General features: G+C 64.0%; 60 protein-coding genes and 4 tRNA genes. 13 read left to right on the top strand and 51 right to left on the bottom strand.

The features are described from left to right. Positions 1-107 precede the first annotated feature (107 nt). Positions 108-3,056 (top strand): RNA polymerase-associated protein RapA, encoded by a 2,949-nt coding sequence (gene rapA / locus E0702_RS12015; RefSeq protein ID WP_132044155.1) that lies wholly within the window; start codon positions 108-110, stop codon positions 3,054-3,056. Here rapA and E0702_RS12010 read toward each other — a convergent pair. Further along, positions 3,053-3,958, bottom strand: a complete 906-nt coding sequence (locus E0702_RS12010; protein ID WP_132044153.1) for a TIGR01777 family oxidoreductase — start codon at positions 3,956-3,958, stop codon at positions 3,053-3,055. The genes rapA and E0702_RS12010 overlap by 4 nt on opposite strands. Positions 3,959-4,043: 85 nt before the next feature. Between E0702_RS12010 and E0702_RS12005 the strand changes: the two genes are divergently transcribed. From E0702_RS12005 to fabB, 11 genes are all read left to right on the top strand, one after another. Then, a complete protein-coding gene (locus E0702_RS12005; RefSeq protein ID WP_132044151.1) occupies positions 4,044-5,084 on the top strand; it encodes an NAD(P)/FAD-dependent oxidoreductase in 1,041 nt (346 codons plus the stop codon). Further along, complete coding sequence (locus tag E0702_RS12000; protein WP_132044149.1) at positions 5,081-6,004, top strand: MerR family transcriptional regulator; 924 nt, start codon at positions 5,081-5,083, stop codon at positions 6,002-6,004. Before E0702_RS12005 ends, E0702_RS12000 begins: the two co-directional genes overlap by 4 nt. A 10-nt stretch (positions 6,005-6,014) precedes the next feature. Next, positions 6,015-7,430: a deoxyribodipyrimidine photo-lyase gene (phrB, locus tag E0702_RS11995; RefSeq protein WP_132044147.1), complete on the top strand. Its 1,416-nt coding sequence runs from the start codon at positions 6,015-6,017 to the stop codon at positions 7,428-7,430. A 15-nt stretch (positions 7,431-7,445) separates the two neighbouring features. Beyond that, positions 7,446-7,886: a nuclear transport factor 2 family protein gene (locus E0702_RS11990; protein ID WP_132044145.1), complete on the top strand. Its 441-nt coding sequence runs from the start codon at positions 7,446-7,448 to the stop codon at positions 7,884-7,886. A gap of 41 nt (positions 7,887-7,927) precedes the next feature. Next, the gene (locus E0702_RS11985; protein ID WP_240721729.1) at positions 7,928-8,713 is read left to right on the top strand and encodes an SDR family NAD(P)-dependent oxidoreductase; all 786 of its coding nucleotides are present in this window, start codon (positions 7,928-7,930) and stop codon (positions 8,711-8,713) included. After that, positions 8,710-10,056, top strand: coding sequence for an NAD(P)/FAD-dependent oxidoreductase (locus E0702_RS11980; RefSeq protein ID WP_132044141.1), 1,347 nt, complete (start codon positions 8,710-8,712; stop codon positions 10,054-10,056). Before E0702_RS11985 ends, E0702_RS11980 begins: the two co-directional genes overlap by 4 nt. Continuing rightward, positions 10,053-10,817 (top strand): DUF1365 domain-containing protein, encoded by a 765-nt coding sequence (locus tag E0702_RS11975; protein WP_132044139.1) that lies wholly within the window; start codon positions 10,053-10,055, stop codon positions 10,815-10,817. Before E0702_RS11980 ends, E0702_RS11975 begins: the two co-directional genes overlap by 4 nt. 12 nt (positions 10,818-10,829) lie before the next feature. Then, complete coding sequence (locus E0702_RS11970; RefSeq protein WP_205741927.1) at positions 10,830-12,110, top strand: SAM-dependent methyltransferase; 1,281 nt, start codon at positions 10,830-10,832, stop codon at positions 12,108-12,110. Continuing rightward, positions 12,103-12,633 (top strand): DUF2878 domain-containing protein, encoded by a 531-nt coding sequence (locus E0702_RS11965; protein WP_132044137.1) that lies wholly within the window; start codon positions 12,103-12,105, stop codon positions 12,631-12,633. The genes E0702_RS11970 and E0702_RS11965 overlap by 8 nt, the downstream gene beginning before the upstream one ends. An 86-nt stretch (positions 12,634-12,719) precedes the next feature. Beyond that, positions 12,720-13,235: a 3-hydroxyacyl-[acyl-carrier-protein] dehydratase FabA gene (gene fabA / locus E0702_RS11960; protein WP_132044135.1), complete on the top strand. Its 516-nt coding sequence runs from the start codon at positions 12,720-12,722 to the stop codon at positions 13,233-13,235. 13 nt (positions 13,236-13,248) lie between these two features. Beyond that, complete coding sequence (gene fabB / locus E0702_RS11955) at positions 13,249-14,466, top strand: beta-ketoacyl-ACP synthase I (RefSeq protein WP_132044133.1); 1,218 nt, start codon at positions 13,249-13,251, stop codon at positions 14,464-14,466. Positions 14,467-14,608: 142 nt separating this feature from the next. Here fabB and E0702_RS11950 read toward each other — a convergent pair whose 3' ends face one another. The 4 genes from E0702_RS11950 to E0702_RS11935 all read right to left on the bottom strand — a co-directional run bounded on the left by E0702_RS11950 (position 14,609) and on the right by E0702_RS11935 (position 18,487). Beyond that, positions 14,609-15,358, bottom strand: a complete 750-nt coding sequence (locus E0702_RS11950) for a lysophospholipid acyltransferase family protein (protein ID WP_205741926.1) — start codon at positions 15,356-15,358, stop codon at positions 14,609-14,611. After that, positions 15,355-16,242: a sugar nucleotide-binding protein gene (locus E0702_RS11945; protein ID WP_132044131.1), complete on the bottom strand. Its 888-nt coding sequence runs from the start codon at positions 16,240-16,242 to the stop codon at positions 15,355-15,357. Before E0702_RS11945 ends, E0702_RS11950 begins: the two co-directional genes overlap by 4 nt. Before the next feature lie 40 nt (positions 16,243-16,282). Next, positions 16,283-16,933 (bottom strand): single-stranded DNA-binding protein, encoded by a 651-nt coding sequence (ssb, locus tag E0702_RS11940; protein ID WP_132044129.1) that lies wholly within the window; start codon positions 16,931-16,933, stop codon positions 16,283-16,285. 165 nt (positions 16,934-17,098) lie between these two features. After that, complete coding sequence (locus tag E0702_RS11935) at positions 17,099-18,487, bottom strand: MFS transporter (protein WP_132044127.1); 1,389 nt, start codon at positions 18,485-18,487, stop codon at positions 17,099-17,101. A 177-nt stretch (positions 18,488-18,664) separates the two neighbouring features. Here E0702_RS11935 and uvrA point away from each other — a divergent pair, with 177 nt between their 5' ends. Further along, on the top strand, positions 18,665-21,526 hold the full coding sequence (gene uvrA, locus E0702_RS11930; protein WP_132044125.1) for an excinuclease ABC subunit UvrA: 2,862 nt from the start codon (positions 18,665-18,667) through the stop codon (positions 21,524-21,526). Between the two features lie 247 nt (positions 21,527-21,773). On the opposite strand, the gene rplQ is transcribed toward uvrA, so the two are convergent. The 46 genes from rplQ to E0702_RS11700 form a co-directional block, all read right to left on the bottom strand. After that, complete coding sequence (rplQ, locus tag E0702_RS11925; protein WP_132044123.1) at positions 21,774-22,157, bottom strand: 50S ribosomal protein L17; 384 nt, start codon at positions 22,155-22,157, stop codon at positions 21,774-21,776. 39 nt (positions 22,158-22,196) lie between these two features. Next, positions 22,197-23,195 carry a DNA-directed RNA polymerase subunit alpha gene (locus E0702_RS11920; protein ID WP_132044121.1) on the bottom strand — a complete coding sequence of 333 codons (999 nt, stop codon included), beginning with the start codon at positions 23,193-23,195 and terminating at the stop codon, positions 22,197-22,199. Between the two features lie 86 nt (positions 23,196-23,281). After that, a complete protein-coding gene (rpsD, locus tag E0702_RS11915) occupies positions 23,282-23,902 on the bottom strand; it encodes a 30S ribosomal protein S4 (protein WP_132044119.1) in 621 nt (206 codons plus the stop codon). A gap of 12 nt (positions 23,903-23,914) precedes the next feature. Beyond that, positions 23,915-24,301 carry a 30S ribosomal protein S11 gene (gene rpsK, locus E0702_RS11910; protein WP_132044117.1) on the bottom strand — a complete coding sequence of 129 codons (387 nt, stop codon included), beginning with the start codon at positions 24,299-24,301 and terminating at the stop codon, positions 23,915-23,917. Positions 24,302-24,340: 39 nt separating this feature from the next. Beyond that, complete coding sequence (rpsM, locus tag E0702_RS11905; protein WP_132044115.1) at positions 24,341-24,697, bottom strand: 30S ribosomal protein S13; 357 nt, start codon at positions 24,695-24,697, stop codon at positions 24,341-24,343. A 126-nt stretch (positions 24,698-24,823) separates the two neighbouring features. After that, positions 24,824-24,937 (bottom strand): 50S ribosomal protein L36, encoded by a 114-nt coding sequence (gene rpmJ, locus E0702_RS11900; protein WP_031384759.1) that lies wholly within the window; start codon positions 24,935-24,937, stop codon positions 24,824-24,826. A gap of 72 nt (positions 24,938-25,009) precedes the next feature. Beyond that, positions 25,010-26,341 (bottom strand): preprotein translocase subunit SecY, encoded by a 1,332-nt coding sequence (gene secY, locus E0702_RS11895; protein WP_132044113.1) that lies wholly within the window; start codon positions 26,339-26,341, stop codon positions 25,010-25,012. Then, on the bottom strand, positions 26,342-26,776 hold the full coding sequence (gene rplO, locus E0702_RS11890; protein ID WP_132044111.1) for a 50S ribosomal protein L15: 435 nt from the start codon (positions 26,774-26,776) through the stop codon (positions 26,342-26,344). Positions 26,777-26,779: 3 nt separating this feature from the next. Beyond that, complete coding sequence (gene rpmD / locus E0702_RS11885) at positions 26,780-26,962, bottom strand: 50S ribosomal protein L30 (protein WP_132044109.1); 183 nt, start codon at positions 26,960-26,962, stop codon at positions 26,780-26,782. 5 nt (positions 26,963-26,967) lie between these two features. Further along, positions 26,968-27,468 (bottom strand): 30S ribosomal protein S5, encoded by a 501-nt coding sequence (rpsE, locus tag E0702_RS11880; protein ID WP_027962365.1) that lies wholly within the window; start codon positions 27,466-27,468, stop codon positions 26,968-26,970. Between the two features lie 11 nt (positions 27,469-27,479). Then, positions 27,480-27,830, bottom strand: a complete 351-nt coding sequence (gene rplR, locus E0702_RS11875; RefSeq protein ID WP_027962364.1) for a 50S ribosomal protein L18 — start codon at positions 27,828-27,830, stop codon at positions 27,480-27,482. Positions 27,831-27,839: 9 nt separating this feature from the next. Next, the gene (gene rplF, locus E0702_RS11870) at positions 27,840-28,370 is read right to left on the bottom strand and encodes a 50S ribosomal protein L6 (protein WP_132044107.1); all 531 of its coding nucleotides are present in this window, start codon (positions 28,368-28,370) and stop codon (positions 27,840-27,842) included. Between the two features lie 9 nt (positions 28,371-28,379). Next, positions 28,380-28,772, bottom strand: a complete 393-nt coding sequence (rpsH, locus tag E0702_RS11865) for a 30S ribosomal protein S8 (RefSeq protein WP_132044105.1) — start codon at positions 28,770-28,772, stop codon at positions 28,380-28,382. Between the two features lie 29 nt (positions 28,773-28,801). Beyond that, complete coding sequence (gene rpsN / locus E0702_RS11860) at positions 28,802-29,107, bottom strand: 30S ribosomal protein S14 (protein ID WP_132044103.1); 306 nt, start codon at positions 29,105-29,107, stop codon at positions 28,802-28,804. Positions 29,108-29,117: 10 nt separating this feature from the next. Further along, entirely contained in the window at positions 29,118-29,657 is a 540-nt protein-coding gene (gene rplE, locus E0702_RS11855) for a 50S ribosomal protein L5 (RefSeq protein WP_132044101.1), read from the bottom strand. A gap of 18 nt (positions 29,658-29,675) precedes the next feature. Then, positions 29,676-29,990, bottom strand: a complete 315-nt coding sequence (gene rplX / locus E0702_RS11850) for a 50S ribosomal protein L24 (protein WP_132044099.1) — start codon at positions 29,988-29,990, stop codon at positions 29,676-29,678. Positions 29,991-30,004: 14 nt separating this feature from the next. Beyond that, positions 30,005-30,376 carry a 50S ribosomal protein L14 gene (gene rplN, locus E0702_RS11845; RefSeq protein WP_027962358.1) on the bottom strand — a complete coding sequence of 124 codons (372 nt, stop codon included), beginning with the start codon at positions 30,374-30,376 and terminating at the stop codon, positions 30,005-30,007. 38 nt (positions 30,377-30,414) lie between these two features. Continuing rightward, positions 30,415-30,675 (bottom strand): 30S ribosomal protein S17, encoded by a 261-nt coding sequence (rpsQ, locus tag E0702_RS11840; RefSeq protein ID WP_132044203.1) that lies wholly within the window; start codon positions 30,673-30,675, stop codon positions 30,415-30,417. Between the two features lies 1 nt (position 30,676). Next, positions 30,677-30,868 (bottom strand): 50S ribosomal protein L29, encoded by a 192-nt coding sequence (rpmC, locus tag E0702_RS11835; protein ID WP_023007544.1) that lies wholly within the window; start codon positions 30,866-30,868, stop codon positions 30,677-30,679. Then, positions 30,868-31,281, bottom strand: a complete 414-nt coding sequence (rplP, locus tag E0702_RS11830; RefSeq protein WP_023007545.1) for a 50S ribosomal protein L16 — start codon at positions 31,279-31,281, stop codon at positions 30,868-30,870. Before rplP ends, rpmC begins: the two co-directional genes overlap by 1 nt. Before the next feature lie 15 nt (positions 31,282-31,296). Beyond that, on the bottom strand, positions 31,297-31,995 hold the full coding sequence (rpsC, locus tag E0702_RS11825) for a 30S ribosomal protein S3 (RefSeq protein ID WP_132044097.1): 699 nt from the start codon (positions 31,993-31,995) through the stop codon (positions 31,297-31,299). 11 nt (positions 31,996-32,006) lie between these two features. Then, positions 32,007-32,339, bottom strand: a complete 333-nt coding sequence (gene rplV / locus E0702_RS11820; protein ID WP_027962354.1) for a 50S ribosomal protein L22 — start codon at positions 32,337-32,339, stop codon at positions 32,007-32,009. An 18-nt stretch (positions 32,340-32,357) separates the two neighbouring features. Next, a complete protein-coding gene (gene rpsS, locus E0702_RS11815; protein ID WP_084286553.1) occupies positions 32,358-32,633 on the bottom strand; it encodes a 30S ribosomal protein S19 in 276 nt (91 codons plus the stop codon). 22 nt (positions 32,634-32,655) lie between these two features. Next, positions 32,656-33,483 (bottom strand): 50S ribosomal protein L2, encoded by an 828-nt coding sequence (rplB, locus tag E0702_RS11810; protein ID WP_132044095.1) that lies wholly within the window; start codon positions 33,481-33,483, stop codon positions 32,656-32,658. Between the two features lie 17 nt (positions 33,484-33,500). Beyond that, the gene (gene rplW / locus E0702_RS11805; RefSeq protein WP_132044093.1) at positions 33,501-33,797 is read right to left on the bottom strand and encodes a 50S ribosomal protein L23; all 297 of its coding nucleotides are present in this window, start codon (positions 33,795-33,797) and stop codon (positions 33,501-33,503) included. Continuing rightward, positions 33,794-34,399 carry a 50S ribosomal protein L4 gene (rplD, locus tag E0702_RS11800; RefSeq protein ID WP_132044091.1) on the bottom strand — a complete coding sequence of 202 codons (606 nt, stop codon included), beginning with the start codon at positions 34,397-34,399 and terminating at the stop codon, positions 33,794-33,796. Before rplD ends, rplW begins: the two co-directional genes overlap by 4 nt. Before the next feature lie 14 nt (positions 34,400-34,413). Continuing rightward, positions 34,414-35,052 (bottom strand): 50S ribosomal protein L3, encoded by a 639-nt coding sequence (gene rplC / locus E0702_RS11795; protein ID WP_132044089.1) that lies wholly within the window; start codon positions 35,050-35,052, stop codon positions 34,414-34,416. Between the two features lie 149 nt (positions 35,053-35,201). After that, positions 35,202-35,513: a 30S ribosomal protein S10 gene (gene rpsJ / locus E0702_RS11790; protein ID WP_021819602.1), complete on the bottom strand. Its 312-nt coding sequence runs from the start codon at positions 35,511-35,513 to the stop codon at positions 35,202-35,204. A 163-nt stretch (positions 35,514-35,676) separates the two neighbouring features. Further along, positions 35,677-36,870, bottom strand: coding sequence for an elongation factor Tu (gene tuf, locus E0702_RS11785; protein ID WP_132044087.1), 1,194 nt, complete (start codon positions 36,868-36,870; stop codon positions 35,677-35,679). A gap of 29 nt (positions 36,871-36,899) precedes the next feature. Then, on the bottom strand, positions 36,900-39,020 hold the full coding sequence (gene fusA / locus E0702_RS11780) for an elongation factor G (protein ID WP_132044085.1): 2,121 nt from the start codon (positions 39,018-39,020) through the stop codon (positions 36,900-36,902). Between the two features lie 44 nt (positions 39,021-39,064). Continuing rightward, a complete protein-coding gene (rpsG, locus tag E0702_RS11775; protein WP_132044083.1) occupies positions 39,065-39,535 on the bottom strand; it encodes a 30S ribosomal protein S7 in 471 nt (156 codons plus the stop codon). Between the two features lie 130 nt (positions 39,536-39,665). Next, positions 39,666-40,040: a 30S ribosomal protein S12 gene (rpsL, locus tag E0702_RS11770; protein WP_102626761.1), complete on the bottom strand. Its 375-nt coding sequence runs from the start codon at positions 40,038-40,040 to the stop codon at positions 39,666-39,668. 177 nt (positions 40,041-40,217) lie between these two features. Continuing rightward, on the bottom strand, positions 40,218-44,438 hold the full coding sequence (gene rpoC, locus E0702_RS11765) for a DNA-directed RNA polymerase subunit beta' (protein WP_132044081.1): 4,221 nt from the start codon (positions 44,436-44,438) through the stop codon (positions 40,218-40,220). A gap of 85 nt (positions 44,439-44,523) precedes the next feature. After that, positions 44,524-48,603 (bottom strand): DNA-directed RNA polymerase subunit beta, encoded by a 4,080-nt coding sequence (gene rpoB, locus E0702_RS11760; protein WP_132044079.1) that lies wholly within the window; start codon positions 48,601-48,603, stop codon positions 44,524-44,526. A 235-nt stretch (positions 48,604-48,838) separates the two neighbouring features. Beyond that, positions 48,839-49,210 carry a 50S ribosomal protein L7/L12 gene (gene rplL / locus E0702_RS11755; RefSeq protein WP_132044076.1) on the bottom strand — a complete coding sequence of 124 codons (372 nt, stop codon included), beginning with the start codon at positions 49,208-49,210 and terminating at the stop codon, positions 48,839-48,841. Positions 49,211-49,299: 89 nt separating this feature from the next. Further along, a complete protein-coding gene (gene rplJ, locus E0702_RS11750) occupies positions 49,300-49,803 on the bottom strand; it encodes a 50S ribosomal protein L10 (protein WP_132044074.1) in 504 nt (167 codons plus the stop codon). Positions 49,804-50,076: 273 nt separating this feature from the next. Beyond that, positions 50,077-50,769 carry a 50S ribosomal protein L1 gene (rplA, locus tag E0702_RS11745; protein WP_132044072.1) on the bottom strand — a complete coding sequence of 231 codons (693 nt, stop codon included), beginning with the start codon at positions 50,767-50,769 and terminating at the stop codon, positions 50,077-50,079. Positions 50,770-50,771: 2 nt separating this feature from the next. Then, positions 50,772-51,203, bottom strand: coding sequence for a 50S ribosomal protein L11 (gene rplK, locus E0702_RS11740; RefSeq protein WP_132044070.1), 432 nt, complete (start codon positions 51,201-51,203; stop codon positions 50,772-50,774). Between the two features lie 84 nt (positions 51,204-51,287). Further along, positions 51,288-51,821 carry a transcription termination/antitermination protein NusG gene (gene nusG, locus E0702_RS11735; protein ID WP_132044068.1) on the bottom strand — a complete coding sequence of 178 codons (534 nt, stop codon included), beginning with the start codon at positions 51,819-51,821 and terminating at the stop codon, positions 51,288-51,290. An 8-nt stretch (positions 51,822-51,829) separates the two neighbouring features. Beyond that, on the bottom strand, positions 51,830-52,198 hold the full coding sequence (gene secE / locus E0702_RS11730) for a preprotein translocase subunit SecE (protein WP_132044066.1): 369 nt from the start codon (positions 52,196-52,198) through the stop codon (positions 51,830-51,832). Positions 52,199-52,270: 72 nt separating this feature from the next. Next, positions 52,271-52,346, bottom strand: a tRNA-Trp gene (locus E0702_RS11725). 149 nt (positions 52,347-52,495) lie between these two features. Beyond that, positions 52,496-52,570: transfer RNA gene (locus E0702_RS11720), tRNA-Thr, on the bottom strand. A 23-nt stretch (positions 52,571-52,593) separates the two neighbouring features. Continuing rightward, a tRNA-Gly gene (locus tag E0702_RS11715) sits at positions 52,594-52,667 on the bottom strand. A 51-nt stretch (positions 52,668-52,718) separates the two neighbouring features. Next, positions 52,719-52,802: transfer RNA gene (locus tag E0702_RS11710), tRNA-Tyr, on the bottom strand. 122 nt (positions 52,803-52,924) lie between these two features. Next, positions 52,925-53,764, bottom strand: a complete 840-nt coding sequence (locus E0702_RS11705) for a type III pantothenate kinase (protein WP_132044064.1) — start codon at positions 53,762-53,764, stop codon at positions 52,925-52,927. After that, a complete protein-coding gene (locus tag E0702_RS11700) occupies positions 53,761-54,744 on the bottom strand; it encodes a biotin--[acetyl-CoA-carboxylase] ligase (RefSeq protein WP_132044062.1) in 984 nt (327 codons plus the stop codon). Before E0702_RS11700 ends, E0702_RS11705 begins: the two co-directional genes overlap by 4 nt. Positions 54,745-55,053 lie beyond the last annotated feature (309 nt).

Below are 55,053 nucleotides of genomic sequence, written 5' to 3'. Positions count from 1 at the left end.
CGAGACTTAAGCCGCGTCGAGCTTTGCTGTAAGATACCGCGCCTTTGTCCAGGTCGCCCCTTCCCTGCGGCCGTGAGCGCACCCTGTTACAGCATCCTCGAGGCATCATGAGCGACTTCACCCCCGGTCAGCGTTGGATCAGCGACGGCGAGGCCGAACTCGGCCTAGGCACCATCCTCAACTGTGACCCGCGCAGCGTGACCGTGCTGTTCGGCGCCAGCCAGGAAACCCGCACCTACAGCAGCCGCCAGGCCCCGCTGACGCGCGTGGCCTTCGGCAGCGGCGACCGCATCCGCGCCGCCGAAGGCTGGACGCTGACCGTCGATGACACCAAGGAGGTCGGCGGCCTGATCGTCTATATCGGCGAGGACGAACAGGGTGAACTCACCGAGCTTTCCGAGGCGCGCCTGGCCGACAGCATGCAGTTCGATCAGGCCCGCGACCGCCTGCTCACCGGCCAGGTCAACCGCAACGACTGGTTCGACCTGCGCTTTCGCACCCTGCACCACTACCATCGTGTGGAGCAGAACCCGGCGCTGGGCCTCTCCGGTCCGCGCATCGACCTGATCCCCCACCAGCTCTATATCGCCGACGAGGTGTCGCGCCGTCACGCCCCGCGGGTGCTGCTGGCCGACGAGGTGGGCCTGGGCAAGACCATCGAGGCGGGGCTGATCCTGCACCGCCTGCTGCTCACCGGCCGCGCCGAGCGCGCCCTGATCCTGGTCCCGGACAGCCTGACCCATCAGTGGCTGGTGGAGCTGCTGCGCCGCTTCGCCCTCGAGGTGACCCTGCTCGACGAGCAGCAGAGCCAGGCCCATGGCGACACCAACCCGTTCGAGGCCGGCCAGCTGATCCTGGCCAGCCAGGACTGGCTGTTCGCCAATCCTCACCGTCAGGCTCAGGCCCAGGCCTGCACCTGGGACCTGCTGATCGTCGACGAGGCCCATCACCTCGACTGGAGCGCGGAGCAGGTCGGCACCGGCTACGCCTGCGTGGAACGGCTGGCCGCCGAGAGCGAGGGCCTGCTGCTGCTGACCGCTACCCCGGAGCAGATGGGCATCGAGAGCCACTTCGCCCGCCTGCGCCTGCTCGACCCGGGTCGCTATCACAGCCTGGCGGCCTTCCGTGAGGAGGAGACCCACTATGTGGCGGTGGCCGAGGCGATCGACGCCCTGGAGCGCCTGCCCGGCGGCGACGAGGAGCGCGAGCGGGTCGCCGCGGTGATCGACGAACCCGACAGCCTGGCACTGCTTGCCACCCTGGCCAATCCCGAGGCCGACGCCACCCAACGCGATGCCGCTCGCGACCAGCTCCGCGACCAGCTGCTCGACCGTCACGGCACCGGCCGGGTGATGTTTCGCAACAGCCGGCGCCACGTGGGGGGCTTCCCCGAGCGCCGTCTGCATGTGACGGAGCTTGCCCCCCCGGCCGCCTATCGGCGCGTGCTGCGCAAGCTGGGCCGCGACGAGGAGTACCTCGACGACCTGCTGATCGAGACCGGCCTCGACCACCCCGAGGTGCTGATCTACCTGGACGCCATGTACCGCGCCCTCTCCGACGATCCGCTCAACGGCGAGCCCTGGTGGCAGATCGACCCGCGGGTCAACTGGCTGCTGGAGCGCCTGGCCGATGACGGCGAAGGCGGGCTGGCCGGTGACAAGGTGCTGGTGATAGCCCACGAACGGGAGACCGCCGAGGGCCTGGCCGAGGCCCTGCGCGTGCTGGGTGGTTACCATGCCCCGGTGTTCCACGAAGGGCTCTCGCTGGTGGAGCGCGACCGCGCCGCCGCCGCCTTCGCCGACGAGGAGGAGGGCTGCCAGGTGCTGGTGTGCTCCGAAATCGGCTCCGAGGGGCGTAACTTCCAGTTCTGCCGCCACCTGGTGATGTTCGACCTGCCGCTGCACCCCGACCAGCTGGAGCAGCGCATCGGCCGCCTGGATCGTATCGGCCAGCGCCACGCCATCGAGATTCACGTGCCGGTCTTCGAGGCCAGTCCCGGCGAGAAGCTGCTGCGCTGGTACCGCGACGGCATGGACGCGTTCAGCGCGCCCCACGGCATCGGCAGCGAGATCTTCGATGCCTTCGGCGACCCCCTGGCCGATGCCCTGCTCGACGACGACTCCCTCGAGGAGGTCATCGAGGAGACCCGGGCGCTGTTCGAGAGCCGCCTGGCCGAGCGCGATGCCGGTCGCAACCGCCTGCTGGAGCTCAACGCCTGCCGGCACGAGCGTGCCGAGGCGGTGGCCGCGGCGATCGGCGAGCTGGATGAGGACCGCGCCCTGCGCCGCTATCTGGACCTTGCCCTGGATATCTTCGGCGTCGACAACCAGGACCTGGGTGGCGATATCCAGCACCTGGTGGCCGGCCCGCAGATGCTCGACGGCCTGCCGGGGCTGGCCAAGGGCGAGGAGGGCTTCTCCGCCACCCTCTCGCGCTCGCGGGCGCTGGCCCGTGACGATGTCCAGCGACTCTCCTGGGAGCATCCGGTGGTGCGCGAGATGATGGGGCGCATCCTCGACGGCAGCATGGGCAATACCGCGCTGGCGCTGCTCCGGCATCCGTCACTGCCGCCCGGTCGGGTGATGGTGGAGCTGATCTATCGCACCCACTGCCCGGCCCCAAGGAAGCTGCATCTCAACCGCTTCCTGCCGCCCACCGCGGTGCGCGTGCTGCTGGATGAGTCCGGCGCCAACCTGACCGACAAGATCTCCTTCACGGGGCTCTCGAAGAACCTGCAGAAGGTCAAGAAGGCGATGGCTCGGGATCTGATCCGCAGCCGCCTGGAGGTGCTGCGCGAGCTGCTCGACCGAGGCGAGGGGGAAGCGGCTCGCGAGCTGCCCTCCATCGTCGAGGCCGCCCAGGGTCGCATGCGCGAGGAGCTTGACGGAGAGCTGGCGCGGCTGACCGCCCTGGCACGGCGTAACCCGGCGGTTCGCGAGGAGGAGCTGGCCGCGCTACGCGACGAGCGCGCCGCCCTGGACGAGGCCATCGAGGGGGCGCGGCTGCGCCTGGACGCGGTGCGGGTCATCGTGACGGTGGGGGAAGAAACCCGCTAGGCCAGGATGTCGGCCAGGGCCTCCTCCAGCGTCTCGAACCGGAACTCGAAGCCGGCCTCGAGGAGCCGGGCCGGGCGCATATCGGCGCCGGTCAACAGCAGTCGCGCCATCTCGCCGAAGGCGGTCTGAAGCACGATGGCGGGCACCGGGAAGATCGCCGGACGCTTCAGCTGGCCGGCCAGGGCGCGGGTGAACTCGGCGTTGGTGACCGGGTGCGGGGCGCTGCCGTTGAAGGCCCCCTCCAGCTCATCACGTTCGATCAGGAAGAGAATGGCGCGCACCAGATCCTCGCGGTGGATCCAGGGCATGTACTGCCTGCCGCTGCCGAAGCGCCCGCCCAGCCCCAGCCTGAAGGGGGGCAGCATCTTGGCCAGGCTGCCGCCACCCTGGTCCAGCACCAGGCCGGTACGCAGCAGGGCGACCCGCACTCCAAACGCCTCGGCCTCAAGGGCGGCTTCCTCCCAGCGACGACAGAGACGGTGGGCGAACTCATCGTGGGGTGGGGTCTTCTCGGTCACTTCACGATCGCCCTGGTCGCCGTAATAGCCCATCGCCGACCCCGACACCATGACGCGAGGTACCCGGGTGTCGGTCTGTTGCAGCTGCTCACAGAGCCCCACCAGTTCACGGGTGGCGTTGAGGCGCGAGTCGATCAGCTTCTCCTTCTGGTCGTGACTCCAGCGTTTGGCGGCGATCGGCTCGCCCGCCAGATTGACCAGGACGTCGGGGGGGGCATCGACGAAGTCCAGCGCCGAGCGGCGTATATCCACCGTATCGGGCAGGCGGCCTCGCGCCGACTCGGGATCTCGCGAGACCACCTGCACCCGGTGCCCCGCTTCGGTCAGCCGCTGGCACAGTCGCTGGCCCACGAACCCACTTCCTCCGGTAATCAGCACGCGCATCCGAACCTCCTGATAAGCCGTGATGAGTTATACAGCTGTTGTACACTTCTGCTAGTCTAGCGGAAAACCAGCTTGCGAGGGTGTCATGACCCAGCCCCAGAACCATACCGCCATCATCGGCGCCGGCATCGCCGGCCTGGCCTGCGCCAGGTCGCTCGCCGCCGCCGGCCGGCCGGTGACCCTGTTCGACAAGGGGCGCGGCCCCGGCGGGCGACTGTCGAGCCGCCACCTGCCCCAGGCGACCCTGGACCTCGGCGCCCAGTTCCTCAGCGTGCGCGACGCCACCTTCGCCGCGGCCGTGGAGGAGTGGCTGGAAGCGGGCTGCCTGGCCGAATGGCCCACCTCGCTATGGTCCGCCACCGATGACGGCTGGCAGCGCCATCGAGACGATCTGCGCCGACTGTGCGGCACTCCGTGCATGAGCGCGCTGACTCGTCATCTGGCAACGGGGCTCGAGCTTCACGCCAGGACCCGCATCGAACGCCTCGAACGCGATTCCCGAGAGTGGTGGCTGGTGGACGCCAAAGGCGGGCGCCACGGCCCCTTCACCCAGGTGGTGATCGCCATCCCCTCGGCCCAGGCCAGGGCACTGGTGGCGCCCCACGATACGGCTCTGGCCGCGGCCTGCGCGGCGGTGATCCAGCGCCCCTGCTGGACCGCCTGGGTGCTGTTCGATGCCCCGCTGCCCACGCTGCCCGGCGTCGACGATGACTGGCAGGCGGTGCGCCTGCATGCGCCGGCGCTGCGCTTCGCGGTACGCAACCACCTCAAGCCCGGACGCGGCGACCAGGGCGAGGGCCTTACCCTGCTCGCCAATCTCGAATGGAGCAAGGCACGCCTCGAGGACGGCCCCGAAACCATCGCCGAGGCACTGCTCAACGCCTTCCAGCGCGGCCTGCCCGGTGATATCACCCTGCCCGAGCCCAGTGCCATGGGCGCTCACCGCTGGCGCTACGCACAGCCCGATGTCTTCGCCTCGGGCGAGGCGGTCAACGTCGACTACCGTCTAGCCCGCAACGGCCTGGCGCTGTGCGGCGACGGCTGGCGCGGGCCGCGCATCGAGGACGCCTGGCTCTCCGGCCACCACCTCGGCGATGCCCTGACAGGAGGATCATCCGCAACATGAACGAGCCGATCCAGCACGGCGGCGACACCCCGCTCTATCCGATTCGCGAGGTGTCGAGGCTTACCGGCGTCAATTCCGTGACCCTGCGCGCCTGGGAGCGCCGCTACGCCCTGATCAAGCCGCGTCGCACGCCGAAGGGGCATCGTCTCTATGCCCACGAGGATATCGAACGGATCGAGGAGATTCTGCAGTGGCTTAACCGCGGCGTTCCGGTCAGCCAGGTGCGCGAACTGCTCGATCGCCCCGCGCTCGCCGAACCCGAAGCGCCACTCCCCGACCCCAGCGACTGGAACGCCCAGCGTCGCCGCCTGGTCGACGCCGTGGAGGCCGTGGACCTCGCTCTCCTGGATGGCCTTTACAACCAGGCACTGGCGCTCTACCCGGTGGCCACCTGCGTCAACGAGCTGTGGGCTCCGGCACTTCGGGAGCTGGAGGAGCGCTGGGGTGACGAACGCCTTGGCAACATCCTGCAGCGCCACATGCTGGAGTCCTTCCTGCGATCACGCATCGGCATGCGTCTCTATCACAGCAATGCCCAACACACAGGGCCAACCCTGCTGGCCATGCCCCTGCCCGACGACCCCGGGACCCTGTGGCTGCTGCTCGCCACCCTGCTGGCTGGCGACCGCGGCCTGAATGTGACGCTGATTGATGCTGCGCCCCCCCTGGGTGAACTGCCTTTGGCGGTGGAGCGTCTGGGCGCCAGCGGTGTACTGCTGGCCGGCAGCCACGCCGGGCGCACTGACCTGATTCGTCGCCAGCTGCCGCGTCTGGCAGAACAGCTCGAGGTCCCACTGGGACTGTGCGGCCCGGTGGCACGTATCCGCCAGGCCGAACTCGACGACAGTGGTGTGGCGGCTCTGGGTGACGACCTCATCGAGGCGATCACACGCCTGCAGGCCCTGCTGCCCACCACCTGATGGAGCCGATATGCCCCCGACCCTGATGTGGTTTCGTAGCGACCTGCGTGTCCATGACAACCGTGCCCTGGCCGCCGCCGCACACCGCGGCCCGGTGATCGCCGTCTACCTGCGCGCCCTGCCCCACTGGCAACGCCACGGCCATGGCGCCAACCAGCTCGACTTCCGCGCCCGCGGCGTGGCGGCCCTCGAGACGGCGCTGCGAGGCCTGGGCATCCCGCTGCTGCATCGCGATATCGACGACTTCGACGAGGCCCCGGAATCGCTGCTGACCATCGCCCGCGAGACCGGCGCCGGCAGAGTGCACTTCAATCGCGAGTACCCGGTGGATGAGCTCGCCAGGGACGCCGCGGTGATCGATGTCTTCCAGGCGGCGGGCCTCGAGGCACAAGGCCATCACGATGCCGTGGCCTTCGCCCCGGGAGAGCTGCTCACCGGCAAGGGCGACTACTACGGGGTCTTCACCCCCTTCGCACGGGCCTGGCACCGCCAGCTGAGCGCGGAGCGCCTGGCGCTGGCAGACACCCCGCCCCCCCAGGCATCCATCGGTATCGAGAGCGACCCGCTGCCCGCTCTTCCGACGCTCGCGGACAGCCCCATCGATGGCCGCCAGTGGCCGGCCGGTGAGGAGGCCGCCGCGGATCGCCTGGAGCGCTTCCTGCGCTTCCGTGCTCGCCACTATGCCAACCAGCGCGACTTCCCGGCGATTCGCGGCACCAGCGAGCTTTCACCCTACCTGGCACTGGGCATGATCTCCTGGCGCCAGTGTCTTCAGGCGGTGCTCGCCGAGAATGACGGCAGCCTGGCCGAGGGCGATGCGGGCCTGACCGCCTGGGTCAATGAGCTGGTGTGGCGCGAGTTCTACCGTCATGTGGCGGTGGGCTTTCCTCGTGTATGCCGGCATCGTGCCTTCCAGCGCCATACCGAGGGGCTCGCCTGGCGCGATGATGACGCTGGCTTTCGCGCCTGGTGCGAGGGCCGCACCGGCTACCCCATCGTCGATGCCGCCATGCGCCAGCTGGTCGCCACCGGCTGGATGCACAACCGCCTGCGCATGATCACCGCCATGTTCCTGAGCAAGCACCTGCTGATCGATTGGCGCCGCGGCGAGGCCTTCTTCCTGCGCCACCTGGTGGATGGGGAGTTCTGCGCCAACAACGGCGGCTGGCAGTGGGCCGCCTCCACCGGCACCGATGCAGCACCCTACTTCCGTATCTTCAATCCCACCACCCAGTCCAAGCGCTTCGACCCCGACGGCACCTTCCTGGCCGAGTGGCTGCCGGAGCTGGCCGAGCTGCCTGCCAAGGTACGCCATGCCCCGCCCCGTGACCTGCTCGGCGGCAGCGGCTACCCCTCTCCCATCGTCGACCACAAGGCGGCGCGCATTCGCGCGCTGGAGGCCTTCAAGGCACTCAAGGCCGACTGAACCAAGGTGTGCCCGATGTCAGCCGACCCTCAGCTGGAGGCCTTCTGCGCCTTCTTTAAAAATCTAGACAAGAGCTGTACAAACAGATTGAGCGAATTCTATACTCAGGACGTCATCTTTCACGACCCGCTTCACCATATCGAGGGTATAGAGGCACTCGAGCGCTACTTCTCTGCCTTGTACAGAAATGTCACCAAATGCCGATTCCGCTTTCACAGTCGGCAGCGCCTGGATCGGGAGGCCTTCGTCACCTGGACCATGTACCTGGTGCACCCCCGTCTGGAGAGCGGACGAGAGATTACAGTGGAAGGGTGCTCTCACCTCGCCTTCGCGGAAGATGACAGCGGACGGATCGCCCGCCATCGCGACTACTTCGATGCCGGTGAACTGCTCTATGAACGGCTCCCCCTGCTGGGCGGTGCCATCCGACTGATCAAGCGCCAGCTCGACGCCTGAGGACAACGGCCCCGGGCATGGCAACCACCCCCGGAGGCCCCATGTTCGACTCCCAGCGCATCTGGATCACCGGCGCCAGCTCGGGTATCGGCCGCGCCCTGGCCGAACGCCTGCTGGCGCGAGGCGATCGCGTGGCACTCAGCGGCCGCAATACGGCTGCCCTCGAGGAGCTGGCCGCCGGCCGCGCCAACGCCCTGGTACTGCCGCTGGATGTGACTGACCGTGGGGCGGTACGCGACGCCAGTCGGCAACTGGCGGCCGCCCTGGGCGGCCTCGACCTGGTGATTCTCAATGCCGGCACCTGCGAATATCTCGATGCCCGACACTTCGACGTCGACCTGGTGGAGCGAGTCTTCGCCGCCAACTTCCACGGCGCCCTCCACTGCATCGATGCCGCCCTGCCACTGCTGCGCCGCGCCCGCATCGAGGGCGGGAATCCGCTGCTCGCCGCCACGTCGAGTGCCGCGGCCTACCTGCCCCTGCCCCGGGCCGAGGCCTACGGTGCCTCCAAGGCCGCGCTGAGCCACTTCCTGGAGTCGTTGCGTCTGGACCTGGCCGACGAGGGAATCGACGTCAGCCTTATCCACCCTGGTTTCGTGCGCACGCCACTTACCGACCGCAATGACTTCCCGATGCCCATGCGGGTGGAGGTCGACCAGGCCGCCGAAGCGATCCTCGAGGGTATCGCTCGCCGTCGCCTGGACATTCACTTCCCACGGCGCTTTACCCTGCTCGTCAAACTGATGGGCATCCTGCCGGCGCCCCTGCGCTATCGGCTGGGGCGGCGCATGACGCGGTCCGATGCCGCCACGGAGAACGCCCGATGAACACTAGACTCTCCCACCCCACGCCCAGCCGACGTATCGCCGTGGTGGGGAGTGGCATCGCCGGCATGGCCGCCGCCTGGTACCTGTCAGGCCGCCACGAGGTAACGCTCTTCGAGGCCGATGCACGCCTGGGCGGCCATACCGCCACCGTGGATGTGGAACTCGAGGGCCGCCATTACGCCATCGACACCGGTTTCATCGTCTTCAACGACTGGACCTATCCGCACTTCCAACGCCTGATGCAGCGTCTCGGCATATTGTCCCAGCCCACCGAGATGAGCTTTTCGGTGCATGAGACGACCCGCGACTTCGAGTATAACGGCCATACCCTGGCCAGCCTGTTCGCTCAGCGGCGCAACCTGCTGCGCCCCAGTTTCTACGGTCTGCTGCGCGAGATCCTGCGCTTCAACCACGAGGCGATCCGGGCCATGGATGAGGGCGCACTCGATCCCGCTCTGACTCTGGGCACATGGCTGGAGGCGCACGGTTTCGGTGCCGCCTTCCAGAAACGCTACCTGCTGCCCATGGGAGCGGCGATCTGGTCGGCGAGCCTGAATGATCTGCGCGACTTTCCGCTGCAGTTCTTCGTGCGCTTCTTCCGCCACCACGGCCTGCTTTCGATCAACCACAGACCGCAGTGGTACACCCTGGTCGGCGGATCGCGCAGCTATATTCCGCTGCTCACCGCGCCCTACGCCGGCCGCATTCGCCTGTCGACACCGGTGCGCGGCATTCGACGGCTGGGTGACGGCGTGGTGGTGCGCAGCGCCCTCGGCGTCGAACACTTCGACGAGGTGGTGATGGCCTGCCACGCCGACCAGGCCCTGGCGCTGCTGGAGGATCCCAGCCCCGTCGAGCGCGAGGTCCTGGGCGCCCTGACCTACCAGGACAACGAGGTGGTGCTGCATACCGACACCCGCCTGCTGCCCCGCCGCCGCCGCGCCTGGGCGAGCTGGAACTATCGACTGGATGGTCGCGACGAGACGGCACGCGTCTCGGTGACCTACGACATGAATATCCTGCAGCGCCTGGCAGCGCCGCACACCTTCTGCGTCACCCTCAACGACAGCGAGGCGATTGCACCGGAGAAGGTGCTGGGCCGATTCACCTATGCCCACCCACAGTTCACCCTGGCCGGCGAAGCGGCCAAGACCCGCCATGACGAGATCTCCGGCACCGCCTTCCATACCCACTACTGTGGCGCCTACTGGCGCAACGGCTTCCACGAGGACGGGGTCTGGAGCGCCCTGCGCGTGGCTCACGCCCTGGGTGGCGACGAAGCGGGACCAGAGGGAGTCACCAGCCTGCTCGCCCCGGTGGCCGAGGGGGCCGTGAGCGCATGATGGCCAGGCCCCACTCACGCATCTACCGCGGCGAGCTGCGTCATCGGCGCTTCCTGCCGCGCGAGCACGCCTTCACCTACAGGGTGTGGATGGCCTGGCTCGATCTCGACGAGTTGCCTGAACTGTTCGACGGTGTGCCCGGCTTCAGCGCCCGGCGCCCCGCATTGGCTCGCTTCCGCCGCCATGACTATCTTGCCCCCCACGACCGCCCCCTTGAACAGGTGGTACGCAAGGAGATCGCGCACCAGCTGGGCGACGCCCCCGATGGGCGCATCTGCCTGCTCACCCAGCTGCACACCCTGGGAGTAGGCTTCAACCCCATCTCGCTCTACTACGCCTTCGATGCCCGCGGCGAGCTGCGCGCCGTGCTGGGTGAGGTGAGCAACATCCCCTGGGGCGAGCGTACCCGCTACGCCTGTGCTGTGGATCCGAGCCGGCACACCCACAGGGCCGAGTTCACCAAGGCGATGCACGTCTCGCCCTTCAACCCCATGGACATGACCTATCGTTGGCGTTTCAACACCCCCGGCGAGCGGCTGCTGATGCATATGGAGAACTGGCGCGAGGGAGCACGCCACTTCGACGCCACCCTGACCCTCGAGGGTCGACCGGCGACCCGTGGCGTGCTGCTCGCCACCCTGGCACGCCAGCCGTGGATGGGCGCCAAGACCCTGGCCGGCATCCACTTCGAGGCACTGCGCCTGTGGGTCAAGCGGGTGCCGATCCATGACCACCCCGGCCCCGACGCCGACCGTTCGTAAGGAGAGACCGACGTGAACACGCTGCGCTCCGCCAACACCACTCGTCCCCTGACGGACGATGCCGACCGCCTGACACGCTGGCTACGACCGCGTCTGCTGGCCCAACTGGACCGCCTTGAGGGTGGCCAGATCACACTGATCGAAGGACATCGTCGCCACTATCTGGGCCAGGGCGGGCCACTTGTCGCCAACCTGGTGGTGCGCGACAGCCGGGCCTGGAGGCGCCTGGCGCTGGGCGGCACCGTGGGGGCCGCGGAGGCCTACATGGATGGCGACTGGGATACCGATGACCTGGTCACGCTGGTACGCCTGTGCGCCGCCAACCTGGAGCGGGTCAACGGCGAGATCGAGAACGGCTCCGCCCGTCTGGGGCGCTGGCTACTGACCGCCCTCTACCGCCTGCAGCGCAACAGCCTGTCGGGTTCACGACGCAATATCTCGGCCCACTACGACATCGGCAACGAACTGTTTGCCACCTTCCTCGACCACGAACACCGCATGTACTCCAGCGCCGTCTTCCCCCACTCCGAGGCGAGCCTGGAGGAGGCCTCTACCCACAAGCTGGACCTCATGCTGGAGCGGCTGGATGTGCGCCCCGACCACCACCTGCTCGAGATCGGTACCGGCTGGGGCGGACTCGCCATCCATGCGGCCAGGACCCGCGGCTGCCGAGTCACCACCACCACCATCTCCGAGGAGCAGTACGCCTACACCGCACGACGCATCGCCGACGAAGGGCTGGAGGACCGCATCACCCTGCTCAAGCAGGACTACCGAGAGCTCGAGGGCCAGTACGACCGGCTGATCTCGGTGGAGATGATCGAGGCGGTGGGCCATCAGTATCTGGAGACCTACCTGGCCACCCTGGACCGGCTGCTCACCGACGACGGCCTGGCGATGCTGCAGGCGATCACCATCCGCGACCAGCGTTTCGAGGCTGCCAAGCGCGAGATGGACTTCATCAAGCGCCATATCTTTCCCGGCGGCTTCCTGCCCTCTCACCACGCCATCCTGCAAGGGGTGACGCGAAGCACCTCGCTCAATGTACTGGCCCTGAACGAGATAGGTCCGCACTATGCGCGCACCCTGCGTGAATGGCGCCAGCGCTTCGAGGCCAGCCTGGAGACCATACGCAACCTGGGCTACGACGAACGCTTCATTCGCATGTGGCGCTACTATCTGTGCTACTGCGAAGGGGGCTTCCTCGAGCGCACCATCGGCACCTGCCACCTGCTGCTGGCCAAGCCCGGCGCCCGCCCGACCCCACTCACCGGCATCCTGGCCGATGCCTGAGCCGGCACTGGACCGGCGACGCTCGACACCCCGCCTGCTGGCCAACCTGCTGGCTTTCGAGGCGGGCTGGCTGGCCTGCGTGCTGGGCGGCAGCCTGTTGGGCGGGACTATGGCCATTGTGATTCTCATCGCCCATCTACGCTGGCAGGCCTGGCCCGGGGAGTGGCGCTGGCTGCTCGGCTTTATCCTGCTCGGCCTGGCCGTCGACGGTGGCCTGACCCGGGTCGGCGGCTTCGACTTTGGCGACTCGCGCCTGGCCCTGGGGCTGCTACCGGCCTGGCTGTGGCTACTGTGGCCACTGTTCGCCACCCTGCTGCATCACTCCCTGGCCTGGCTGTGGTCGCGACCTCGGCTCGCCGTCCTGGGCGGGGCCGTCGGTGGTCCGCTCTCCTACTACGCCGGCGCCAAGCTTGCCGAAGTCTCCCTCGCTCCCTGGCTGCTGCCTGCCCAGGCTGTTATCTGGGCCGGCCTCTGCCTGTGGCTATGCCGGCGACTGGGCGGCCACCCCACCCCCGGGCAGTGAACTCCTGAACGCTCGGACCACGTGCATTCACCTTTCACGGGCAGTAGACTACGCCTCTAATAACATTCGACTCTCGGAATGACTCTGTGACCAAGCAACACTCCTTCAACCGCGACGAACTGCTGGCCTGTTCGCGAGGCGAGCTGTTCGGCCCCGGCAACGCCCAGCTGCCGGCCCCCAACATGCTGATGCTCGATCGCATCATCTCGATCACCGAGGATGGCGGGGAGCATGGCAAGGGCGAGCTGATCGCCGAGCTCGATATCCACCCCGACCTGTGGTTCTTCGACTGCCACTTCCCCGGAGATCCGGTCATGCCCGGCTGCCTGGGCCTGGATGCCATGTGGCAGCTGGTGGGCTTCTATCTGGGCTGGCTCGGCCACCCCGGCCGCGGTCGTGCCCTGGGCTGCGGAGAGGTGAAGTTCACCGGCCAGATTCTGCCCGATGCCCAGAGGGTCACCTACCGGATCAATATCAAGCGCATCATCACCCGGCGCTTGATTCTCGGCATGGCCGACGGCACTGTTTCCGTCGACGGCCGCGATATCTACCAGGCCAACGACCTGCGCGTCGGCCTTTTCACCTCCACCGCGAACTTCTGACCAGGAGGTTTCCATGCGACGAGTGGTAGTCACCGGCCTGGGCATCGTCTCCTGCCTGGGCAACGACAAGCAGCAGGTTCTGGAGGCACTCAAGGAAGGGCGCTCCGGTATTCGCTTCAAGGAGGAGTACGCCGAGCGCGGATTCCGTAGTCATGTGGCCGGCGTGGTCGATATCGACCTCGATGCCCTGATCGATCGCAAGCAGCGTCGCTTCATGGGTGATGCCGCCGCCTACGCCTATGTCAGCATGGCCCAGGCCATCGAGGACGCGGGGCTGACGCCGGAACAGGTATCCAATGAACGCACCGGCCTGATCGCCGGCTCCGGTGGCGCCTCCAGCGCCAACCAGGTGGAGGCCGCCGACGTCATGCGCGAGAAGGGCCTGCGCCGCGTGGGCCCGTACCGGGTCACCCGCACCATGGGCAGCACCGTCTCGGCCTGCCTGGCGACGCCGTTCAAGATCAAGGGCATCAACTACTCCATCTCCTCTGCCTGCGCCACCTCCGTGCACTGCATCGGCAACGCCGTGGAGCAGATCCAGATGGGCAAGCAGGATGTGGTCTTTGCCGGCGGCGGCGAGGAGGAGCACTGGACCCTCTCCTGCCTGTTCGACGCCATGGGTGCCCTCTCCACCCAGTACAACGATACGCCGGAAAAGGCCTCACGCCCCTATGACCAGGCCCGCGATGGCTTCGTCATCGCCGGCGGTGGCGGCATGCTGGTGCTCGAGGAGCTCGAGCATGCGCGTGCCCGGGGCGCCAAGATCTATGCCGAGGTGACCGGTTACGGCGCCAACTCCGATGGTCACGACATGGTTGCCCCCTCCGGCGAGGGAGCCGTGCGCTGCATGCGTCAGGCCATGGCCACCGTCGACGGCAAGATCGACTATATCAACACCCACGGCACCTCGACGCCGGTAGGCGATATTTCCGAGCTACGGGCGATCCGTGAGGTATTCGGCGATGCGACCCCGGCGATCAGCTCCACCAAGTCGCTGACCGGTCACTCGCTGGGGGCCACCGGGGTGCAGGAGGCGATCTACTCGCTGCTGATGATGGAGAACGACTTCATCGCCGCCTCGGCCAATATCGAGACCCTCGACGAGCAGGCCGAAGGCGTCGATATCGTGACCCAGCGTCGTGACGGGGTGAAGGTCGAGCGCGTGCTCTCCAACAGCTTCGGTTTCGGCGGCACCAACGCCTGCCTGGTGCTGGAGACCTTCCGCGACTGATGGCACTCAGCCATGCACCGCAACGCAAGACGGCGCCCTCAGGGGCGCCGTCTTGCATTCGTCACTCGCGATGGTGGCATCACGCTCGTAGGGCTTATTACCAGATCAGCCCCGACAGCCAGGCTATCTGTCGCCTCGGGCGTCACACGGCCGAGGCTGCACTATCGGTCACTGGCCTCGGCACCTCGGAGATCTCTTCGAGAGTCGCCTCGATCCACGCCTCCACCTCGAGCAGGACCTCCTCCGGGCTACGCCCCTCGGTGGCGATGGGAGCCCCCACCACCAGCGACAGCCGGCCCGGGTTCTTTACCCAATGGCGCCCTGGCCAGCGCTCGCCGGCATTGTGGGCCACCGGCACCACCGGTACCCCGGCACGGCAGGCAATCACCGCCCCACTCTTGTTGTAGCGCTTGCGGCTGCCCGGGGCGACCCGGGTGCCCTCGGGAAAGATCAGCACCGACAGTCCCTCACCCAGGCGCTGCTTGCCCTGGGTGAGCACCTGCTTGATGGCCCGAGAGGGCCGCGAGCGGTCCAGGGCGATGGGGTGCAGCAGCCGCAGCCCCCAGCCGAAGATCGGCAGATTCAGCAACTCCTTCTTGAGCACCGTGCATACCGGCGGATGCAGCAGCTGCAGGTAGACGGTCTCCCACTCGGACTGATGATTGGCAAGGATCACACAGGGGCCATCGGGCACGTTCTCATGGCCACGAAAGTCATAGCGCACCCCGACGACCAGCCGGAACCAGCTGATGATGAAGTGGTTGTAGAGGTTGAGCAGACGATAGCGAGAGCCGAGCGGCAGGAAGGGCGCCGGCGGCAGAAACAGCACGCCACATACCAGCATGGCGATGAAGTAGCCCAGGTAGAAGATCAGGCTGCGCAGCACGTTCACGATGTGCTCTCCTCCTTGCTGCACGCCGGCGCATTGGCCAGACACCAGGCATCGAGCATATTGCTCAACTCCAGGCGCCAGGGCTTCTGATGGACACCGAAGACTTCCAGCACGCGTCGGCAGTTGAGCACACGGCGCAGTGGATGGTCGTGATGATGATGCAGGGCGCGCAGAGGGCCCAGCTCTCGCTTCTCACCGCGACCCTCGAGTCGGGTGGCCAGCTGGGTGCGCACCACCGAGACAAAGGTGTAGATACTGACCGGCTCGGTACCTGCCAGATGATAGCTACCCCAGGCGCCGGCCCCGCACTGCTGCTGCTGCAGCATGCCGATCAGCGCCATGGCCACCGCATCGGCCGAGGTGGGACAGCAGGTCACATCGACCTCGCCGCGCACCTCACCGCCAACGATCAGTGTATCGATCAGCTCGTTGAGCCAGGCGTGGCTGCCCTCCAGCGCGAACAGCGGCCCCAGCCGCACGATCAGATGGTGAGGGTGCTCGGCTCGGATGCGATCACCGGTAACGACCAGGCGTCGCAGGCTCTCGTCTCGCGGGCGTGGAATGACATGTTCGTCGATGGGCTCGGCGAAGCCATCCTCGTAGAGCTGGTCGGAGACGCACCACACCAGCGGAATATCCGCCTCTCGACACAGCTCCATGCAGCGCTCCACCGCCTCGGCGTGCGCCGTCACCTCCGCCGGCGCGGCGATGATCGGCCGCGACAGCGGCGGAATCACCAGGGCATCCGGCGCCACCTGCGCCAGCCAGTCCGGGTCCAGCGTCAGGCTCTCCTCGATGATCAGCTCGGTATCCGAGCGGCGATTGGCCTCCCGAGCCAGGGCCAGGCTCAGGCAGTGACCGGCATCCAGTACCAGCAGCTTCACTCGCGCACCTCTCTCGCCATGGCGTCAGCGGATCGACGTATCAGAACGGGATCTCGTCATCGAAGTCGTCGAAGCTGCCCGGGTCGGGTGCCCCGAAGTTACCGCCCTGCTGCTGACCGCCAGCCGGCTGGCCACCCTGGGCGGGACGCTGGGGAGGCTGCTGCGGGGGACGCTGGGGCGCTCCACCGCCGAAGCCTCCGCCCTGCTGGGGAGCTCCACCCTGCTGAGGCTGGTTACCATAGCCGCCCTGCTGGGGTTGACCGCCATAACCGCCCTGCTGGGGCTGGCCACCACCATAGCCACCCTGCTGCTGGGCACCGCCGAAGCCACCCCCCTGGAAGTCTCCGCCGCCGGCGCGGCCGTCGAGCATCTGCATGTCATTGACCACGATCTCGGTGGTATAGCGATCCTGACCATCCTGGCCCTGCCACTTGCGGGTCTGCAGGCGTCCCTCGACATAGATCTTGCTGCCTTTCTTGAGGTACTGCTGGGCGATCTCGGCGGTCTTGTTGAACATCACCAGACGGTGCCACTCGGTACGCTCCTGGCGCTGGCCGCTCTGGCGATCCATCCAGGTATCGGTGGTCGCCAGGTTGACATTGGCAACGGCGGTACCGGAGGGGGTGAAGCGAACCTCGGGGTCCTGCCCCAGATTGCCGATGAGGATGACCTTGTTGATGCCACGGGCCATGAGGGACTCCTTGTTTAAAAAAAGTTTTCAAAAAAGTTTTCGGGAAAGTTGTCAGAAAGAGATACAGCAAAGTGTTGTCAAAAAAGAGATGCCATCAATGCACTGTTTCGCGGGCCGGGGTCGCCATCTGGCGTGTCATGCCGGCCGGCGTGGATGAGGGCGCCGTCAGGCACGCTCCCTTCCCGAGTCGATCAGTCTGGCCAGCGCCTCCTCGTCGAGGCGCTGACGATCCACCTTGAGATAGGCCAGGCGCTCCTCGGGGACGACCAGCACATCCTCGACGCCGGCCACCTCGGCAAACTTCGCCATCAGAGTCTCCAGGGCATCATCGCCGTGATCACCGTCGAGTGCCACCACTTCACTGACCAGATGCGGCGGCTGGCGCATGCCCACCATGACCGCGAGCCAGACCGCGGCCAACGCGGCTGCCCCCAGGAAGACCGCCGTCAGCCCCCAGTGCTGGGCCAGGGCGCCACCCAGCACGCCGCCCAGGAAGGCCCCCAGAAACTGGCTGGTCGAGTAGACCCCCATGGCGGTGCCCTTGGCCCCGGCCGGTGCCAGCTTGCTGATCATCGATGGCAGCGTGGCCTCGAGCAGATTGAAGCCAATGAAGTAGGCCAGCAGCCAGGCCAGTAACCCCCAGAGATCGGCGCCGCCCCAGGCCATGCCCAGCAGGCTGACCAGCATCGCCGAGATGGCCAGCAGGCACATCGCCTTCATGCGTCGACGCTTCTCGGCCACCACGACCAGTGGCACCATGCCGATGAAGGCCAGCAGCATCACGCCCAGATAGGCCAGCCCGTGGCGCTCCGAGGGAAGCCCCGCCTCGATCAGCCGGAAGGGTACCGCAACGAAGATCGCCATCAGCACCAGGTGCAGGGCGAAGATGGAGACATCCAGGCGCAGCAGGTCGGGCCGCCTCAGGGTGCGCCCCAGCTGGGCGCGGTCGATGCCCACATCGCGATGGCGCAACCGTCGTGGTGCGGGCGGCACCAGTCGCCACAGCACCGGTAGCCCCATGGCAGCCAGGAGGGCGTTGAACCAGAACACTCCCGAAAGACCGAAGCTGGCGGCCACCAGCGGCCCCAGCACCATGGCCACGGCGAAGGCCACTCCGATGGAGAGGCCGATGGTGGCCATCGCCGCGGTGCGCACCTGCTCGCGTGTCTGGTCGGCCAGCAGCGCCATGATCGCCGCGGCCACCGCACCGCTGCCCTGCAGGCAACGCCCCAGGATGACGCCGCCGATGGTGTTGGCGGCGGCGGCCACCACGCTGCCCAGCACAAACAGCACCAGGCCGGCGGCGATCACCGGCTTGCGCCCAAGTCGATCGGAGAGCAGCCCGAAGGGGATCTGCAGAGCCGCCTGCGTCAGGCCGTAGATGCCCAGCGCCAGCCCCACCAGCAGCGGCGTGGCGCCGGCCAGATCATCGGCATACAGCGCGAGAACCGGCAGCACCATGAACAGGCCGAGCATACGAGTGGCGTAGAGACCGGCCAGGCCGGTGATGGCGCGCCGTTCGGCGGGGAGCAGCAGCCCGGAGACCTTGCGCATAGGCGTAGCGTATCTTCCCTGGAGGGGGCGTCATGCGCCCAGGAGTTGACCGTCTATTCTAGCGGTTTGCCACCTGCCGGGGAAAGTCGACATCCAACCCGCTTTGCCGCCGCCGGGAGCCGGCCCGTATAATCGACCTTTTGCCGCGCTCTCTTTTGCCGCGCTCATGAGGTGGGAATGGACAGGATTCTGGTCAGGGGTGCCCGCACCCACAACCTGAAGAATATCGACGTCGAGCTGCCCCGCGACAAGCTGATCGTGGTCACCGGCCTATCCGGCTCGGGCAAGTCCTCGCTGGCCTTCGATACGCTCTATGCCGAGGGGCAGCGGCGCTACGTGGAGTCGCTCTCCACCTATGCCCGCCAGTTCCTGTCGATGATGGAGAAGCCCGACGTCGATCATATCGAGGGGCTCTCGCCGGCGATCTCCATCGAGCAGAAGTCCACCTCCCATAACCCGCGTTCAACCGTGGGCACCATCACCGAGATCTACGACTACCTGCGCCTGCTGTTCGCGCGGGCCGGCACGCCGCGCTGCCCGGAACACGGCGAGGACCTCGAGGCCCAGACCGTCTCGCAGATGGTCGATCAGGTGCTGGCGCTGCCCGAGGGCAGCAAGCTGATGCTGCTGGCCCCGGTGGTCAAGGGGCGCAAGGGCGAGCACCTGCAGCTGCTCGCCGAGCTGCGTGCCCAGGGCTTCGTGCGCGCGATGGTCGACGGCCAGGTCCAGGAGCTCGATGATATCGCCCCGCTGGAGAAGACCCGCAAGCACGATATCAGCGTGGTGGTGGACCGCATCAAGGTTCGCGACGGCCTGCAGCAGCGCCTGGCGGAGTCCTTCGAGACCGCCCTCGGCCTGGCGGACGGCGTCGCCATGGTACACTTCATGGACGGCGAGCGAGAGGATATCGCCTTCTCGGCACGCTTCGCCTGCCCGGTGTGCGGCTACTCGATCGCCGAGCTCGAGCCGCGCATGTTCTCCTTCAACAACCCCGCCGGCGCCTGCTCGACCTGCGATGGCCTCGGGGTGCAGCAGGTCTTCGATCCCGACAAGCTGATCAGCCACCCGGAACTGTCATTGGCCGAAGGCGTGATCAAGGGCTGGGACCGGCGCAGTGTCTTCTACTTCAATCAGCTCCAGGCGGTGGCCGATCACTACCGCTTCACCCTGGAGACCCCCTGGCAGGAGCTGGCACGCCACGAGCGCGAGGTGATTCTCTACGGCAGCGGTCACGACGATATCGCCTTCCACTATGTCAATGATCGTGGCCGCAAGGTGAGTCGCGAACACCCCTTCGAGGGGGTGCTGCCCAACCTGCAGCGCCGCTACCGTGAGACCGAGTCGAACATGGTGCGCGAGGAGCTGGCACGCTATATCGCGCTCCAGCCCTGCCCGGGCTGCGACGGATCGCGACTGCGCAAGGAGTCGCGCCATGTCTTTATCGATGAGCGTTCACTGCCCGACATGGTTCGCCTGCCCATCGGCGAGGCCTGGCACTACTTCCAGGAGCTCGAGCTGCCGGGCCGGCGAGGCGAGATCGCCACCAAGATCATCAACGAGATCCATGCCCGCCTGGAGTTCCTGGTCAACGTCGGCCTCGACTACCTTAATCTGGAGCGCAGCGCCGAGACCCTCTCCGGCGGCGAGGCCCAGCGTATCCGCCTGGCCAGCCAGATCGGCGCCGGCCTGGTGGGAGTGATGTATATCCTCGATGAGCCCTCCATCGGCCTGCACCAGCGTGACAACGACCGTCTGCTGCAGACCCTCGAGCGCCTGCGCGACCTGGGCAACACCGTGATCGTGGTGGAACACGACGAGGATGCCATCCGTGCCGCCGACCATGTGCTCGACATCGGCCCCGGAGCCGGCGTTCACGGCGGCCGAATCATCGCCCAGGGCACCCCCGAGGAGGTGACCGCGACCACCGATTCGCTCACCGGCCAGTATCTGGCCGGCACCCGGCGCATCGAGGTCCCGCCCTGGCGCATCCCCGGCAACCCGGAGAAGGTACTGCGCCTCTCGGGCGCCCGCGGCAACAACCTTCAGGATGTCACCCTGGAGCTGCCGCTGGGCCTGTTCGTGTGCGTCACCGGCGTCTCCGGCTCCGGCAAGTCGACGCTGATCAACTCGACCCTGATGCCCATCGCCGCCCGCGAGCTCAACCACGCCACCAGCCTGACGCCCTCGGCCCACGATGAGATCGAGGGGCTCGATCATCTCGACAAGGTGATCGATATCGATCAGAGCCCCATCGGGCGTACCCCGCGCTCCAACCCGGCCACCTACACCGGGATCTTCACGCCGATCCGCGAACTCTTCGCCGGCACCCAGGAGGCGCGCTCGCGGGGCTACAAGCCCGGCCGCTTCTCCTTCAACGTCAAGGGGGGACGCTGCGAGGCGTGTCAGGGCGAGGGCATGATCAAGGTCGAGATGCACTTCCTGCCCGATATCTATGTGCCCTGCGATGTCTGCAAGGGCAAGCGCTACAACCGCGAGACCCTGGAGATCGAATACAAGGGCAAGAGCATCGACGAGGTGCTGGGGATGACCGTGGAGGAGGCGCTGGAGTTCTTCAGCCCCGTGCCGGCCATTGCCCGCCGCCTGCAGACCCTGCTCGATGTGGGCCTCTCCTATATCCGCCTGGGCCAGAGCGCCACCACCCTCTCCGGCGGCGAGGCCCAGCGGGTCAAGCTCGCCCGGGAGCTGGCCAAGCGCGACACCGGCAAGACGCTGTATATCCTCGATGAGCCCACCACCGGCCTGCACTTCGAGGATATCCGCCAGCTTCTCGGCGTGCTCCATCGCCTGCGCGACCACGGCAACACCATCGTGGTCATCGAGCACAACCTGGATGTGATCAAGACCGCCGACTGGCTGATCGACCTGGGTCCCGAGGGCGGCTCCGGCGGCGGACGCATCATCGCCGAGGGTACCCCGGAGCAGGTGGCCCGCAGCGAGGTCTCCCATACCGGGCGCTTCCTCAAGCCGCTGCTGGAGCGGGCACAGGCCTACAAGGCGGAGCCGGAAACCACCGCCTGACGGCGAGCTCAAAGCGTGAAGCGAGACGCCGCCGAGAGGTGAGCAGCGCCGGGGCCAGGTCGGAGCGGGGGTCCTATGCCAGGGATGGCATCGGTAGCGCCCAGGGAGGGGTTCACAGCGCCCCCGCGCAGACCTGGCGCCGGTAAAGCTGCGATTCGGGTCTACGAGCCCCTACGACGAAAAAAACCGGCCCCTTGCGGGAGCCGGTTTTTCTTTACAGCGTATGCCTGACCCGGGGGCCCGAGGATCACTCCTCGTCGGCATCCTCGACGACCGGACGGTCGACGAGCTCGACGAAGGCCATGGGGGCGTTGTCGCCGGTGCGGAAGCCGCACTTGAGGATACGGACGTAACCGCCCGGACGCTCGGCGTAACGCGGACCCAGCTCATTGAAGAGCTTGCCGACCGCTTCCTTGGAACGGGTGCGGCTGAAGGCCAGACGACGATTGGCGACGCTGTCCTGCTTGGCCAGAGTGATCAGCGGCTCGATGACGCGACGCAGCTCCTTGGCCTTGGGCAGGGTTGTCTTGATGACCTCGTGCTCGATCAGCGACACGCTCATGTTCTTGAACATGGCCTGGCGATGCGAGCTGTTACGGTTCAACTGGCGACCGCTTTTACGATGACGCATGGTTGTGATTCCTTACCAAACTGGGACTCGAGTCGGCGCTCACGCGGAGGCCTTGTCGTCCTTCAGGCTAGCCGGCGGCCAGTTTTCCAGCCGCATGCCCAGGGAAAGACCGCGTGCTGCCAGCACGTCCTTGATCTCGTTCAGGGACTTCTTGCCGAGGTTCGGCGTCTTGAGCAGCTCCACCTCGGTGCGCTGGATCAGATCGCCGATGTAGTAGATATTCTCGGCCTTCAGGCAGTTGGCGCTGCGAACGGTCAACTCGAGATCGTCTACGGGGCGCAGCAGGATCGGATCGATATGATCCTCTTCCTCCTCCACTTCCTGTTCCTTGTCGGCTTCCAGGTCGACGAACGCGGCCAGCTGATCCTGCAGGATGGTCGCGCTGCGACGGATCGCCTCTTCGGGATCCAGGGTGCCGTCGGTTTCCAGGTCGATGATCAGCTTGTCGAGGTCGGTGCGCTGCTCAACACGCGCGGCCTCGACGCTGTAGGAAACACGACGCACGGGGCTGAAGGTCGCATCCAGCTGCAGGCGGCCGATGGCGCGAGATTCATCATCGGCACCGACACGTGCATCCGCCGGCTCATAGCCACGGCCGCGTGCCACCTTGAGCTGCATCTTCAGCTCAGAACCCTCGTTGACGTGGGCGATGACATGGTCGGGATTGATGATCTCGACGTCATGGTCGAGGGCGATATCGCCCGCAGTCACGACGGCCGGGCCCTGCTTGTTCAGCGAGAGCACCGCCTCGTCGCGGCTATGCATCTTGATCGCCACGTCCTTGAGGTTCAGGAGGATCTCGATGACATCTTCCTGAACGCCCTCGATCGCGCTGTATTCATGCTCTACGCCGCCGATCTCGGCCTCTACCACGGCACAGCCGGGCATGGACGAGAGCAGGATGCGACGCAGGGCGTTGCCCAGCGTGTGGCCGAAGCCACGCTCGAAGGGCTCGAGCACGATCTTTGCGTGGTGTGCGCTGATCTCTTCGACCTTGATGTCGCGCGGACGAAGAAACTCTGTCACTGAACGCTGCATATGAACACCTTTCAGGCTGCCAAACGGATACTGGGTACTCTTGGCCCGCCCCCGTCAACGAGGGCAGGCACGGCGCTTGACACCGCTTACTTGGAGTACAGCTCGACGATCAGGGCCTCGTTGATGTCGGCAGTCAGGTCGCCACGCTCGGGCAGCGCCTTGAAAGTGCCTTCCATCTTCTTGGCATCGACCTCGATCCAGGCCACGTCGCCGCGGTTGGCGGCCAGGGCCAGGGCGTTCTGGATGCGCGCCTGATTCTTCGCCTTCTCGCGAACGGAGACCACATCACCGGGCTTGACCTGATAGGACGCCACGTTGACGGTCTTGCCATTCACGGCGATGGCCTTGTGGCTGACCAGCTGCCGAGCTTCGGAGCGGGTCGAGCCATAGCCCATGCGGTAGACGACGTTGTCCAGTCGGGATTCGAGAAGCTGCAGCAGTACTTCGCCGGTCGCGCCCTTGAGACGGGCCGCTTCCTTGTAGTAGTTGCGGAACTGCTTCTCGAGTACGCCATACATGCGACGTACTTTCTGCTTCTCGCGAAGCTGCAAGCCGTATTCGGAAATACGCTGACGGCGCTGGCCGTGCACACCCGGAATCTGCTCGGATTTGCACTTCTTCTCGAAGGGAGTGACACCGCTCTTCAGAAAGAGGTCGGTCCCCTCACGACGAGACAGTTTGCACTTCGGTCCAATGTAACGAGCCATGAATCTGTCTCCTTAAACGCGGCGTTTCTTCGGCGGACGGCAGCCATTGTGGGGAATGGGCGTCGCGTCAATGATGCTCTGCACGCGGAAGCCGGCGGCGTTGAGTGCGCGCACGGCGGATTCACGGCCAGGACCGGGGCCCTTGACCAGCACGTCGACGTTTTTCACACCATACTCGGCTGCAGCGGTCGCTGCACGCTCGCTTGCCACTTGAGCAGCGAACGGGGTGCTCTTGCGAGAACCACGAAAACCCGAACCACCGGCAGTTGCCCAGGATAGGGCATTGCCCTGGCGGTCTGTGATCGTAATGATCGTGTTGTTAAAAGAGGCGTGGATATGCGCGACGGCATCCACCACCTGCTTTTTAACCTTCTTGCGATTGCTACGCGGGTTAGCCATGTTGATGATTCTTCCTGTCTTTACGCCAGAACGTGCGTGTTATTTGCGGATCGGCTTACGCGGGCCCTTACGGGTACGCGCATTGGTCTTGGTACGCTGACCACGCAGCGGAAGACCACGACGATGACGCAGACCACGGTAGCAACCCAGGTCCATGAGACGCTTGATATTCAGCGTCACATCACGACGAAGGTCACCTTCAACGGTGTACTTGCCGACTTCAGAACGCAGGGTGTCGATCTCTTCAGATGACAGGTCCTGGATCTTGGTGGTCGGCGCGATGCCGGACGCGGCACAGATATCCTGTGCACGAGTGCGGCCAATCCCGAAGATATAGGTCAGCGAGATCGCCGCATGCTTGTTGTCCGGGATATTGACGCCTGCAATACGGGCCATCAGCTTACTCCGAATATGTGAGCGGCTTGCTCGTTGGGTCTACTACAAAAGGCGCAACAGCATACCCCTTTACCCTGCACAGGGCAAGGGGGCATGCCGGCACCCGGTTCAGCGCAGTCGCCAGGATCAACCCTGACGCTGCTTGTGCCGCGGCTCCGTGCAAATGACGCGGACGGCGCCATTGCGACGGATGATCTTGCAGTTGCGGCACATTTTCTTCACGGAAGCTCGAACTTTCATCGTTCCATCTCCAAAGTCGGCTAGCGAGGCGGCCCCTGAGGACTGCAACGCGCCAGTTCGACGAACGGCGTCTCAGCGCATGATGCCGCCGCCGCCGTAGCCTTTCAGGTTGGACTTCTTCATCACCGACTCGTACTGGTGCGACATGAGGTGCGACTGCACCTGACCCATGAAGTCCATGATGACCACCACCACGATCAGCAGCGAAGTACCGCCAAAGAAGAACGGCACGTTCCACGCCACGATCAGGAACTGGGGCATCAGGGAAACCGCAGTGATGTACAAGGCGCCAAACAGGGTCAGACGAGTCATGACCTTGTCGACGTAGCGAGCCGTCTGCTCGCCAGGACGAATCCCCGGCAGGAAGGCACCCGACTTCTTGAGGTTGTCGGCGACGTCCTTGGGATTGAAGACCAGCGCTGTGTAAAAGAAGCAGAAGAATACCACCGCAGCGGCAAAAAGCAAGATGTACAGCGGCTGACCCGGGCCAAGAGCCTGGGACGCACGCTGCAGCCAGTCGAGGCCATCGCCGGCACCGACCCACTGTCCCAGCGAGGCCGGAAACAGCAGGATGCTGGAGGCAAAGATCGGCGGAATGACGCCCGCCATGTTCACCTTCAGCGGCAGATAGCTGCTCTGACCAGCATACATCTTGTTGCCGACCTGACGACGCGGATAATTCACCGTGATGCGGCGCTGACCGCGCTCGATGAACACCACGAAGGCCACGGTAGCAACGCCCAGGGCAGTGAGTGCCAGCAGCGGCAGGACGTTCCACGCCCCTTCGTTGCGAGCCAGCTCGAAGGCCTGACCGACGGCGCCGGGCAGGCCCGCCACGATACCGGCGAAGATCAGCAGCGAGATGCCGTTGCCGATCCCTTTCTCGGTGATCTGTTCACCCAGCCACATCAGGAATACCGCACCACCCACGAACGTGACGATGGCGGTGAAGTAGAAGCTGAAGTCGGCAGTATAGGCGATGCCCTGGCTGGCCAGGCCGACCGACATGCCGGTGGCCTGAACCAGTGCCAGGGCAACGGTGCCGTAGCGGGTGTATTGGCTGATCTTGCGCCGCCCGGCCTCACCCTCCTTCTTGAGCTGCTCAAGATGGGGCGAGACCGCGGTCAACAGCTGCATGATAATCGACGCCGAAATATAGGGCATGATGCCCAGGGCGAAGATGCTCATGCGCTCCAGGGCGCCACCCGAGAACATGTTGAACATGCCAAGGATGGTACCCTGCTGCTCCCTGAACAAGGCAGCAAGCTGGTCAGGATTCATACCGGGCACGGGGATGTGGGCACCGATGCGGTACACCACGATGGCGAGGAGCACGAAGCGCAGACGCGCCCACAGTTCACCTAGACCGCTGCCCATCGCCGGCATTTTTCCTGACTTCGCCATTTAGTCCTCTACCTTGCCACCGGCGGCTTCGATCGCGGCACGGGCACCCTTGGTGACCTTGAGTCCGCGAACCGTAACCGCCTTGTTCAGATCGCCGGAGAGGATCACCTTCGCGTGCAGCGTGGCGTCCTTCAGCACGTTGGCCTGCTTGAGGGTCTCGAGGGTGACTTCGTCACCGGCAACCTTGGCCAGCTCGGCCAGGCGCACTTCCTCGGAAACCAACGACTTCGCAGAGGTGAAGCCGAACTTCGGCAGACGCCGCTGGAGCGGCATCTGACCGCCCTCGAAGCCGGGCTTGACGCTGCCGCCGCTGCGCGACTTGAGGCCCTTGTGGCCACGGCCGCCGGTCTTGCCCAGACCGGAGCCGATGCCACGACCGACACGCTTCTCGGCGTGCTTGGAGCCCGGTGCCGGGCTCAGGCTATTGAGTTTCATGGATTACTCTCCCTCAACGCGCACAAGGTAGTTAACCTTGTGAATCATGCCGCGTACGGCGGGGGTATCTTCCAGTTCGACCGTGTGACCGATGCGACGCAGGCCGAGGCCCTGGATGGTGGCCTTGTGCTTGGCCAGCACGCCGATGGTGCTGCGGGTCTGGGTAACCTTGATCGTTGCTGCCATGGTGCTCACCCCGTGATCGCTTCGACAGGCATACCGCGCTTGGCGGCGATGTCTTCCGGCGACTGAATGGCGCTCAGGCCCTTGACGGTCGCCCGTACCACGTTCACCGGGTTGGTGGAGCCGTAGCACTTGGCCAGGACGTCATGGACGCCGGCCAGCTCCAGCACGGAGCGCATGGCACCGCCGGCGATTACGCCGGTACCCTCGGAGGCGGGCTGCATGTACACCTTGGAGGCACCGTGACGGGCCTTGATCGGGTACTGCAGGGTGCCGCCGGAGAGGTGCACCTTGACCATGTTGCGACGCGCCTGGTCCATCGCCTTCTGGATAGCGACCGGCACTTCACGTGCCTTGCCGCGACCGAAGCCGACACGACCCTTGCCGTCGCCCACGACGGTCAGAGCGGTGAAACCGAAGACACGGCCACCCTTGACCACCTTGGCAACACGGTTGACCTGTACCAGCTTCTCCTGGAGGTCGCCGCTTTGCTGTTCGTTCTTCGCCATCGTAAAACCCTTTAGAATTCCAGGCCGCCTTCACGAGCGGCGTCGGCCAGGGCCTTGACGCGGCCGTGGTACTTGAAACCGGCGCGGTCGAAGGCTACCTGGGTGATGCCCGCTTGCTTGGCGCGCTCAGCAATCAGTTCGCCAACCTTGGCGGCGGCGTCAGCGTTGCCGGTAGCACCCTCACGCAGGACCTTGTCCAGCGTTGAGGCGCTGGCCAGCACCTTGCCACCATCCGGCGAGATAATCTGCGCGTAGATGTGACGCGGGGTACGGTTGACGCACAGGCGATACACGCCCAGCTCGCGGATCTTGGCGCGAGCGCGGCGGGCACGACGGAGACGAGATTCTTTCTTCGCGTTCATAACCCTGCCTTACTTCTTCTTGGCTTCTTTGCGACGCACCTGCTCGTCGGCGTACCTGACACCCTTGCCCTTGTAGGGCTCGGGCGGACGGAAGGCGCGGATTTCCGCGGCCACATGGCCGAGCTTCTGCTTGTCCGCGCTCTTCAGCACGATCTGGGTGTTCTTCGGCGTTTCCGCGGAGACACCCTCAGGCAGCGTATACTCGACCGGGTGCGAGAAGCCTAGTGACAGATTGAGCGTCTGGCCCTTGGCCTGGGCACGATAACCGACGCCGATGATTTCGAGGGACTTGGTGAAGCCTTCGCTTACCCCGGTCACCAGATTCTGCACCAGGGCGCGGGTGGTACCGGCCATGGCCCAGGTCTTGGCAGACTCGCTGGGGGCGAAGGTCAGCTGACCCTCTTCCTGACCTACCACCACGTCGTGGTGGATGGTCATTGACAGCGTGCCCTGGCCGCCCTTGGCGGTCAGCTGGTCACCGTCGATCTTGATCTCGACGCCAGCGGGCACTTTTACTGGATATTTGGCTACGCGGGACATTCCAAACTCCTAGAATACGGTGCAGATGACTTCGCCACCGACACCGGCCTTGCGAGCCGCGCGATCGGTCATCACCCCGTTGGAGGTGGTGACGATAGCGATACCCAGACCATCGGCGACCTTCGGCAGCGCGTCCTTGCCCTTGTACTGGCGCAGGGACGGCTTGGAAACTCGCTGGATGTGCTCGATGACCGGCTTGCCCTCGAAATACTTGAGGGTCACGGCCAGCTCCGGCTTGGCGCTTTCGGACACCGCGAAGTCGTTGATGTAACCCTCTTCCTTCAATACGCGGGCCACCTCAACCTTGAGGCGGGAAGACGGCATGGTGACCGTCTCCTTGGTGGCCATTTGCGCATTGCGGATACGGGTAAACATATCCGCCAGAGTGTCTTGCATGCTCATTTACGTTGCGCTCCTGATTCTTGCGTGGCTTACCAGCTGGACTTCTTGAGTCCGGGAACATCGCCACGCATGGCGGCTTCACGAAGCTTGTTGCGGCCGAGGCCGAACTTGTTGTAGAAGCCGTGCGGACGACCGGTGATACGACAGCGGTTACGCTGACGCACCGGGCTGGAGTCGCGCGGCAACTGCTGAAGCTTCAGCGTAGCTTCGAAGCGCTCTTCGTCGGAAGCGTTCGCGTCCTGGATGATCGCCTTGAGCTCGGCACGCTTGGCGGAGTACTTCTCCACCAGCTTGGCGCGCTTGAGCTCACGCTCTACCATGCTTTTCTTTGCCATGATCCCACCCTTATTTCTTGAACGGGAAGTTCAGCGCGCTCAGCAGCGCACGACCTTCATCATCGGTGTTGGCGGTGGTGGTGATGGTGACATCCAGACCACGAATCCGGTCGATCTTATCATACTCGAGTTCCGGGAAGATGATCTGCTCACGCACCCCCATGGAGTAGTTGCCACGACCGTCGAAGGACTTCGGGTTGAGACCACGGAAGTCACGAACGCGGGGGATCGCGATATTCACCAGGCGATCGAGGAAGTCCCACATGCGCTCGGAGCGCAGGGTCACCTTGATCCCGATCGGCCAGCCTTCACGCACCTTGAAGCCCGCGATGGACTTACGTGCCTTGGTTACCACCGGCTTCTGACCGGAGAGCTTCTCCAGGTCACCGATGGCGTTGTCGATCAGCTTTTTATCGCTGGTCGCTTCGCCGATGCCCATATTCAGAGTCACCTTGGTGACTCGTGGCACCTGCATCACGTTGGCGTAGCTGAACTGCTCTTTGAGTTGAGCCACCACCTCGTTCTGATAACGTTCTTTCAAGTTCGCCATTATGCTACCCGACTCGCGTTAGGCGTCGATCTGCGACTGCGTCGACTTGTAGATACGTACCTTGGTACCGTCTTCCTGAACCTGGAAGCCGACGCGATCTGCCTTTCCGGTCTCCTGGTTGAAGATGGCCACGTTGGACGCGTGAATCGGAGCCTCGCGCTCGACGATACCGCCCTGATTTCCCGCCATGGGATTGGGCTTGGTGTGACGCTTGATCATGTTCACACCGGACACCACGAAGCGGTTATCAAGAACCCGCTTTACGGTGCCGCGCTTGCCCTTATCCTTGCCGGCGATGACGATCACTTCATCGTCACGTTTGATCTTTTGCATATCCGCCTCGCTCCTTACAGCACTTCAGGCGCCAAGGAAATGATCTTCATGAACTTCTCGTTGCGAAGCTCACGGGTCACCGGCCCGAAGATACGGGTGCCGATCGGCTGATCATTGGTGTTGTTCAACAGAACCGCCGCATTTCCGTCGAAGCGAATCAGCGAGCCGTCGGAACGACGGACACCGCTGCGGGTGCGAACCACCACCGCCTTGAGGACCTGGCCTTTCTTGACCTTGCCACGCGGAATGGCTTCTTTCACCGTGACTTTGATGATGTCGCCAACGTGGGCATAACGGCGATGAGAACCGCCCAGCACCTTGATGCACTGCACCCGGCGCGCTCCACTGTTGTCGGCGACGTCCAGCATTGTCTGAGTCTGAATCATCGGTTTTCTCCAAACCTAATCTGACAGCAGGTGTAGGGTTAGCCCTTGGCCTGCTCGACCACCTCGACCAGCGTCCAGGACTTGGTCTTGGACAGCGGACGGCACTCCTGGATGGAGACCGTATCACCGGCCTTCGCCTGGTTCGCCTCGTCATGGGCGTGGAGCTTGGTGGAGCGCTTAACGTACTTGCCGTAGATCGGGTGCCGCTCACGGCGCTCGATCATCACGACGATGGACTTGTCCATCTTGTCGCTCACCACCTTGCCGGTGAGCGTACGGGTTTTCTTCTCTTCGGCCATCTCAGTCACCTGCCTTCTCGTTGAGCACAGTCTTCACCCGGGCGATGTCCCGACGAACCTGCTTGAGCAGGTGCGTCTGGCTGAGTTGGCCGGTGGCCTTCTGCATGCGCAGGTTGAACTGCTCGCGGAGGAGTTCGAGGAGCTGATCGTTCAGCTCGTCGACTGACTTTTCACGGATTTCCTGGGCTTTCATCACATCACCGTCCGTTTCACAAAGGTGGTGGAAACCGGGAACTTCTGCGCCGCCAGGCCAAAGGCCTCGCGAGCCAGCTCCTCGGACACGCCTTCGATCTCGTAGAGGATCCGACCGGGCTGAATCTGTGCGACCCAGTACTCGACGGAACCCTTCCCCTTACCCATACGGACTTCGAGGGGCTTCTTGGAGATCGGCTTGTCCGGGAACACCCGAATCCAGATCTTGCCACCACGCTTGACGTGACGGGTGATCGCACGACGACCGGCTTCGATCTGACGGGCGGTGATACGACCACGGCCAGTTGCCTTGAGGCCGTATTCGCCGAAGCTTACCTTGCTTCCGCGATGCGCCAGGCCACGATTGCGGCCCTTCTGCATCTTGCGGAACTTCATACGCTTGGGTTGTAACATCGACTCGCTCTCCCCTTACCTGGAACCTTTCTTCTTGGAGGGCGCGGCCTGCGGCTGTTTAGCCTTGGCGCGGACCTCCTCGATGCCCCCGAGGATTTCACCCTTGAAGACCCAAACCTTGACACCGATGATGCCGTAGGTGGTCTTGGCCTCGTAGGCGGCGTAGTCGATGTCGGCGCGCAGCGTGTGCAGCGGAACACGACCTTCCCGGTACCACTCGGTACGGGCGATTTCCGCACCGCCGAGACGACCGGAGAGCGACACCTTGATGCCGCCGGCGCCCAGGCGCATGGCGTTCTGCACGGAGCGCTTCATGGCACGACGGAACATCACGCGGCGCTCGAGCTGGCCAGCGATGTTCTGGGCCACGAGCATGGCATCCAGCTCGGGCTTGCGAACTTCCTCGATGTTGACGTGCACGGGCACACCCATCATCGCGGTCAGCTCGCGGCGCAGACGGTCAACGTCCTCGCCCTTCTTGCCAATCACGATGCCCGGACGGGCGGTGTGAATGGTGATGCGCGCGTTGTTGGCCGGACGCTCGATGGTGATGCGGCTCACGGAGGCGTTCTTGAGACGCTCTTCCAGGAAGCTGCGCACCGCGAGGTCGCTGTTCAGCTTATCGGCATAGGCGCCGCGCTCGGCGTACCACACCGAGGTATGGTCTTTGACGATACCCAGGCGGATGCCTGTTGGATTGACTTTCTGACCCATCTGGTCGACTCCTACTTCTCGGCTACCTTGACGGTGATGTGGCAGGTGCGCTTCAAGATACGATCCGCGCGGCCCTTGGCACGCGGCTTGATACGCTTGAGCGTCATGCCCTCATCGACGCAGATGGTCGAGACACGCAGCTCGTCGATATCCATGCCGTTATTTTCTTCCGCGTTCGCGATGGCGGACTGCAGCACTTTCTTGACCAGCTTGGCAGCCTTCTTCGGTGAGAAGGTCAGCAGGTCCAGCGCCTCGGCGACCGGCTTATCGCGCACCTGGTCAGCCACCAAACGGGCCTTCTGGGCGGATAAACGAGCGCCACGCAGCTTAGCTGTGACTTCCATCTCTCAATCCTCTCTGGCTTACCGTTTGGCTTTCTTGTCCGCCGCATGACCGCGATAGAGGCGGGTAGCAGCGAATTCGCCCAGTTTGTGGCCAACCATTTCCTCGGAGACATGCACCGGGACGTGTTGGCGACCGTTATGGACTGCGATGGTGAGTCCTACCATGTTGGGCAGGATCATGGAGCGACGCGACCAGGTCTTGATCGGTTTGCGATCACTCTTCTCCACAGCAGCCTCGACCTTCTTCAGCAGATGAAGGTCAATAAAGGGACCTTTCTTCAGTGAACGTGGCACAGCCGTTACCTCTTAAAGTGTGTTACTTGGCCTTGCGGCGACGAACGATCAGCGCATCGGTGCGCTTGTTCTTGCGGGTCTTGTGGCCCTTGGTGGGAACGCCCCACGGAGTCACCGGATGACGACCACCGCTGGTGCGGCCTTCACCGCCACCGTGCGGGTGATCCACCGGGTTCATGGCCACGCCGCGAACGGTCGGACGCACACCTTTCCAGCGCTTCGCACCGGCCTTGCCAAGCTGACGCAGGCTGTGCTCTGAATTGCCCACTTCTCCCAGGGTCGCGCGGCACTCGCTCAGCACCTTGCGCATCTCGCCGGAGCGCAGACGCAGGGTGGCATAGTTGCCTTCACGAGCGACCAGCTGGGCGCTGGTACCGGCGCTACGAGCGATCTGGCCGCCCTTGCCGGGCTTGAGCTCGATGCAGTGCACGGTGGAACCCAGCGGAATGTTACGCAGCGGAAGAGCGTTGCCCTTCTTGATGGCCGCGTTGACGCCGGACTCGAGACGGTCGCCGGCGCTAACGCCCTTGGGCGCCAGAATGTAGCGACGCTCGCCATCGAGATACTTCAGCAGCGCGATGTTGGCGCTACGGTTCGGATCGTACTCGAGACGCTCAACGATGGCCGGAACGCCATCCTTGGTGCGCTTGAAGTCGATGATCCGGTAGTGCTGACGGTGACCACCGCCCACGTGACGGGTGGTGATACGACCGTTGTTGTTACGCCCGCCATTGCGCGACTGCTTCTCGAGCAGAGGCGCGTAGGGTGCACCCTTGTGGAGCTCGCTGTTCACGACCTTTACAAGGTGGCGACGACCGGCGGATGTGGGTTTAGTCTTGACGATTGCCATTGTCCGTACTCCTGCCCTTATTCGGCGCCAGAGAAGTCTTCAAGGGTCTCGCCGGCGGCCAACGTAACGTAGGCCTTGCGATACCCCTTGCGGTGACCCAGACCCTGCGCGGTGCGCTTGGTCTTGCCCTTGACGTTCAGCGCTTGAACGCGGTCGACCTTCTTGCCGAACAGAGCCTCAACGGCCTTCTTGATCTCGGGCTTGGTCGCGTCGCTAGCCACCTTGAACACGTACTGGTTGCGTTCAGCAGCCATGGCGGCCTTCTCGGTCACGTGCGGGCCGAGCAGCACCTTGAATACACGCTCCTGGTTCATGCCAGCTTCTCCTCGAATTTACGGAGGGCGGAGACGGTGGCCAGCACCTTGTCGAAGGCGACCAGACTCACCGGATCGGCGGCGGCCACATCGACCACATCCACGTTGGGGATGTTGCGGGCGGCCAGGTAGAGGTTCTCATCGACTTCTTCGGTGACGATCAGCACCTTCTCCAGACCCAGCTCGTTGAGCTTGGCGACCAGCTGCTTGGTCTTCGGAGCGTCGACGGCGAACTCCTCGACGGCCACCAGGCGATCCTGGCGCACCAGCTCGGAGAGGATCGAGCGCATCGCCGCACGGTACATCTTGCGGTTGACCTTCTGGGTGTAGTCCTGGGGACGAGCCGCAAAGGTCACACCGCCACTGCGCCAGATCGGCGAGCGGATGGTGCCGGCACGGGCACGACCGGTACCCTTCTGACGCCACGGCTTCTTGCCGCCGCCACGCACGTCGGAACGGTTCTTCTGAGCGCGGGTACCCTGACGACCACCGGCCAGATAGGCGGTGACGACCTGGTGCACGAGCGCTTCATTGAATTCTTTGCCAAAGGTGGCGTCGGACACGTCGACGGTGCCGGCGCCGGCAGCAAGATTCAGATTCATCGGTAGATTCCCCTTCAGCCAGCTTTCACGGCGCTGCGCACGATAACGTCACTACCGGTGGCACCAGGCACGGCACCCTTGACCAGCAGCAGATTACGCTCAGCATCGACGCGGACGACTTCAAGACTCTGGACGGTGCAACGCACGTTGCCCATCTGGCCAGCCATTTTCTTGCCCTTGAACACTCGCCCAGGAGTCTGGCACATGCCGATGGAGCCCGGCGCGCGGTGGGCCAGGGAGTTACCGTGGCTGTTGTCCTGGGTGCGGAAGTTCCAGCGCTTGACTGCGCCCTGGAAACCCTTGCCCTTGGAGCTGCCAGTCACATCGATCGATTGACCAGCTTCGAAGAGGGATACGGTGAGTTCGCCGCCCACTTCCGGAGCCTCGTCGCCTTCTGCCAGGCGGAACTCCATCAGCGAACGACCGGCCTCGATACCTGCCTTGGCGAACTGCCCAGCCTGGGCCTTCGACAGGTGCTTGGCCTTGCGGGAGCCAGTTGTAACCTGAATCGCCGCGTAGCCGTCGCTTTCGACGGTCTTGACGCGAGTGACGCGATTAGGCTCAACCTCGATCACGGTTACGGGCACGGAAGCGCCGTCTTCGGTGAAGACACGGGTCATCCCGGCCTTCTTGCCGACTAAACCGATAGTCATTCTCAGTCTCCTATAGTGTACGGGGCTATCACCCGCTATGGCTGCCCTTTCCAGAGCATTCCACTAGCACGTTGTGTGGCGCCTCACGGCGCGGCGGCTGCTGCTCGAGCGAATTGTCGAACGCTGGGCCGCGGTGTCTAGTGTAATAATCAGTCGAGCTTGATCTGCACGTCCACGCCGGCGGCGAGATCGAGCTTCATCAGGGCATCGACGGTCTTCTCCGTCGGCTCGACGATATCGAGCACGCGCTTGTGAGTGCGAATCTCGTACTGGTCGCGCGCGTCCTTGTTGACGTGCGGCGAGATCAGCACGGTATAGCGCTCGCGATTGGTCGGCAGAGGAATCGGTCCACGAACCTGGGCGCCGGTACGCTTGGCGGTTTCGACAATCTCCGCGGCGGACTGGTCGATCAGGCGATGGTCGAAGGCCTTCAACCGAATGCGAATCTTCTGGTTCTGCATTTGCCCTAACTCCAATGGATTCTGACGGCGCGAGCCGTCAACCCACGCATTCAAAGGATGCGCATTATATGCACACCGAAAACGAGAGTCAAACACTCGTTGACGATGAACAGCAAAGGGGCTCCTCCTGGAGCCCCTTCTGATCATTCAAGAAGCGCGATGCTTACTCGACGATCTTGGCCACGACGCCAGCGCCGACGGTACGACCGCCTTCACGGATGGCGAAGCGCAGGCCATCGTCCATGGCGATCGGCGCGATCAGGCTGACCACCATCTTGACGTTGTCGCCCGGCATGACCATCTCGACGCCTTCCGGCAGCTCACAGGTACCGGTGATGTCGGTGGTACGGAAGTAGAACTGCGGACGGTAGCCCTTGAAGAACGGAGTGTGACGACCACCCTCGTCCTTGGACAGCACGTACACCTCGGCCTCGAACTTGGTGTGCGGGGTGATGGTGCCCGGCTTGGCCAGAACCTGACCACGCTCGACGTCGTCACGCTTGGTGCCACGCAGCAGGGCGCCAACGTTCTCACCGGCACGACCTTCGTCGAGCAGCTTGCGGAACATCTCGACGCCGGTAACGACGGTCTTGACGGTGTCCTTGATACCGACGATCTCGACTTCCTCGCCAGCCTTGACGATGCCGCGCTCGACACGACCGGTGACCACGGTGCCGCGACCGGAGATGGAGAACACGTCCTCGATCGGCATCAGGAACGGCTGATCGATGGCACGCTCCGGCTCCGGGATGTAGTCGTCCAGGGCCTTGATCAGGCTGGCAACGGCGGTGGTGCCCATGCCGTTGTCGTCCTTGCCTTCCAGCGCCATCAGGGCAGAGCCGGTGATGATCGGGGTGTCGTCGCCCGGGAAGTCGTACTCGTCGAGGAGCTCACGAACTTCCATCTCGACCAGCTCGAGCAGCTCTTCGTCGTCGACCATGTCGGCCTTGTTCAGGAACACGACGATGTACGGCACGCCAACCTGACGAGACAGCAGGATGTGCTCGCGAGTCTGCGGCATGGGGCCGTCGGCAGCGGAACAGACCAGGATCGCACCGTCCATCTGGGCGGCACCGGTGATCATGTTCTTGACGTAGTCGGCGTGCCCCGGGCAGTCGACGTGCGCGTAGTGGCGCGCTTCGGACTGGTACTCGACGTGAGAGGTGGCGATGGTGATACCACGCTCACGCTCTTCGGGAGCGTTGTCGATGGCGTCGAACTCGCTCCAGTCACCACCGAACACCTCGGCGGAAACACGGGTCAGGGCCGCAGTCAGAGTGGTCTTGCCGTGGTCGACGTGACCGATGGTACCGACGTTGACGTGCGGTTTGGAACGCTCAAATTTTTCCTTAGCCACTGCTATAACCTCTTTACGTTAGCTAACGGTTAACCGTTTTGGTTGATGACGGCTTCAACGACGCTGGACGGCGCCTCTTCGTAATCCGCAAACTCCATGACGTAGCTTGCGCGTCCCTGGGTCTGAGAACGCAGATCGGTCGCGTAACCGAACATCTCAGCCAACGGAACTCTGGCGCGAATGACCTTGCCCATGGGCGAATCATCCATGCCGGATACCAGACCACGGCGGCGGTTGAGGTCACCCATGACGTCGCCCATGAAGTCCTCGGGGGTGACGACCTCGACCTTCATTACCGGCTCGAGCAGCACCGCCTTGGCCTTCTTGGCACCTTCCTTGACTGCCATGGAAGAAGCAACCTTGAACGCGGTCTCGTTGGAGTCCACGTCGTGGTAGGAACCATCGTACAGCGTAACCTTGACGTCGATCATCGGGTAGCCCGCGATGACACCGTTCTGCAGCTGCTCGTAGGCCCCTTTCTCGACGGCCGGCACGTATTCCTTGGGAACCACGCCGCCGACGATCTCTGAAGCGAACTTGAAGCTCATGTCTTCATCTTCGCCCTTGTCTTCCGCGGTCAGCGGCTCGATGCGCAGATGCACGTGACCGTACTGACCACGACCACCGGACTGGCGCACGAACTTGCCTTCCTGCTCGACCGAGCCACGAATGGTCTCGCGGTAGGCGACCTGCGGCTTGCCGATGTTGGCCTCGACCTTGAACTCACGACGCATGCGGTCGACGATGATGTCGAGGTGCAGCTCGCCCATGCCGGAGATGATGGTCTGGCCCGTCTCCTCGTCGGTACGCACCTGGAACGAGGGGTCTTCCTGGGCCAGTTTGCCCAGTGCCACGCCCATCTTCTCCTGGTCCGCCTTGGACTTCGGCTCGACGGCCACGGAGATAACCGGATCCGGGAACTCCATGCGCTCCAGCACGATCTTGTCATTCAGGTCGCACAGGGTGTCGCCGGTGGTGACGTCCTTCAGGCCGATACAGGCGGCGATATCGCCGGCCAGCACTTCCTTGATCTCCTCACGGGAGTTGGCGTGCATCTGCACCAGACGCCCGATACGCTCCTTCTTGTTGCGCACGGAGTTGTAGACGCTGTCGCCGGACTTCAGCACGCCGGAGTAGACGCGGATGAAGGTCAGGGTGCCGACGAAGGGATCGGTCGCGATCTTGAACGCCAGGGCGGCGAACGGCGCCTTGTCATCGGCCTCGCGAGTCTCGATGGTACCTTCCTTGTCGTCCAGCTCACCCTCGATCGCCTTGACCTCGGTGGGAGACGGAAGGTATTCGACGACTGAGTCCAGCACTGCCTGCACGCCCTTGTTCTTGAACGCAGAGCCGCAGGTGACCAGCACGATCTCGTTGTCGAGAGTACGACGGCGCAGACCGGCCTTGATCTCTTCCTTGGAAAGCTCGCCACCTTCCAGGTACTTGTCCATCAGCTCTTCGGAAGCTTCGGCTGCGGCCTCGACCATCTCCTCGCGATACTTCTCCGCGGTCTCCTGGAGATCGGCGGGGATATCGATCAGGTCATAGGTGGCACCGAAATCGCTTTCGTTCCACTGGATGGCCTTCATCTCGATCAGATCGATGACACCCTTGAAGTCTTCCTCGGTGCCCCAGTTGATCTGGATCGGCACGGCATTGGCACCGAGCCGGTCCTTGAGCTGGGCGACCACGTTGAAGAAGTCAGCGCCGGTACGGTCCATCTTGTTGACGAACACCATGCGCGGAACTTCGTACTTGTTGGCCTGACGCCAGACTGTCTCGGTCTGCGGCTGCACGCCGGAAGAGCCACACAGCACCACCACGGCACCGTCGAGCACACGCAGGGAACGCTCCACCTCGATGGTGAAGTCGACGTGCCCGGGGGTGTCGATGATGTTGATGCGATGCTCGTCGAACTGGTGGTTCATCCCCCTCCAGAATGTCGTCACGGCAGCGGAGGTGATGGTGATACCACGCTCCTGCTCCTGCTCCATCCAGTCGGTGGTAGAAGCGCCTTCGTGGGTCTCGCCCAACTTGTGGTTGATCCCGGTATAGAACAGCACGCGCTCGGTCGTGGTGGTCTTGCCGGCATCGACGTGGGCGACGATCCCGATGTTGCGATAGCGTTTTAGCGGAGTTTTGCGAGCCACGGTGGAACTCCCCGTTGGTTGGCGATGCGTTTTGCGGCCGGCACTTAGAACCGGAAGTGCGAGAAGGCCTTGTTGGCTTCAGCCATACGATGCACGTCTTCACGCTTCTTGACCGCAGAGCCCTTGCCTTCGGCGGCATCGAGCATCTCGCCGGCGAGACGCAGCACCATGGTCTTTTCACCACGGCGGCGCGCGGCATCTGCCAGCCAACGCATGGCCAGCGCCTGACGACGCGAGGGACGCACCTCGACCGGCACCTGATAGGTCGCGCCGCCGACGCGGCGTGACTTCACCTCGACCATCGGCTGGATGCTCTCCAGCGCCTTGTCGAAGATCTCCAGCGGCTCTTCGTTACTGCGCTCGGCAACCCTGTCCAGCGCACCATAGACGATGCGCTCAGCTACGGACTTCTTGCCGCCGATCATCAGGTGGTTCATGAACTTCGCCAGGCGTTCGCTTCCGAACTTGGGATCCGGCAGGATCTCACGCTTGGCCGCAACTCTTCTTCTAGGCATGATAAGCCCTCTGTTGAAGGGTCCTTCAGGTAAACTCGGAACTCCCGCGCACTCGCTTTGAGCCCGCGACGCCCGACCTTACTCTTATCAGACCGATATCAATGGGTGGTGAAATCGCGATCCGGGCCGATCAGGCCTTGGGACGCTTGGTACCGTACTTGGAACGACCCTGCTTACGGTTCTGCACGCCGGAGGTGTCCAGAGCGCCGCGCACGGTGTGATAACGCACACCGGGAAGGTCCTTGACTCGACCACCGCGGATCAGAACCACGGAGTGCTCCTGCAGGTTGTGCCCCTCACCACCAATGTAGGAGGAAACCTCGAACCCGTTGGTCAGGCGAACACGGCACACCTTACGCAGTGCGGAGTTCGGCTTCTTCGGGGTAGTCGTGTAGACGCGGGTGCAAACGCCGCGCTTCTGCGGGCAGGCCTGCAGCGCCGGCACGTCACTCTTGCTGACGGGACGCTTGCGCGGCTTGCGCACCAGCTGATTGATTGTTGCCATCTATTGCTCCAATGGGTTGCCTTGCGGAAGCGAGGTAGCCGCTCGCTTTCCTGTACTACGCTACCTTCCCAGCAGGTTCGGGCGCACCCGCCCCACTGTTAAAGGCTGCGCATTCTACTGGCTGACGCCGCCCTTCGTCAAGCCCGGCCGCCGCAGCGGCCGGACCTGCCGGTGACGTCAGATCTCGTCGTCATCCGAATCCAGCGCGGTCAACTGAGCGCCCAGCGCCTGCTCGACGTCATGGGCCGACGGTGCGGCAGGCTCTTCGACACCATCGCGCCGGCGGCGACGCTCGGCATGGTGAGTCAGGCCGGTACCGGCCGGGATCAGGCGACCCACCACGACGTTCTCCTTCAAGCCGCGCAGGTAATCCCGCTTGCCGGTCACCGCGGCTTCGGTCAGCACTCGCGTGGTCTCCTGGAAGGAGGCCGCGGAGATGAACGACTCGGTTGCCAGGCTGGCCTTGGTGATACCGAGCAGCACACGCTGATACTTGGCCGGGAACTTGCCCGCCTTCTCGAGGCGCGCATTCTGTTCGAGCACCCGCACCAGCTCGGCCTGATCGCCGGGGATGAAGTCGGAGTCACCGGCATCGGTGATCTCGACCTTGCGCAGCATCTGACGCACGATCACTTCAATGTGCTTGTCGTTGATGCCCACGCCCTGGAGGCGGTAGACCTCCTGGATCTCGGCGGTGATGTACTTGGCCAGCTCCTCGACACCCAGCAGACGCAGGATGTCGTGGGGGTTGCTGGGACCATCGGAGATGACCTCGCCCTTCGCGACCGACTCGCCCTCGAAGACCGCGATCTGACGCCACTTCGGGATCAGCGTCTCAAAGGGATCGCCACCGCCTTCCGGGGTAATCGTCAGGCGACGCTTGCCCTTGGTCTCCTTGCCGAAGCTGATCACGCCGCTGATTTCGGCGAGGATCGACGGTTCCTTGGGCTTGCGCGCCTCGAACAGATCCGCGACACGCGGCAGACCACCGGTGATGTCCTTGTTCGAAGAGGCCTCCACCGGGATACGCGCGACCACTTCACCGATACCGATCCGAGCGCCGTTGTCGGCGGTGACAATCGACTTGCCGGGCAGCGGATACTGCACGGGAGTATCGGATCCAGTGACGGTAACCGGCTTGCCGGACTCGTCATTGAGCAGGATCATCGGGCGCTTGTCGCGACCAGCCATCGGCCGCGCCGCCGCCTCGATCACCTCGATGGAGGAGAGACCGGTCATCTCGTCCACGCTGCGGTGGATGGTGACGCCCTCCTCCATGTCGGCGTACTGCACGGCACCCTCGGCCTCGGCGACGATTGGGTGGGTGTGCGGATCCCACTTGGCCACTGCCTGACCGGCGTCGACACTGTCGCCGTCGCGGACCGACAGCTCGGCACCGTAGGGCAGCTTGTAATATTCGCGCTCGCGACCATGCTCGTCGGCGACGGCCAAGGCACTGGAGCGCGAGACCACCACCAACTTGCCGTCGGCGCGCTCGACATACTTGATGTTGTGCAGACGTACCTTACCGCCATGCTTGACCTGGACACTGTCCACCGCGGAGGCCCGCGATGCGGCACCACCGATGTGGAAGGTCCGCATGGTCAGCTGGGTGCCCGGCTCACCGATCGACTGCGCGGCGATGACGCCGACGGACTCGCCGATATTGACCTGATGGCCACGCGCCAGGTCGCGGCCGTAACAGGCCGAGCAGACGCCATGGGCGGTCTCACAGCTGATCGCACTGCGCACCACGATTTCGTCGACACCCATGGTGTCGAGATCGGCACACCACTTCTCGTCGAGCAGGGTGTTACGCGGGATCAGCACCTCGTCGCTGGCCGGGTCGATGACATCCTGGGCGACCACGCGGCCCAGCACGCGCTGCGCCAGGGGCACGATGATATCGCCACCCTCGATCACCGGATGCAGGGTCAAGCCACGCTCGGTGCCGCAGTCCGTCTCGGTGATCACCATGTCCTGGGCCACGTCGACCAGGCGACGGGTCAGGTAACCGGAGTTGGCGGTCTTCAGGGCGGTATCCGCCAGACCCTTACGGGCACCGTGGGTGGAGATGAAGTACTGGAGTACGTTCAAACCCTCACGGAAGTTCGCCACGATCGGTGTCTCGATGATCGAGCCGTCCGGCTTGGCCATCAGGCCACGCATGCCCGCCAGCTGGCGGATCTGGGCGGCGCTACCCCGAGCACCGGAGTCGGCCATGATGAACACGCTGTTGAAGGAGTCCTGTTCGACCTCCTTGCCTTCGCGGTCGATCACGGTCTCCTTGGAGATCCCCACCATCATCGCCTTGGCCACCTTGTCGTTGGCCTTGGACCAGATGTCGATCACCTTGTTGTACTTCTCGCCCGCGGTCACCAGACCCGAGGAGAACTGGTCCTCGATCTCCTTGACCTCCTCCTCGGCGGCCTCGACGATCTCGGCCTTGGCGTCCGGGATGACGAAGTCGTTGACCCCGATGGAGGCGCCGGACCAGGTGGCCAGGCGGAAGCCGGTGTACATCAGCTGGTCAGCGAAGATGACCGTCGGCTTGAGACCGGAACGGCGATAGACCTCGTTGAGCAGGCCGGAGATCGCCTTCTTCTTCATCGGCTGGTCGACCAGCTCGAAGGGCACGCCCTCCGGCAGGATGCGGAACAGCAGCGCACGCCCGACGGTGGTATCGCGAAGCACCCGCTGGTGGGTTTTCTCACCGCTCTCCTCATCGATGAGGACCTCGTCGAGACGCACCTTGATGCGGGCATGCAGCGCCACATTCTGGGTGTTGAAGGCGCGCTCCACCTCGTTGAGGTCGGTGAAGATCATGCCCTCGCCCCTGGCGTTGATCTTCTCTCGGGTCATGTAATACAGACCCAGCACCACATCCTGGGAAGGCACGATGATCGGCTCACCGTTGGCCGGCGACAGCACGTTGTTGGTCGCCATCATCAGCGTGCGCGCCTCGAGCTGAGCTTCCAGGGTCAGCGGCACGTGGACCGCCATCTGGTCACCGTCGAAGTCAGCGTTGTAGGCGGCACACACCAGCGGGTGCAGCTGGATCGCCTTGCCCTCGATCAGCAGCGGCTCGAAGGCCTGAATGCCGAGGCGGTGCAGGGTCGGGGCGCGGTTGAGGAGTACCGGGTGCTCGCGAATGACATCGGCGAGGATATCCCACACCTCGGCTGTCTCGCGCTCGACCATCTTCTTGGCCGCCTTGATGGTGGAGGCGTGGCCCAGCGACTGCAGCTTGGAGTAGATGAACGGCTTGAACAGCTCCAGCGCCATCTTTTTGGGCAGGCCACACTGGTGCAGGCGCAGGGTCGGGCCGACGGTGATCACCGAACGGCCGGAGTAGTCGACGCGCTTGCCCAGCAGGTTCTGACGGAAACGCCCCTGCTTGCCCTTGATCATGTCGGCCAGGGACTTCAGCGGGCGCTTGTTGGAGCCGGTGATGGCACGACCACGGCGACCGTTGTCGAGCAGCGCATCGACCGCTTCCTGCAGCATCCGTTTCTCGTTGCGCACGATGATATCGGGCGCATTGAGGTCGAGCAGCCGCTTCAGGCGGTTGTTGCGGTTGATCACGCGACGATAGAGGTCGTTGAGGTCGGAGGTCGCGAAACGACCACCGTCCAGCGGCACCAGCGGACGCAGGTCCGGCGGCAGCACCGGCAGCACCTCCATGACCATCCAGGCCGGATCGTTGCCGGAGCCTTGGAAGGCCTCCAGCAGCTTGAGCCGCTTGGAAAGCTTCTTGATCTTGGTCTCGGAGTTGGTCTGGGGGATCTCCTCGCGCAGGCGCTCGATCTCCTCCAGCATATCGATGTCCTTGAGCAGCGCCTGGACCGCCTCGGCCCCCATGCGGGCGTCGAAGTCGTCGCCGAACTCCTCGAGTGCCTCGAAGTACTGCTCGTCGTTGAGCAGCTGACCGCGCTCCAGCGTGGTCATGCCCGGGTCGATGACCACGAAGCTCTCGAAGTAGAGCACGCGCTCGATATCACGCAGGGTCATGTCCAGGAACATGCCGATACGTGACGGGAGCGACTTCAAGAACCAGATATGCGCGACGGGGCTGGCCAGCTCGATATGCGCCATGCGCTCACGGCGCACGGCGGCCTTGGTGACCTCCACGCCACACTTCTCGCAGATGATGCCGCGATGCTTCATGCGCTTGTACTTGCCGCACAAGCACTCGTAATCCTTGACCGGGCCAAAGATCTTGGCACAGAACAGGCCATCCCGTTCCGGCTTGAAGGTACGGTAGTTGATGGTCTCGGGCTTCTTGACCTCCCCGAATGACCAGGAACGGATCATGTCCGGGGACGCCAGGGTAATCTTGATCGCGTCGAACTCGTCGGACTGAGACTGCGATTTGAGGACTTTCACCAAATCTTTCATGGGGTCGGCTCCGCTGCGGAGTTGTCATGGGCGGGGGCAATGCTGCCACCCCCGCGGACCGTCATAATGTGAAGCGTCGGCCGCCTCAGCTCTCGAGCTCGATGTCGATGCCCAGCGAGCGGATCTCCTTCACCAGCACGTTGAAGGACTCCGGCATGCCCGCCTGCATCGCGTGATCGCCATCCACGATGTTCTTGTACATCTTGGTACGACCCTCCACGTCATCGGACTTGACGGTGAGCATCTCCTGGAGGGTATAGGCGGCGCCATAAGCCTCCAGGGCCCAGACCTCCATCTCACCGAAACGCTGACCACCGAACTGCGCCTTGCCGCCCAGCGGCTGCTGGGTCACCAGCGAGTAGGAGCCGGTGGAACGGGCGTGCATCTTGTCGTCCACCAGGTGGTTGAGCTTGAGCATGTACATGTAGCCAACGGTCACCGGACGATCGAAGGCATCACCGGTACGGCCGTCATAGAGCGTCATCTGGCCTGAATCCGGCAGCTCGGCCAGGCGCAGCAGATGCTTGATCTCATCCTCTTCGGCGCCATCGAACACCGGCGTGGACATCGGCACGCCGCCCTTGAGGTTCTTCGCCAGGGCGATCACCTCATCGTCGGAAAGCGTGTCGAGTTCCTCGACCCGGGTGCCCGGAGTGGTGTTGTAGACCTGCCCCAGGAACTCGCGGATCTCGGCCACCTGCTGCTCACGCGCATCACGCAGCAGAGCGTCGATCTTGCGACCCAGCCCCCAGGCGGCGAGGCCCAGGTGAGTCTCGAGAATCTGACCGACATTCATGCGCGAGGGTACGCCCAGCGGGTTGAGCACGACATCCACCGGCTCGCCCCGGTCGTCGAACGGCATGTCCTCGATGGGCATGATCGCCGAGATGACACCCTTGTTTCCGTGACGACCCGCCATCTTGTCGCCCGGCTGCAGGCGACGCTTGACCGCCATGTAGACCTTGACGATCTTGAGCACGCCGGGCGCCAGATCGTCCCCCTGGGTCAGCTTGCGCTTCTTGTCCTCGAAACGCTCGTCCATCTCCTTGCGACGGTTCTCGAGCTGTTCGTCGGCCTGGGCCAGCAGCTCATTGAGCGTCTCGTCCTGCAGGCGCAGCTTGAACCACTGCTGACGCGGCAGCTCGTCGAGGTAGCTCTCGGAGAGCACGTCACCCTTCTTGAGCTGGGGGCCACCGTTTACCGGCTGGCCACTCAGGGTTCGCTTGAGGCGCTCGAAGGTGGCATCCTCGGCGATGCGATAGGTCTCCTGGAGGTCCTTGCGTACCTCGTCGAGCTGCATCTGCTCGATGGAGAGCGCACGCGAGTCCTTCTCCACGCCGTCACGGGTGAAGACCTGAACGTCGATGACGGTTCCCTTCATGCCCGTCGGGGCACGCAGGGAGGTGTCCTTCACGTCGCTGGCCTTCTCACCGAAGATCGCACGCAGCAGCTTCTCTTCCGGCGTCAGCTGGGTCTCCCCCTTGGGCGTGACCTTGCCGACCAGGATATCGCCGGGACCGACTTCCGCACCGATATAGACCACACCGGCCTCATCCAGCTTGGAGAGTGCCGACTCGCCGACATTGGGGATATCGGAGGTGATCTCCTCCGGCCCCAGCTTGGTGTCGCGGGAGACGCAGGTCAGCTCCTGGATATGGATGGTGGTGAAGCGGTCCTCTTCCACCGCCCGCTCCGAGAGCAGGATCGAGTCCTCGAAGTTGTAGCCGTTCCAGGGCATGAAGGCGATGCGCATGTTCTGGCCAAGCGCCAGGTCACCCATGTCCACGGAGGGGCCATCGGCGAGGATGTCGCCGCGTGCCACCGAGTCACCAGGACGCACGATCGGGCGCTGGTTCTGGCAGGTGTTCTGGTTGGAGCGCACATACTTGGTGAGGTTATAGATGTCGACGCCGGCCTCGCCGCCGATGATCTCATCCTCGTTGACGCGTACCACGATGCGCTTGGCATCCACGGAGTCGATCACCCCGCCGCGACGCGCCACCTCACAGACCCCGGAGTCACGGGCGACGAAGCGCTCCATGCCGGTACCCACCAGCGGCTTGTCGGCACGCAGGGTCGGCACCGCCTGACGCTGCATGTTGGCCCCCATCAGGGCGCGGTTGGCGTCATCATGCTCGAGGAAGGGAATCAGTGCGGCGGCAACCGATACCACCTGGCGCGGCGACACGTCCATCAGCGTCACCTGCTCGGGACGCATGAAGGTGGTCTCGCCCTTGTGGCGCACCTGCACCAGATCGTCGGCCAGCTTGCCGCTCTCATCCACGGTCGCCGAGGCCTGGGCGATAACGAAGTTGCCCTCCTCGATGGCCGAGAGATGAACCACCTCGTCGGTCAACTGGCTGTCCACCACCTTGCGGTAGGGCGTCTCGAGGAAGCCGTAGCTGTTGGTGTGGCTATAGGTCGCCAGGGAGTTGATCAGGCCGATGTTGGGGCCTTCCGGGGTCTCGATCGGGCACAGTCGACCATAGTGGGTCGCGTGAACGTCACGCACCTCGAAGCCGGCCCGTTCGCGGGTCAGGCCACCCGGACCAAGCGCGGAGACACGACGCTTGTGGGTGACCTCGGAGAGCGGGTTGTTCTGGTCCATGAACTGGGAGAGCTGGCTGGAGCCGAAGAACTCCTTGACTGCCGCGGCGACGGGCTTGGCGTTGATCAGGTCCTGAGGCATCAGGCCCTCGCTCTCGGCCATGGAGAGACGCTCCTTGACCGCGCGCTCGACGCGCACCAGGCCGACGCGGAACTGGTTCTCGGCCATCTCGCCCACGCAGCGGATACGGCGGTTGCCCAGGTGGTCGATGTCGTCCACCTCGCCGAAGCCGTTACGGATATGGATCAGCTCCTTGAGCACGTCAAGGATGTCGCGACGATCCAGTACGCCGGAGCCGGTATCGGACTCGCGACGCAGGCGGCGGTTGAACTTCATGCGACCGACACTGGAGATGTCGTAACGGTCTTCGCTGAAGAACAGGTTGTTGAACAGGGTCTCGGCGGCCTCCTTGGTGGGCGGCTCGCCGGGACGCATCATGCGATAGATCTCGACGAGCGCCTCGAGCTGGGACCCGGTGGTATCCAGCTTGAGGGTGTCGGAGATGAAGGGGCCACAGTCGAGATCGTTGGTGTACAGCGTCTCGAGGGTAGTGATGCCGGCCTGGCCGAGCTTCTCGAGCAGCTCCGGGGTGATCTCGGTGTTGCAGGGGCAGAGCAGCTCACCGGTGTTCGGGTCGACCTGATCCTTGGCCAGGGTCTTGCCGAACAGGTACTCCATCGGCACCTCGAGACGCTCGAGGCCGGCCTTCTCCAGCTGACGGATATGCTTCTGGGTAATGCGGCGCCCTTCCTCGACGATCAGGCCGCCCTCGGCATCCTTGATGTCGAAGGTGGCGGTCTCGCCGCGCAGGCGCGACGGCACCAGCTCCACGGAGAAGCCGTTCTTCTCGACGTGGAAGGTGCTGGTCTCGAAGAACTCCTCGAGGATCTCCTCGGCGCTCATGCCCAGCGCGCGCAGCAGTACCGAGGCCGGCAGCTTGCGGCGACGGTCGATACGCACGAAGACACTGTCCTTGGGATCGAACTCGAAGTCGAGCCAGGAGCCGCGGTAGGGGATGACCCGCGCGGAGTAGAGCAGCTTGCCGGAGGAGTGGCTCTTGCCCTTGTCGTGATCGAAGAACACGCCGGGAGAACGGTGCAGCTGGGAAACGATAACCCGCTCGGTACCGTTCACCACGAAGGTACCGTTCTCCGTCATCAGGGGGATCTCCCCCATGTAGACTTCCTGCTCCTTGATGTCCTTGATCGCCTTGTTCGATGACTCCTTGTCATAGATGATCAGGCGAACCTTGACGCGCAGTGGAGCCGAATAGGTAACACCACGCAGCTGACACTCCTTGACGTCGAAGGCCGGCGTACCGAAGCGGTAGCTGACATACTCCAGCGCAGCATTGCCGGACATGCTCTCGATCGGGAACACCGACCTGAAGGCAGCATGCAAGCCGGTCTCGAGACGCTCCTCGGGCGCTCGGTCCTGCTGGAGGAAGTCGTAATAGGAATCAAGCTGGATCGCCAGCAGGTAGGGCACATCCATCACTTGGGGCAGTTTGCCGAAATCCTTGCGGATGCGTTTTTTCTCAGTGTATGAGTAAGCCATCTGTATTCCCCAGCTTGTTCACCATGGGTGACCGATGCGTGGTCGGCGCCACCCGACGGGGTGCGGCTCCGTCAGGCGATGAAGGCAAGCGCCTAGAGGGACGCTCGCCTTCTGGAATTCGTCCGGCCGGGCTGCCGAAGCAGCGGCCAGTGACAACAGAAAAAGGCCGGCAGCGGGTGTCCCGCCACCAGCCGTGGAAGCTTACGCCGCGCGTGAAGCCATGTTGCTCAAGGACTTACTTGAGCTCCACGCTCGCGCCGGCTTCTTCCAGCTTGGCCTTGGCCGCTTCAGCGTCTTCCTTGGACATAGCTTCCTTGACGGTAGCCGGTGCGCCGTCGACGGCACCCTTGGCTTCCTTCAGGCCCAGACCGGTGATCTCACGGACGACCTTGATCACGTTGACCTTCTTGTCGCCAGCGCTGGTCAGCACCAGGTCGAACTCGGTCTGCTCTTCCTCGGCAGCGGCTTCACCGCCACCCGGGCCAGCCACGACAGCGGCAGCAGCGGAGACGCCGAACTTCTCTTCCATGGCCTCGATCAGCTCGACCACTTCCATGACGGACATGTCGGAGACGGCGTTGATGATATCTTCTTTGGTCAGTGCCATTGTCACGATTCCTAACTTTGCGGGAGCCACGCTCAAGCGTCGGCTCGGGATTCAATATTCGATTCAGGCTGCCTGCAGGAGTTCGCCGATCAGGCGGCTTCTTCCTGCTTCTGGTCGCGCAGGGCGGCCAGGGTACGGACCAGCTTGCCGGCAGATGCCTCTTTCATGACGGACATCAGCTTGGCAATGGCCTCGTCGTAGGTCGGCAGCGTCGCCAGACGATCGAGTTCGGTGGCCGGAATCAGCTCACCTTCGTAGGCCAGCGCCTTGACTTCGAAGCTCTTCTCCTCCTTGGCGAACTCCTTGAACAGACGGGCGGCGGCGCCCGGGTGCTCGTAGGAGAAAGCCAGCAGGGTCGGACCCGAGAAGCTTTCGTCCAGAATCTCCCAGGGAGTTCCGGACAGGGCGCGGCGTGCCAGAGTGTTGCGAACAACACGCACCTGGACGCCATTCTCGCGTGCCTGCTTGCGCAGTTCGGTCATCTTGCTGACCGCGACGCCACGAGAATCGGCAACTACGACGGAGAGCGCATCCTTGGCCGCTTCACTGACCTCGGCAACAATCGCCTTCTTGCCTTCGAGTGCTAGTGGCACGGTGATCACTCCTTCGTGCCGGAACCTCGCGATGAGGGTTCCGGTGGTTACCATCTCTCCCGGCTGCCCGCAGGCGGGCCGGAAGTCCTGGGTGATGGTGCTCACCAGACGCCTGGCGGCCACACCATCTGCGCAGGCCAGCCCCGAAGGGATGATTAAGCCGCCTCACACGAGCGAGGCGGCGCCTGCGGTCTTTGACGGTGCCCCGCCGGCGAGTCAAGACTCGACACGGGGACCGCAAAGTTCTTGCTGAATGTTCGACCTACCGACCGATCAGACCAGACCGGAGTGGTCGATGGTCACGCCCGGGCCCATGGTGGTGGACAGGGTGACCTTCTTGAAATACACGCCCTTGGAGGTGCTCGGCTTGAGCTTCTTCAGGTCGGCGACCAGCGCGTCCAGGTTGCCCTGAATGGCGGTGGCGTCGAAGTCGACCTTGCCAAGGGTGGTGTGGATGATGCCGTTCTTGTCGGTACGGAAACGCACCTGACCGGCCTTGGCGTTCTTGACGGCAGTCGCCACGTCAGGGGTCACGGTGCCGACCTTGGGGTTCGGCATCAGGCCGCGCGGACCGAGGATCTGGCCCAGCTGGCCGACCACGCGCATGGCGTCGGGTGAAGCGATCACCACGTCGAAGTCCAGCTGACCCTTCTTGACCTGTTCGGCCAGGTCATCCATGCCGACGATATCGGCACCGGCTTCCTTGGCGGCATCGGCGTTGGCACCCTGGGTGAACACGGCGACGCGAACGTCCTTGCCGGTTCCGTTGGGCATCACGGTCGCACCACGCACCACCTGGTCGGATTTGCGCGGATCGACGCCCAGGTTGATGGCGACGTCCAGGGACTCCTTGAACTTGACCGTGGAGAGCTCGCTGAGCAGAGCCACGGCTTCCTCGAGAGAGTAGACTTTGGTGGAGTCGACCTTCTCGCTAATCATCTTCGCGCGCTTGGACAGCTTGGCCATGATCAGAGACCCTCCACGTTCAGGCCCATGCTGCGGGCACTACCGGCAATGGTACGCACCGCGGCGTCGAGATCGGCAGCCGTCAGATCCGGCTCCTTGGTCTTGGCGATCTCTTCGAGCTGTTCACGGGTCACGGTACCGACCTTGTTCTTGTTCGGCTCACCGGAGCCGGACTTGATGCCAGCCGCCTTCTTCAGCAGGACCGCCGCGGGCGGGGTCTTGGTGATGAAGGTGAAGCTGCGGTCGGAGTAGACGGTGATCACCACCGGAGTGGGCAGACCCGGCTCAATCTCCTGGGTCGCGGCGTTGAACGCCTTACAGAACTCCATGATGTTGACGCCGTGTTGACCCAGCGCGGGGCCCACGGGGGGACTCGGGTTGGCCTTACCAGCTGCTACCTGCAGCTTGATGTAAGCCTGTACTTTCTTGGCCATATTGGACTCCAGTTGGGTAGTAGCGCCTTTCGGCTCCCCGGTATTGCGGCCGCTGCTGCGGCCCTGCCTGCATCAGGTCGAGCGTTACTCTTTCTCGACCTGCGCGAATTCCAGCTCGACAGGAGTCGAGCGTCCGAAGATCAGCACACTGACCTGAACGCGACTCTTGTCGTAGTTCACTTCCTCTACGACACCGTTGAAGTCGGCGAAGGGGCCATCGATAACCCGGACCGACTGCCCCGGCTCGAACAGAGTCTTGGGCTTTGGCTTGTCGGTCCCATCCTCGACACGACGCAGGATGGCATCGGCCTCTTTCTGAGTAATGGGCGCCGGCTTTTCCTTGGTTCCACCGATGAACCCCATGACGCGCGGGGTTTCGTTGACCAGGTGCCAGGTTTCGTCATCCATTTCCATCTCGACCAGTACGTAGCCGGGATAGAACTTGCGCTCGCTCTTGCGGCGCTTGCCATCACGCATCTCGACGACTTCTTCGGTTGGCACCAGAATCTCGCCGAAGCGATCCTCCATGCCAAACATCTTCACGCGCTCACCCAGTGAACGCATGACATGCTTCTCGAATCCGGAGTAGGCGTGAATGACGTACCAACGCTTGGACATGGGGGCTCCTAACCGATAACGCCGGACATCGCCCAGCCAAGAAGGGTGTCGATCAACCACAGCATCAGACCAACCACCAGCACGGCGACCAGCACAATGACGGTAGTCTGGATGGTCTCGGGCCGTGTCGGCCACACTACGCGTTGAATCTCTTTCTTGGCGGCACGAGCCAGTTCAGCCAGATCACGCCCCTTGGCAGTGGTCATCGCCACCAAGGCAGCGACGCCGCTCAGCGCCACGACACCCAACACGCGATAGAGCAGAGCCTGGTCGGCGAAGTAGGTGTTGCCTACCACAGCCAGAACCAGCAGAGTGACGACAACCGCCCACTTGAGCCCGTCGTGGCGCGACTCCTGCACCTCGGCGTTATGTTTCATGAAAACGAGACTCCTCAAGGCGCGGCAATCGATACGTGAATTCTTACAGGAATAAGCCAGCCTGGGGAAGACTGGCAGGCCAGGAGGGAATCGAACCCCCAACCTGCGGTTTTGGAGACCGCTGCTCTGCCAATTGAGCTACTGGCCTGTATCTGCCTTCCTCCACCCTTTGCAGGTGGCTTGCGACAGCGGGCGCCATCATAGCGGAAGCTGCTTTGCCTGGCAACCCCCTCTCGCCACTTAGAATCTATCAACGGCGAGAAAGAGAAAAGGCGAGCCTTGGCTCGCCTTTCAATGTGGAGCTCATGGACGGATTTGAACCGTCGACCTCACCCTTACCAAGGGTGTGCTCTACCCCTGAGCTACATGAGCCTAACCTTTGCACCCTTAGGTGCTGGAGCGGGCAGCGGGGATCGAACCCGCATCATCAGCTTGGAAGGCTGAGGTTCTACCATTGAACTATGCCCGCCTACCCACTCTTTTGGCCTCGATGACCAACCTCATCATCGCTGCCTGATTCTGGTGGAGGGGGAAGGATTCGAACCTTCGAAGCTTTCGCGGCAGATTTACAGTCTGCTCCCTTTGGCCACTCGGGAACCCCTCCAACTGGCGGCCTATTTTACCAGCGCCATTCCGAATGTCAAGCCATTGTTTCACAAGCAGCTTTTCATGCCTGGAGCGACTCGTGACGCCGCCGCCCTTCTCTTCGGAACGCGGCGCATTGTGTCAAAGCAGCATGGAGAATGCAAGCCCCGCGCGAATCTTTTCCAGCGCTACCGGCGATGGCACACACGGCGCGCCCGCCATTCGGCCTGCTCGCTCGGCGGCGGTCAATGGAAAGCATGCCTCCAGACCGCCATAGACCATATCGGGCCAGACGGCATGGGGCACCTGAAGCCCGCGGGCCACCACCCGCGCATCGCCGCCGGTCAGCATCAAAGGTAGCGCCACTCCTTCACTATCACAGACCTCGGCATAGACGCGGTTGATCGCGCTGACCGCCGCCATGTAGATGCCATGATTGACCGCCTCGACCGTGCGCCGGCCGGGAACCAGCAGCTCCTCAGGCTCGCTGTCGGGATCGATGGCCACGTTACGGGTCCCCAGCTTGAGGCTCTCCTTCATCAGCCTCAGCCCCGGCAGGATATACCCACCCAGGTGGCGCCCTCCCGGCAGCACGAAATCGATGGTGATGGCACTACCACAGTCCACGGCACAACAGGCGCCGACCTGCTGGTAACCCGCCAGCACTCCCAGCCAGCGGTCGACCCCGAGCCGCTCGGGCTCCTCATAACCATTCGTGACACCCAGTGCCTCGGGGGTGGAGCTGGCCACATAAACGGCCCCCACGCGCTGACGCAGCAGCTGGACGGTCTCCTCGAGCACCGCACGCCTCGCAACGCTGGATATGCGCACCGACTCGACCACCTCGAGATTGGGAATATCGGCTCCCGGCCGCCACTCCTCCCGGGTCCACACCGCTCCACGAGAGCGGATCTCGCTGGTATCGACATCCTTGAGACGCCACTTGGAGAGCGTATTACCGATATCGAGGTCGAGAATCATGAGCGCACACGCAGACTGATCTCACCACCCGCCAGATAGCGTCGCTCTCCACCCTGGACCACCACCAGGTTGCCGGAGGCATCCACCTCCTCGACCAGCGCTACCTCACGCGCATTGCCGCTCAACACGTCCACTTCACGGCCGGCGAAGGCGTGCCGGGCGTTCCAGGCATTGTGCCATGGGGCAAACCCCTCACGCTCGAACTCCGCCACCAGAGGAAGCAGTGCCTCCAGCAGATCCGCTGCCAGCGCATTACGGGATATGCCGGTCACCTGATCCTCGACAGCCGCGGCAGGCTGCCCCAGGGAGCTGCGGAACTCATCGCTCAGGGAAAGGTTGAGCCCCATGCCAATCACCACCTCACAGGGGCCAGAGGCGTCCCCACTGACCTCCACCAGGATGCCCGCCAGCTTGCCGTACTCTCCATCCGGTCTCTTCAGCAGCACATCATTGGGCCACTTCAGTAGCGGCGAAACCCCGTGACTCTCCAGCACTCGGGCCAGGGCCACCCCTGCGGCAAGGCTCAGTCCCTCCAGGGCAGCGATGCCGGACTCGACTCGCCATCCCAGGGAGAGCATCAGGCTCTTCCCCCAGGGAGTGCTCCAGGCCCGCCCACGGCGACCACGCCCGGCGCTCTGCTGCTCCACCAGGCACACTTCACCGTGCCCCGCCCCATGGTCGAAGCGTTCGCGCAGAAAGGCGTTCGAGGAGGGCAGGGTTTCCTCGACAAAAAGGCGCGTCAGATGGCCACGTGCCTGACGAGAGAGGTCAGCGATGATGCGTTGTCCATCCAGGAGCTCCAGGGGCTCGGCAAGTCGATAGCCCTGCCCTTTCACCGCCTCCATGCTGATGCCCAAAGACTCGAGCTTGCGCAACTGCTTCCATACCGCAGCACGCGACACACCGAGCTGCTCACCGAGCTGCTCGCCCGAATGGAACTCGCCGTCGCCAAGAAGGCGTATGAGGTCACCGATGGTCATGCCAGGGATCCCGGATCGGAAAAAAACCCATTCTATCGGATGCAGCGCACCCCGGAAATGTAAGCATCTGGAAAGGCTCAGCATCCAAACACAAAAAGCCCCAAACTCATGATGAGTTCGAGGCTTTTTTCAATAAGGGTCTGACGATGTCCGGCCAATGCTCCAGGTGCCAGATCCCGGCGGCCGGGCTCCGGTGAGCGGCGCCTCGATGGCCGGCATTCCGGGACGCTGCATGGGCAGCGTCCCAACATGAAAAAACCCCGAGCAACTGAATGCCCGGGGTTTTCTCGGTATAAGTGCCTGACGATG

It is taken from the genome of Halomonas marinisediminis, from assembly GCF_004347715.1.
Lineage (GTDB): Bacteria > Pseudomonadota > Gammaproteobacteria > Pseudomonadales > Halomonadaceae > Halomonas > Halomonas icarae.
The sequence above is the reverse complement of the archived record's forward strand: the minus strand, read 5'-3'. Positions and strand labels throughout refer to the sequence as shown.

What these genes read in the sequence shown, in the direction of transcription:
- E0702_RS11980 (WP_132044141.1), top strand. Translation starts at nt 8,710, where the DNA reads ATGAACACTAGACTCTCCCACCCCACGCCCAGCCGACGTATCGCCGTG.
- rplB (WP_132044095.1), bottom strand. Translation starts at nt 33,483, where the DNA reads ATGGCAATCGTCAAGACTAAACCCACATCCGCCGGTCGTCGCCACCTT.
- phrB (WP_132044147.1), top strand. Translation starts at nt 6,015, where the DNA reads ATGCCCCCGACCCTGATGTGGTTTCGTAGCGACCTGCGTGTCCATGAC.
- rplX (WP_132044099.1), bottom strand. Translation starts at nt 29,990, where the DNA reads ATGCAAAAGATCAAACGTGACGATGAAGTGATCGTCATCGCCGGCAAG.
- rpsJ (WP_021819602.1), bottom strand. Translation starts at nt 35,513, where the DNA reads ATGCAGAACCAGAAGATTCGCATTCGGTTGAAGGCCTTCGACCATCGC.
- E0702_RS11920 (WP_132044121.1), bottom strand. Translation starts at nt 23,195, where the DNA reads ATGCAGCGTTCAGTGACAGAGTTTCTTCGTCCGCGCGACATCAAGGTC.
- E0702_RS12010 (WP_132044153.1), bottom strand. Translation starts at nt 3,958, where the DNA reads ATGCGCGTGCTGATTACCGGAGGAAGTGGGTTCGTGGGCCAGCGACTG.
- rplN (WP_027962358.1), bottom strand. Translation starts at nt 30,376, where the DNA reads ATGATTCAGACTCAGACAATGCTGGACGTCGCCGACAACAGTGGAGCG.
- E0702_RS11985 (WP_240721729.1), top strand. Translation starts at nt 7,928, where the DNA reads ATGTTCGACTCCCAGCGCATCTGGATCACCGGCGCCAGCTCGGGTATC.
- rapA (WP_132044155.1), top strand. Translation starts at nt 108, where the DNA reads ATGAGCGACTTCACCCCCGGTCAGCGTTGGATCAGCGACGGCGAGGCC.
- rpsQ (WP_132044203.1), bottom strand. Translation starts at nt 30,675, where the DNA reads ATGGCCGAAGAGAAGAAAACCCGTACGCTCACCGGCAAGGTGGTGAGC.
- rplD (WP_132044091.1), bottom strand. Translation starts at nt 34,399, where the DNA reads ATGAATCTGAATCTTGCTGCCGGCGCCGGCACCGTCGACGTGTCCGAC.
- rplL (WP_132044076.1), bottom strand. Translation starts at nt 49,210, where the DNA reads ATGGCACTGACCAAAGAAGATATCATCAACGCCGTCTCCGACATGTCC.
- secY (WP_132044113.1), bottom strand. Translation starts at nt 26,341, where the DNA reads ATGGCGAAGTCAGGAAAAATGCCGGCGATGGGCAGCGGTCTAGGTGAA.
- rplW (WP_132044093.1), bottom strand. Translation starts at nt 33,797, where the DNA reads ATGAACCAGGAGCGTGTATTCAAGGTGCTGCTCGGCCCGCACGTGACC.
- rpsE (WP_027962365.1), bottom strand. Translation starts at nt 27,468, where the DNA reads ATGGCGAAGAACGAACAGCAAAGCGGCGACCTCCAGGAGAAGCTGGTA.
- rpsH (WP_132044105.1), bottom strand. Translation starts at nt 28,772, where the DNA reads ATGAGCATGCAAGACACTCTGGCGGATATGTTTACCCGTATCCGCAAT.
- rplC (WP_132044089.1), bottom strand. Translation starts at nt 35,052, where the DNA reads ATGACTATCGGTTTAGTCGGCAAGAAGGCCGGGATGACCCGTGTCTTC.
- rpsL (WP_102626761.1), bottom strand. Translation starts at nt 40,040, where the DNA reads ATGGCAACAATCAATCAGCTGGTGCGCAAGCCGCGCAAGCGTCCCGTC.
- E0702_RS11965 (WP_132044137.1), top strand. Translation starts at nt 12,103, where the DNA reads ATGCCTGAGCCGGCACTGGACCGGCGACGCTCGACACCCCGCCTGCTG.
- rpsG (WP_132044083.1), bottom strand. Translation starts at nt 39,535, where the DNA reads ATGCCTAGAAGAAGAGTTGCGGCCAAGCGTGAGATCCTGCCGGATCCC.
- rpoB (WP_132044079.1), bottom strand. Translation starts at nt 48,603, where the DNA reads ATGGCTTACTCATACACTGAGAAAAAACGCATCCGCAAGGATTTCGGC.
- rpsN (WP_132044103.1), bottom strand. Translation starts at nt 29,107, where the DNA reads ATGGCAAAGAAAAGCATGGTAGAGCGTGAGCTCAAGCGCGCCAAGCTG.
- rpmC (WP_023007544.1), bottom strand. Translation starts at nt 30,868, where the DNA reads ATGAAAGCCCAGGAAATCCGTGAAAAGTCAGTCGACGAGCTGAACGAT.
- E0702_RS12000 (WP_132044149.1), top strand. Translation starts at nt 5,081, where the DNA reads ATGAACGAGCCGATCCAGCACGGCGGCGACACCCCGCTCTATCCGATT.
- E0702_RS11935 (WP_132044127.1), bottom strand. Translation starts at nt 18,487, where the DNA reads ATGCGCAAGGTCTCCGGGCTGCTGCTCCCCGCCGAACGGCGCGCCATC.
- rplQ (WP_132044123.1), bottom strand. Translation starts at nt 22,157, where the DNA reads ATGCGTCATCGTAAAAGCGGTCGCCAGTTGAACCGTAACAGCTCGCAT.
- E0702_RS11700 (WP_132044062.1), bottom strand. Translation starts at nt 54,744, where the DNA reads ATGACCATCGGTGACCTCATACGCCTTCTTGGCGACGGCGAGTTCCAT.
- rplR (WP_027962364.1), bottom strand. Translation starts at nt 27,830, where the DNA reads ATGAACGCGAAGAAAGAATCTCGTCTCCGTCGTGCCCGCCGCGCTCGC.
- fabB (WP_132044133.1), top strand. Translation starts at nt 13,249, where the DNA reads ATGCGACGAGTGGTAGTCACCGGCCTGGGCATCGTCTCCTGCCTGGGC.
- E0702_RS11975 (WP_132044139.1), top strand. Translation starts at nt 10,053, where the DNA reads ATGATGGCCAGGCCCCACTCACGCATCTACCGCGGCGAGCTGCGTCAT.
- rplO (WP_132044111.1), bottom strand. Translation starts at nt 26,776, where the DNA reads ATGAAACTCAATAGCCTGAGCCCGGCACCGGGCTCCAAGCACGCCGAG.
- rpsD (WP_132044119.1), bottom strand. Translation starts at nt 23,902, where the DNA reads ATGGCTCGTTACATTGGACCGAAGTGCAAACTGTCTCGTCGTGAGGGG.
- ssb (WP_132044129.1), bottom strand. Translation starts at nt 16,933, where the DNA reads ATGGCCCGTGGCATCAACAAGGTCATCCTCATCGGCAATCTGGGGCAG.
- rpsM (WP_132044115.1), bottom strand. Translation starts at nt 24,697, where the DNA reads ATGGCCCGTATTGCAGGCGTCAATATCCCGGACAACAAGCATGCGGCG.
- E0702_RS12005 (WP_132044151.1), top strand. Translation starts at nt 4,044, where the DNA reads ATGACCCAGCCCCAGAACCATACCGCCATCATCGGCGCCGGCATCGCC.
- rplA (WP_132044072.1), bottom strand. Translation starts at nt 50,769, where the DNA reads ATGGCCAAGCTGTCCAAGCGCGCGAAGATGATTAGCGAGAAGGTCGAC.
- rplP (WP_023007545.1), bottom strand. Translation starts at nt 31,281, where the DNA reads ATGTTACAACCCAAGCGTATGAAGTTCCGCAAGATGCAGAAGGGCCGC.
- rpmJ (WP_031384759.1), bottom strand. Translation starts at nt 24,937, where the DNA reads ATGAAAGTTCGAGCTTCCGTGAAGAAAATGTGCCGCAACTGCAAGATC.
- E0702_RS11705 (WP_132044064.1), bottom strand. Translation starts at nt 53,764, where the DNA reads ATGATTCTCGACCTCGATATCGGTAATACGCTCTCCAAGTGGCGTCTC.
- E0702_RS11990 (WP_132044145.1), top strand. Translation starts at nt 7,446, where the DNA reads ATGTCAGCCGACCCTCAGCTGGAGGCCTTCTGCGCCTTCTTTAAAAAT.
- rplF (WP_132044107.1), bottom strand. Translation starts at nt 28,370, where the DNA reads ATGTCCCGCGTAGCCAAATATCCAGTAAAAGTGCCCGCTGGCGTCGAG.
- rplK (WP_132044070.1), bottom strand. Translation starts at nt 51,203, where the DNA reads ATGGCCAAGAAAGTACAGGCTTACATCAAGCTGCAGGTAGCAGCTGGT.
- nusG (WP_132044068.1), bottom strand. Translation starts at nt 51,821, where the DNA reads ATGTCCAAGCGTTGGTACGTCATTCACGCCTACTCCGGATTCGAGAAG.
- rpmD (WP_132044109.1), bottom strand. Translation starts at nt 26,962, where the DNA reads ATGGCAGCAACGATCAAGGTTACCCAGACCCGCAGCACCATCGGCGTG.
- rplE (WP_132044101.1), bottom strand. Translation starts at nt 29,657, where the DNA reads ATGGCGAACTTGAAAGAACGTTATCAGAACGAGGTGGTGGCTCAACTC.
- rplV (WP_027962354.1), bottom strand. Translation starts at nt 32,339, where the DNA reads ATGGAAGTCACAGCTAAGCTGCGTGGCGCTCGTTTATCCGCCCAGAAG.
- secE (WP_132044066.1), bottom strand. Translation starts at nt 52,198, where the DNA reads ATGAAACATAACGCCGAGGTGCAGGAGTCGCGCCACGACGGGCTCAAG.
- rpsK (WP_132044117.1), bottom strand. Translation starts at nt 24,301, where the DNA reads ATGGCTAACCCGCGTAGCAATCGCAAGAAGGTTAAAAAGCAGGTGGTG.
- rpsC (WP_132044097.1), bottom strand. Translation starts at nt 31,995, where the DNA reads ATGGGTCAGAAAGTCAATCCAACAGGCATCCGCCTGGGTATCGTCAAA.
- rpoC (WP_132044081.1), bottom strand. Translation starts at nt 44,438, where the DNA reads ATGAAAGATTTGGTGAAAGTCCTCAAATCGCAGTCTCAGTCCGACGAG.
- uvrA (WP_132044125.1), top strand. Translation starts at nt 18,665, where the DNA reads ATGGACAGGATTCTGGTCAGGGGTGCCCGCACCCACAACCTGAAGAAT.